The organism is Arcobacter sp. (assembly GCF_050300555.1).
In the GTDB taxonomy this organism is placed as follows: Bacteria; Campylobacterota; Campylobacteria; order Campylobacterales; family Arcobacteraceae; genus Arcobacter.
Window position 1 is genome coordinate 128490 of the sequence record NZ_JBNKXY010000005.1, and the last position, 44505, is coordinate 172994.

At 25.2% G+C, this 44505-nt stretch carries 45 protein-coding genes (1 of these 45 cut by a window edge); 24 read left to right on the top strand and 21 right to left on the bottom strand.

Annotation, left to right across the window (positions count from 1 at the left end; genetic code table 11):
• Both ACQY5W_RS05410 and ACQY5W_RS05415 read left to right on the top strand, forming a co-directional pair.
• Positions 1 to 253, top strand: partial view of a TIGR02757 family protein gene (locus tag ACQY5W_RS05410; RefSeq protein WP_428023931.1) — the 3' portion only. The gene continues 527 nt to the left of window position 1, outside the view; 253 of the gene's 780 nt are visible here — the last part of the coding sequence; the start codon falls outside the window, past its left edge; its stop codon occupies positions 251 to 253.
• 161 nt (positions 254 to 414) lie between these two features.
• Positions 415 to 1626: a tyrosine-type recombinase/integrase gene (locus ACQY5W_RS05415; RefSeq protein ID WP_428023932.1), complete on the top strand. Its 1212-nt coding sequence runs from the start codon at positions 415 to 417 to the stop codon at positions 1624 to 1626.
• Positions 1627 to 1889: 263 nt separating this feature from the next.
• Here the strand turns inward: ACQY5W_RS05415 and ACQY5W_RS05420 are convergent, their stop codons facing one another.
• Entirely contained in the window at positions 1890 to 2066 is a 177-nt protein-coding gene (locus ACQY5W_RS05420; protein WP_428023975.1) for a TetR/AcrR family transcriptional regulator C-terminal domain-containing protein, read from the bottom strand.
• A gap of 356 nt (positions 2067 to 2422) precedes the next feature.
• Here ACQY5W_RS05420 and ACQY5W_RS05425 point away from each other — a divergent pair, with 356 nt between their 5' ends.
• From ACQY5W_RS05425 to ACQY5W_RS05435, 3 genes are all read left to right on the top strand, one after another.
• On the top strand, positions 2423 to 3301 hold the full coding sequence (locus ACQY5W_RS05425) for a hypothetical protein (RefSeq protein ID WP_428023933.1): 879 nt from the start codon (positions 2423 to 2425) through the stop codon (positions 3299 to 3301).
• 252 nt (positions 3302 to 3553) lie between these two features.
• On the top strand, positions 3554 to 3997 hold the full coding sequence (locus ACQY5W_RS05430) for a YagK/YfjJ domain-containing protein (protein ID WP_428023934.1): 444 nt from the start codon (positions 3554 to 3556) through the stop codon (positions 3995 to 3997).
• A gap of 204 nt (positions 3998 to 4201) precedes the next feature.
• A complete protein-coding gene (locus ACQY5W_RS05435) occupies positions 4202 to 5413 on the top strand; it encodes a coiled-coil domain-containing protein (protein ID WP_428023935.1) in 1212 nt (403 codons plus the stop codon).
• A gap of 59 nt (positions 5414 to 5472) precedes the next feature.
• On the opposite strand, the gene ACQY5W_RS05440 is transcribed toward ACQY5W_RS05435, so the two are convergent.
• Positions 5473 to 5721, bottom strand: coding sequence for a helix-turn-helix domain-containing protein (locus tag ACQY5W_RS05440; RefSeq protein ID WP_428023936.1), 249 nt, complete (start codon positions 5719 to 5721; stop codon positions 5473 to 5475).
• Between the two features lie 102 nt (positions 5722 to 5823).
• On the opposite strand from ACQY5W_RS05440, the gene ACQY5W_RS05445 reads away from it, so the two are divergent.
• From ACQY5W_RS05445 to ACQY5W_RS05455, 3 genes are all read left to right on the top strand, one after another.
• The gene (locus ACQY5W_RS05445) at positions 5824 to 6177 is read left to right on the top strand and encodes a hypothetical protein (protein ID WP_428023937.1); all 354 of its coding nucleotides are present in this window, start codon (positions 5824 to 5826) and stop codon (positions 6175 to 6177) included.
• A 14-nt stretch (positions 6178 to 6191) separates the two neighbouring features.
• Positions 6192 to 6815 carry a type II toxin-antitoxin system VapC family toxin gene (locus tag ACQY5W_RS05450; RefSeq protein WP_428023938.1) on the top strand — a complete coding sequence of 208 codons (624 nt, stop codon included), beginning with the start codon at positions 6192 to 6194 and terminating at the stop codon, positions 6813 to 6815.
• 69 nt (positions 6816 to 6884) lie between these two features.
• A protein-coding gene (locus tag ACQY5W_RS05455; RefSeq protein ID WP_428023939.1) for an IS3 family transposase occupies positions 6885 to 8050 on the top strand; the annotation gives its coding sequence in 2 pieces (ribosomal slippage) (positions 6885 to 7125 and positions 7125 to 8050; 1167 coding nt in all).
• Positions 8051 to 8058: 8 nt separating this feature from the next.
• Here ACQY5W_RS05455 and ACQY5W_RS05460 read toward each other — a convergent pair.
• The 7 genes from ACQY5W_RS05460 to ACQY5W_RS05490 all read right to left on the bottom strand — a co-directional run bounded on the left by ACQY5W_RS05460 (position 8059) and on the right by ACQY5W_RS05490 (position 12818).
• Positions 8059 to 9036, bottom strand: a complete 978-nt coding sequence (locus ACQY5W_RS05460; RefSeq protein WP_428023940.1) for a hypothetical protein — start codon at positions 9034 to 9036, stop codon at positions 8059 to 8061.
• A 2-nt stretch (positions 9037 to 9038) separates the two neighbouring features.
• Positions 9039 to 9701: a hypothetical protein gene (locus ACQY5W_RS05465; protein WP_428023941.1), complete on the bottom strand. Its 663-nt coding sequence runs from the start codon at positions 9699 to 9701 to the stop codon at positions 9039 to 9041.
• Positions 9702 to 9880: 179 nt separating this feature from the next.
• On the bottom strand, positions 9881 to 10510 hold the full coding sequence (locus ACQY5W_RS05470; protein WP_428023942.1) for a hypothetical protein: 630 nt from the start codon (positions 10508 to 10510) through the stop codon (positions 9881 to 9883).
• Positions 10503 to 10937 carry a hypothetical protein gene (locus ACQY5W_RS05475; protein WP_428023943.1) on the bottom strand — a complete coding sequence of 145 codons (435 nt, stop codon included), beginning with the start codon at positions 10935 to 10937 and terminating at the stop codon, positions 10503 to 10505. Before ACQY5W_RS05475 ends, ACQY5W_RS05470 begins: the two co-directional genes overlap by 8 nt.
• 10 nt (positions 10938 to 10947) lie before the next feature.
• On the bottom strand, positions 10948 to 11331 hold the full coding sequence (locus tag ACQY5W_RS05480) for a hypothetical protein (RefSeq protein ID WP_428023944.1): 384 nt from the start codon (positions 11329 to 11331) through the stop codon (positions 10948 to 10950).
• Positions 11318 to 12085, bottom strand: a complete 768-nt coding sequence (locus tag ACQY5W_RS05485; RefSeq protein ID WP_428023945.1) for a division plane positioning ATPase MipZ — start codon at positions 12083 to 12085, stop codon at positions 11318 to 11320. Before ACQY5W_RS05485 ends, ACQY5W_RS05480 begins: the two co-directional genes overlap by 14 nt.
• Positions 12086 to 12251: 166 nt before the next feature.
• Positions 12252 to 12818 (bottom strand): phage replisome organizer N-terminal domain-containing protein, encoded by a 567-nt coding sequence (locus ACQY5W_RS05490; protein ID WP_428023946.1) that lies wholly within the window; start codon positions 12816 to 12818, stop codon positions 12252 to 12254.
• Between the two features lie 632 nt (positions 12819 to 13450).
• Between ACQY5W_RS05490 and ACQY5W_RS05495 the strand changes: the two genes are divergently transcribed.
• The 6 genes from ACQY5W_RS05495 to ACQY5W_RS05520 all read left to right on the top strand — a co-directional run bounded on the left by ACQY5W_RS05495 (position 13451) and on the right by ACQY5W_RS05520 (position 19908).
• Positions 13451 to 14407, top strand: a complete 957-nt coding sequence (locus ACQY5W_RS05495) for a hypothetical protein (protein ID WP_428023947.1) — start codon at positions 13451 to 13453, stop codon at positions 14405 to 14407.
• A gap of 884 nt (positions 14408 to 15291) precedes the next feature.
• Positions 15292 to 17151 (top strand): 7TM diverse intracellular signaling domain-containing protein, encoded by a 1860-nt coding sequence (locus ACQY5W_RS05500; protein ID WP_428023948.1) that lies wholly within the window; start codon positions 15292 to 15294, stop codon positions 17149 to 17151.
• Positions 17126 to 17815, top strand: coding sequence for a response regulator (locus tag ACQY5W_RS05505; RefSeq protein ID WP_428023949.1), 690 nt, complete (start codon positions 17126 to 17128; stop codon positions 17813 to 17815). Before ACQY5W_RS05500 ends, ACQY5W_RS05505 begins: the two co-directional genes overlap by 26 nt.
• Before the next feature lie 103 nt (positions 17816 to 17918).
• The gene (locus ACQY5W_RS05510; RefSeq protein ID WP_428023950.1) at positions 17919 to 18680 is read left to right on the top strand and encodes an N-acyl amino acid synthase FeeM domain-containing protein; all 762 of its coding nucleotides are present in this window, start codon (positions 17919 to 17921) and stop codon (positions 18678 to 18680) included.
• A 93-nt stretch (positions 18681 to 18773) separates the two neighbouring features.
• Positions 18774 to 19463, top strand: coding sequence for a response regulator (locus ACQY5W_RS05515; RefSeq protein WP_428023951.1), 690 nt, complete (start codon positions 18774 to 18776; stop codon positions 19461 to 19463).
• A 67-nt stretch (positions 19464 to 19530) separates the two neighbouring features.
• Positions 19531 to 19908 carry a DUF302 domain-containing protein gene (locus ACQY5W_RS05520; RefSeq protein WP_428023952.1) on the top strand — a complete coding sequence of 126 codons (378 nt, stop codon included), beginning with the start codon at positions 19531 to 19533 and terminating at the stop codon, positions 19906 to 19908.
• A 17-nt stretch (positions 19909 to 19925) separates the two neighbouring features.
• Here ACQY5W_RS05520 and ACQY5W_RS05525 read toward each other — a convergent pair whose 3' ends face one another.
• Positions 19926 to 21206 carry a M20/M25/M40 family metallo-hydrolase gene (locus tag ACQY5W_RS05525; protein WP_428023953.1) on the bottom strand — a complete coding sequence of 427 codons (1281 nt, stop codon included), beginning with the start codon at positions 21204 to 21206 and terminating at the stop codon, positions 19926 to 19928.
• A 136-nt stretch (positions 21207 to 21342) separates the two neighbouring features.
• Between ACQY5W_RS05525 and ACQY5W_RS05530 the strand changes: the two genes are divergently transcribed.
• Positions 21343 to 23127 (top strand): HD domain-containing phosphohydrolase, encoded by a 1785-nt coding sequence (locus ACQY5W_RS05530; RefSeq protein WP_428023954.1) that lies wholly within the window; start codon positions 21343 to 21345, stop codon positions 23125 to 23127.
• A 16-nt stretch (positions 23128 to 23143) separates the two neighbouring features.
• Here the strand turns inward: ACQY5W_RS05530 and ccsA are convergent, their stop codons facing one another.
• A complete protein-coding gene (gene ccsA / locus ACQY5W_RS05535) occupies positions 23144 to 25954 on the bottom strand; it encodes a cytochrome c biogenesis protein CcsA (RefSeq protein ID WP_428023955.1) in 2811 nt (936 codons plus the stop codon).
• Between the two features lie 97 nt (positions 25955 to 26051).
• Here ccsA and cmoB point away from each other — a divergent pair, with 97 nt between their 5' ends.
• Positions 26052 to 27011: a tRNA 5-methoxyuridine(34)/uridine 5-oxyacetic acid(34) synthase CmoB gene (gene cmoB, locus ACQY5W_RS05540; protein WP_428023976.1), complete on the top strand. Its 960-nt coding sequence runs from the start codon at positions 26052 to 26054 to the stop codon at positions 27009 to 27011.
• On the opposite strand, the gene ACQY5W_RS05545 is transcribed toward cmoB, so the two are convergent.
• Both ACQY5W_RS05545 and ACQY5W_RS05550 read right to left on the bottom strand, forming a co-directional pair.
• Complete coding sequence (locus ACQY5W_RS05545) at positions 27008 to 27976, bottom strand: GGDEF domain-containing protein (RefSeq protein ID WP_428023956.1); 969 nt, start codon at positions 27974 to 27976, stop codon at positions 27008 to 27010. The genes cmoB and ACQY5W_RS05545 overlap by 4 nt on opposite strands.
• An 83-nt stretch (positions 27977 to 28059) precedes the next feature.
• Entirely contained in the window at positions 28060 to 28653 is a 594-nt protein-coding gene (locus ACQY5W_RS05550; protein ID WP_428023957.1) for an MBL fold metallo-hydrolase, read from the bottom strand.
• A 59-nt stretch (positions 28654 to 28712) separates the two neighbouring features.
• Between ACQY5W_RS05550 and ACQY5W_RS05555 the strand changes: the two genes are divergently transcribed.
• The gene (locus ACQY5W_RS05555; RefSeq protein ID WP_428023958.1) at positions 28713 to 29534 is read left to right on the top strand and encodes a ferritin-like domain-containing protein; all 822 of its coding nucleotides are present in this window, start codon (positions 28713 to 28715) and stop codon (positions 29532 to 29534) included.
• A gap of 50 nt (positions 29535 to 29584) precedes the next feature.
• Positions 29585 to 30820, top strand: coding sequence for a response regulator (locus tag ACQY5W_RS05560; protein WP_428023959.1), 1236 nt, complete (start codon positions 29585 to 29587; stop codon positions 30818 to 30820).
• Positions 30821 to 30831: 11 nt separating this feature from the next.
• On the opposite strand, the gene pdxH is transcribed toward ACQY5W_RS05560, so the two are convergent.
• The 3 genes from pdxH to dnaJ are packed head-to-tail and all read right to left on the bottom strand — an operon-like array spanning position 30832 to position 34690.
• On the bottom strand, positions 30832 to 31473 hold the full coding sequence (gene pdxH / locus ACQY5W_RS05565) for a pyridoxamine 5'-phosphate oxidase (RefSeq protein WP_428023960.1): 642 nt from the start codon (positions 31471 to 31473) through the stop codon (positions 30832 to 30834).
• Positions 31474 to 31520: 47 nt separating this feature from the next.
• Positions 31521 to 33497 (bottom strand): ATP-binding protein, encoded by a 1977-nt coding sequence (locus ACQY5W_RS05570; RefSeq protein WP_428023961.1) that lies wholly within the window; start codon positions 33495 to 33497, stop codon positions 31521 to 31523.
• A 56-nt stretch (positions 33498 to 33553) separates the two neighbouring features.
• Complete coding sequence (gene dnaJ / locus ACQY5W_RS05575) at positions 33554 to 34690, bottom strand: molecular chaperone DnaJ (RefSeq protein WP_428023962.1); 1137 nt, start codon at positions 34688 to 34690, stop codon at positions 33554 to 33556.
• A gap of 77 nt (positions 34691 to 34767) precedes the next feature.
• On the opposite strand from dnaJ, the gene recR reads away from it, so the two are divergent.
• From recR to ACQY5W_RS05600, 5 genes are all read left to right on the top strand, one after another.
• Positions 34768 to 35340 (top strand): recombination mediator RecR, encoded by a 573-nt coding sequence (recR, locus tag ACQY5W_RS05580; RefSeq protein WP_428023963.1) that lies wholly within the window; start codon positions 34768 to 34770, stop codon positions 35338 to 35340.
• A gap of 189 nt (positions 35341 to 35529) precedes the next feature.
• A complete protein-coding gene (locus tag ACQY5W_RS05585) occupies positions 35530 to 36966 on the top strand; it encodes a sensor histidine kinase (RefSeq protein WP_428023964.1) in 1437 nt (478 codons plus the stop codon).
• Positions 36967 to 36975: 9 nt separating this feature from the next.
• Positions 36976 to 37896, top strand: coding sequence for a dUTP diphosphatase (locus tag ACQY5W_RS05590; RefSeq protein WP_428023965.1), 921 nt, complete (start codon positions 36976 to 36978; stop codon positions 37894 to 37896).
• Between the two features lie 30 nt (positions 37897 to 37926).
• A complete protein-coding gene (locus tag ACQY5W_RS05595; protein ID WP_428023966.1) occupies positions 37927 to 38616 on the top strand; it encodes an AzlC family ABC transporter permease in 690 nt (229 codons plus the stop codon).
• The gene (locus tag ACQY5W_RS05600) at positions 38606 to 38932 is read left to right on the top strand and encodes a branched-chain amino acid transporter permease (RefSeq protein ID WP_428023967.1); all 327 of its coding nucleotides are present in this window, start codon (positions 38606 to 38608) and stop codon (positions 38930 to 38932) included. The genes ACQY5W_RS05595 and ACQY5W_RS05600 overlap by 11 nt, the downstream gene beginning before the upstream one ends.
• On the opposite strand, the gene ACQY5W_RS05605 is transcribed toward ACQY5W_RS05600, so the two are convergent.
• From ACQY5W_RS05605 to ACQY5W_RS05625, 5 genes are all read right to left on the bottom strand, one after another.
• The gene (locus tag ACQY5W_RS05605) at positions 38929 to 40161 is read right to left on the bottom strand and encodes a DUF711 family protein (RefSeq protein ID WP_428023968.1); all 1233 of its coding nucleotides are present in this window, start codon (positions 40159 to 40161) and stop codon (positions 38929 to 38931) included. The two genes, ACQY5W_RS05600 and ACQY5W_RS05605, sit on opposite strands and share 4 nt — an antisense overlap.
• The gene (locus ACQY5W_RS05610) at positions 40161 to 40727 is read right to left on the bottom strand and encodes an N-acetyltransferase family protein (protein ID WP_428023969.1); all 567 of its coding nucleotides are present in this window, start codon (positions 40725 to 40727) and stop codon (positions 40161 to 40163) included. Before ACQY5W_RS05610 ends, ACQY5W_RS05605 begins: the two co-directional genes overlap by 1 nt.
• A gap of 64 nt (positions 40728 to 40791) precedes the next feature.
• Complete coding sequence (locus tag ACQY5W_RS05615) at positions 40792 to 41385, bottom strand: Crp/Fnr family transcriptional regulator (protein ID WP_428023970.1); 594 nt, start codon at positions 41383 to 41385, stop codon at positions 40792 to 40794.
• Between the two features lie 9 nt (positions 41386 to 41394).
• Positions 41395 to 42672, bottom strand: coding sequence for a response regulator (locus ACQY5W_RS05620; RefSeq protein ID WP_428023971.1), 1278 nt, complete (start codon positions 42670 to 42672; stop codon positions 41395 to 41397).
• Positions 42665 to 43402, bottom strand: coding sequence for a response regulator transcription factor (locus ACQY5W_RS05625; protein WP_428023977.1), 738 nt, complete (start codon positions 43400 to 43402; stop codon positions 42665 to 42667). Before ACQY5W_RS05625 ends, ACQY5W_RS05620 begins: the two co-directional genes overlap by 8 nt.
• A 202-nt stretch (positions 43403 to 43604) precedes the next feature.
• Between ACQY5W_RS05625 and ACQY5W_RS05630 the strand changes: the two genes are divergently transcribed.
• On the top strand, positions 43605 to 44505 hold a 901-nt coding region (locus tag ACQY5W_RS05630), incomplete at its 3' end, for a hypothetical protein (RefSeq protein ID WP_428023972.1).

Here is a 44505-nt window from a genome sequence, read left to right on the forward strand (position 1 = left end):
GTATCTTAGATGGATGGTGCGAAAAGATAACTTAGATATGGGATTGTGGAAAGGGGTACGAAGTGAAGACTTACTAATGCCACTTGATACTCACACTTTTAATGTGTCAAATAAACTAGGGCTAATACAAAGGAAAAATTGCGATTTATATGCTTCTTATTTGCTTACAACAAAGCTAAAAGAGTTTGATAAAAATGACCCTATAAAGTACGATTTCGCACTTTATAGAATTGGTCAAGAGAAAATATTATAAATTATTACATATCCTAAAAATAGACCTTTATATAGTATGTATAAGAAATAATAAAACTATAAATTGTTATACTAAATTATATTTTTCTATAAAAAAGTGCACTTTAAGGTGCACTAAAAAGTACACCTTATTTTTTAAAGGTACTTTTTAAAAGGCTTAAAATGATTAATTATATTGGTATAGAAATATCTAATAAAGATTGTAAGGGTATGTTTTTAGAATCTGAAGCTGATTTAAAAAAAATCACTTCAATTCAGGAAGCTAATAAAGTAATTGGTAAAAGATTTAAAATTCAATTAAGAACTAAAGTTGAAAATAAAAGAGGAAAAAAAACTTTTACTTTTGAAAGTAAAAAGATAACATTTTTAAAAGCTTTAGAATATGTTGCTAGTCAAAGAACAGAGATAAGAGAAATTTTAAAAAATCATGGAACTCTAAGAAAACAAAAAAAGGCTATTGAATCTCAAACAAAAATTGAAATAAGTGAAACTTTTTTAGATAAAGTTGAAACTTTTCTAGAAACTAAATCAATATCTGCAAGACCTTCAACGATTCAAAACTATATTACTGCATTAGAAACTCATTCTAAAACACTTCATGAAAAAGCGATTTCAGAAATTACAATTGATGATATTCAAAAAATTATAAATGATATGTTGTCTAATAATAGAGCACCAGCAACTGTAGTGTTATATGCTAGAACAATAAGAGCTTTTTTTGTAAAACATAAAGCACCTATTATTAGTGAATGGGATGAATTGTCTTTACCTCATGTTGATAATAAGGTAGATTATACTTTAAGTCTTGATGACACAAAAAGAATAATACATGCAATGAGAAACTATAGTGGTACAAACATAGGAGATAGTGTATTTTATTCATTTGAAGAAATTAAAAATATATTTACTTTTTTACTTTCTGGAAGAAGAATAAATGAGGTATTACAGTTAAAATACACTGACATCAATCTAGATACAAAAACTTTTAAAGTACCTTCTACGACTGCAAAAGGTAAAAAAGAGCTCATTTTTAATCTTGATGATTATTTATTAGATGCAATTAAAAGTCAAGCAAGATTGAATAATATTGATTTATCAAAGAGTTTAACAGATAAAAAGCTTTTTAAGTATACTAAAGAAACTCCACGAGTACATTTTCAGAATCTTCTTAAAGCTATGGGATTACCTAAATTACGGCTACATGATATAAGGCATATGTTAGCAACTACACTTGTTCAAAATAAAGTACCTATTGCTGATATTAGTGTACTTTTAGGGCATAGTAGTATTGCAATAACAGAAGCTAGATATGCAAATAAAAGTAAAGATCAAGCGAGTAGGGCACTTAGTATATTTAATGAGATTGTAAAATAGGTATTAATCTATGCAAAATATTAAGAAAATTTTTTTTTGGAAGTCTTAGAGGGAGAATCAAAATGAAATGATAATATCTTTTCATTTAGTATTTCCTTGTGTTTCATGATTATACTATATGAAGTATTAAGATTCTGAATTTTGATGTAGAAAATAAAATGATAATACAAAAAGATAATGCGATTATAGGATGTTGTTTAACTAAAGGTGCAACTGAATAATTTAGTGTCTTTAGTCTTGAGGACATTCCAAATAATAAATATTTAACTATATTGTTTTATTATCATCTGAACAGCTTTTTCTACAACGTTATTTTGTTCATCAGGTGTTAATTTAGATGCACCATACATTTGTGGATAAAAAGCAAATGATTTAATCATTCCTATAAACTGTTTAGATAAAGATACAATTCTTTCTTTAAAGGATAATGTAAAAATAATTTATGTTCCTTTAGATAATAAACAGATTTTAATTTAATGGGAAGTTGAAGAGACTAAAATTAGAAAGTTCGATTTAGATGAAAATAATTACATAGATATAGTTGAAAATAACAAATATATTGTAAATGAGTAGAATAATTATTATAGAAAATAAAATAATTATATTTAATTTAATTAATATATAACTAGTATAATTTATATTTAATATTGTAAAATTTATATATTTATTAAATAAATACTAGTAATAACTTGTATATAACATGTAATTTTATTGTATAATAGTAGTATGAAATTTTTAAATAATATCTTTAAATACCTATTTATGGTGTATTTGTCTATTGATGGAGAATTATAAAATGAAACCAATATATTTAATATATTTATCAAGTATAAGTGTTAACAGTATTGATAAGAATAAAATAGTTAGTCAAATAGATGATTTTGCTAAAAGAAATAAGTTTTTACTTTATAACTTATCTAGTAACCTAAATTATGAAAAAGAAGAAACAATTAAAAAGATAAAAAAAGATAAAAATAGTACAATTATATTGATAGTAAATAATAGGGATTTATTTACAAATTTTAATAGACCTACATATATTATTCAAAATTCTTTATCTAATTTTTTAGATTATGAAAAAGGAAAAGCTATTCAAATAAATATTGATTTATTTGAAATAATTGAATGTTTAAAGAAAAAAGAAATAATAAGAATTAAAAATTCTATAGAAAACGTACTATGTAAATATGGTAATGTTTTTAATATTAATATTAATTTATTAATAGAGGAAACTAGTTATATTGCTAAGAATAATATTGAATTATTAAATTTAATTGAAGAAGATCTTAATTTATTTGAATTTAAATATATATTTTCTTCTAGATTATCAATTATTTTATATAGACTTGCTTTTTTTGATTTAAATGCTAAAGCAACATCAATAGGAAATTTCTATAGAGAAGAATTAAAAATAAAGAGTCAACCGTATAGTTTTAAAGGCTTAAATAATAATCATTTAGGATTTTATTTTACTGATTTAATTAATAAAAAATCATTTAGAGGTTATAAATTAGTTCCCTATAAACAAGCAAGAGTTCAAACCATACCAAATCTTTTTTTAGAAAAAATTAGTATTGCTAAAAGGTTATTAAAATTAAAAGTTAAAATAAAAATAGTAGCAGAGGCTTTAGAAATTGATGAAGCTACTTTAAATACTTGGATTTACGGAAATTAAAACTAATTGTATTAGTTTTTAAGTATTCTATTTTTATTCCTAACTTTGTATATTATAAAAAATCAAAATTACCTTATATCCTTTATAGATTAAATTTTATGTGTATCTTTATCTTAGATAATGATTTTAGGTTATTAATATTATTAAATTAATCAATTAAATATAGTTAACTTTTTGTATTAGATTATAACTCTAGAGATAAAAAATATTTTATATATATCTTTTAATTGAGAAAAAATTAAAGGATAAAAAATGTTAAAAAATAAAATAGTTAAGAAGAGAATAAATAGTACAGTAAAGTATATAGATTCATTATATGAAAATTATTCAAAATTAAATTTTATAAGAGAAGATTTTGGATATATAAAACCACATAGTAATGAGAAATCTATTGAAGATTTAAATCAAGATTTGAATCACTTATTCAGAAATAGACGTACAAAGCCATTAATATTTAAAGATAATGTAGGATATATAATTAAACAAGAATATACAGAAGATAAAGGTTTTCATATTCATGCAATTTTTATTTATGATGGACAAAAAGTTCAAAAAGATGTTTATAAAGCAAATCAAATTGGAAAATATTGGGAGAATGAAATTACAAAAGGAAAGGGAAGTTATCATAATTGTAATCAAAATAAGTATAGAAATAATGGTATAGGATTAATTGATTATAAAGATAAAGTGGAATGACCCCGAAACAGTAAACACAAATTTATTTCGATACTTAGACAAAGTTCCAAAACATAGAGGTTGTTAAACTTTCGAATATTAGAGTATCATTTATTTAAAAATAATTTATGTGACTATTATGTATAATCTAGATATAAAGAATACATATAAAATAGGGAAAAGAATATTTCAATAGATAAATTTTATAATAAGGACTAAAACTTTATGAATTACAACCCTTATAGTAATGAATATGATAATTTAAAACAGTTACTTGAAGATAAAACCTTAGAAAACAAAAAACTTTTAGAACAACTACATTGGTTTGATACTACAGACATTAGCAATTTACATTTTGAATTAAAAAATAAAGAAGAAGATAAAAATAACCTTCAAAAAAAAATTGATACTATTAATAATAAGATAGATGATATTAAATCAACAATATACATCCATAGAAAATATAAAAAAACTCTCTTGAATCCACTTAATTGGTTTAATGAAGAACAGAGGATGAGAAGAAAAAGACTTAAAAAACTTGATAAAGAATGGAGTTCAGAAATAATAAGCAGAACTAAAATAGAAAGAGAAGTATCTAAAGTAGATGAATTAATAAAGCAATACAAAAGTGATATTCATACATACACTCATTTTAATAGAGAAAATATAAATGACAAATTAACTGAATCTAATAATAAAATAGTTTTCCTAGAAGAGGAAATTAAATCTATTTATGAATTAAAGATAAAAGTAGACAAGAAACTAGAGCCTATTCTTTCTCAAATAGAAGATCTGGAAAAAGACATATCAATAATTCAAAAAAGAGAAAGTAGTGCTCAATCTTTTGAAAATGCTTTAGATAATGCAAAAAACTCTTATGAAAAACGAAAAATACATGAAAATTGTGAAAATGATTTAGGAGATAGTAGTCCTAAAAAAATAATTAGAGAATCGGAAAATTTTTTAAAAAAACTACAAAGAGATTTAGACAAAGCAAAAACAAGAGCTTCTATTGTAAGTGAAAAAGCAATAAGAGAAATACATAAAATTATTATTGATGGTAATAACCTATGTTATGAAGGAAGTAAATTTGTAGGTTTGAAACCATTGATTACATTAACATTAGAACTTGAAAGAAATTATCAAATTATTGTTGTTTTTGATTCTGCCATTAGATCTATGCTAAATACAAATGATAAAAGTATTAACAAACAATTTAGTGAAAAAATTAAAACTCATATTGTTGCATCTAAACAGCTTGCAGATGAAACAATACTTGATATCGCTTCCAATGATACTTTCTGTTATATAATAAGCAATGACCGCTTTGGAGAATACAAAGATAAAGAAGTGGTAAAAAACGGTAGGATTATTAGGCATGAAATTATTGATGGTAATATGCTTGTACATGATTTAAGTATTAATGAAAAGTATTGATAATAATATATTTAAATATGTCAGAAGAAAATGATTAATTCTGAATGGTTTCAATTATATTACTCTTTTAAAAACTCATTTATATCAACTTCAAGTGCTTTTGAAATTTTGTACAAGTGTTCTAAATTAAAGTGTTTATTATCTGTATTGTTTTCTGCATAATTATAAAAAGCATTGCCTTTCTGTCCTATAGTTAAAGCTAATTCTAGTTGACTCATCTTCTTTTCAATTCTATACTTTTTTACATTTTTAGAAATAGTTTGATAAAAGTTTTTAATTTCTTCATCATCAACATTTGATGTAAACATGGTTAATTTCCTATTGGTTAACTTTACTATAATCTTAGTTTAAGTAGAATTTTCAATCAATTGTATATAGACGACTCGTCTATAGATTGTTCAAGGAGTAAAATGAGAAAAATAATTTTAAATTTATTTGTATTGATACTATTAGTTAATTTTATTGGATGTAGTAGTGAACCAGAAAAGCCACCTGTGAGAGTTGAAGTAAAAAAATTAACTGGCAACAGTTTTATTGGATATGTATCTGTACCAATAGTAGAAGTAACAGCTGTAGTTGATACCGTTACAATTAAAGATGTAATTGCCAATAATGGTAATTGTAGAATGTCAGCACATAGACAAAGAGAATTTCCAAAGAAATTAAATTATGGTCAAAAAGCAACTGCTGGGTATTCAGCAAGTTGTAATCTTATCAAAGTAGAAGTTGTTACAGATAAAGGTAATTGGACAGTAGAATATTAATAAAGGAATTTAAAATGGGTATATTTGATTTTGTACTTTCAACACTAGATATAACTAGTAGTAATGAAAAATTTGATGCTTTTTCAATGGGTAGTGAACAAATAACAGAAACAGTACTTGATTCAGAAAAGTTTATTAAAAGGTTTAAAAATGATATAGTTTATTTTGATTCTAATATTTATATGGAAAAAACATTTACTCCTTTGTTTGAATACATGATATCTAATCCTAAATCTATAAAACAATTAGAGTTTAAGCTTATAATGCCTGAAATTCAGTATCAAGAAATCTATAATTTAAAGAAGTCAGAAAATGATACTAAAGCATATGGTGCTAGAAGAGCATTTTATAATATTGAAAAACTTCAAGAGTTAGAACTTTTAGTTATCGAAGGATTAGAAGTAAGTTCAAATAAAAAAGCTTATGCAGACCCTGAATTTATAAAATGTATTTTAAATCATATTCAGAATCATGAAAATGTTATCTTCCTTACTGAAGATAGAGATCTTAAAATAAGACTAAGAAATATAATAAAAAAAGATGGTTTAGACCCTACCTATTTAAAAATATATAGTGAAGAAAATATTGATAAATATACTAGAAAAGTCACTTTATTTGGAATGACCCCAAAAATATAGACAAAAATTTATTCCGTTAATTTATGAATATAGATGATAAAATCATCTTGAAAATATAAAGGAATAGAAATGCCACCAAGATATACAGATGAATTTAGAATGGATGCAGTAAAACAAGTTGTAGAAAATGGATATGGAGTTATGGAAACAGCGGAACGACTTGGAGTTCATCATGATTCACTAAGAAATTGGATAAAAAAATATCAATCACCAGAAGCTTTAGCAGAAGCAAAAATATCAGAAAGTTCAAATGCAGAGATAAAAAGGCTACAAAAAGAACTAAAAAGAGTTACTGAAGAAAGAGATATATTAAAAAAGGCCGCAGCGTACTTTGCAAGCCAGCCAAATTAAAGTACGCATTTATTAAAGAGTACTCTTCTATATTTAGAGTTAGAAGAATGTGCACTGTGATGAGAGTTCATCACAGTGGATATTATAAATGGCTAGAACAACCTATATCAAACCTTGAAAAAGAAAATCAAAAGCTCTTAGAGCATATTAAAACTGCATATAAAGAAGCTAATGGGATTTATGGTTATAGAAATATTCATAAAGATTTAAAAGCTTCAAATATTCATGTAAATAAAAAAAGAGTAGCTAGACTTATGAAAGAAGCTAAACTATTTGGATTAGGTACATACAAAAGAAAACCTAAGTATAAAGCTGGCTCAATTCATAAAGCACATCCAAATCATTTAAAACAATGTTTTTTAACAAATAAACCTAATGAATCATGGGTTAGCGATATAACCTATATTAGAACTTATGAAGGATGGTTATATCTTGCAACTGTTATTGATTTATACTCAAGAAAAGTAATAGGATGGGCAACGGGACATAGACAATCAACTTCACTTATTATAGAAGCTTTGAGAAAAACAACTCATAGAATTAAAAACAATAAGATAATTCTTCACTCAGATCAAGGGAGTCAATATAGCTCTTATGAATATAGAACTTTTTTAAAATCTCATAATATTATTCCTAGTATGAGTAGAAGAGGAAATTGCTATGATAATGCAGTTGCAGAAAGTTTTTTTAAAACATTAAAAAGAGAATTAGTTAGGAAAAATATCTTTCACACAAGAGAGCAAGCAAGAGATAAAATATTTGAGTATATTGAGATGTTTTATAATTCAAAAAGAAGACATAGTTTTTTAGATTTTATAAGTCCAAATGAATTTGAGAAAAGATATAATGAATTTGTTACTCAACCTAAGGTGTTAACTGAATAAAAAAGTGTCTACAGCCTTGGGGTCATTCCAGATATTAGTTTTGAGAATCCAAAATAATCAAGCTTTTTTATGTTTCTTTTGTAGCACTCAAATTTATCATCTGAATTGTATATTTCATCAATTTTAAAGACATCAATAAAAAAATCTGCATCTCTCAATGTGAGAACAACTTTTAAGATTTGCGACAAATATGCTTTTGCATTTTTCCCCCAACTATCATTTTCAAAATCACCAATATTTGTGAGCATTGTGATTATATTTTTTGATTTTCCCAACTCAAAGATATTAAGTGAATTTGAATTAGTTTTTCCCTCTTTATTTTCGTTGAAGTCGTATATAATTACATCTGACAATCTATTATATTTAGTGGCGATAGATTGTACTCTCTGTAATACAACATTATCAGCTTTACCAAAAACTGCGAATATTCCTGCTCCTCGTTTAACACTGGAATCAATATATGCATTTAGCAAAAGTTCGGTTTTTCCACCACCACTAGTTGCGACTAAGGCACAATGTTCCCGTAACATAGTGTCATCAATTAAGACGGGAGTAATAGAATTAATTTTTGATGATGTTAATATTTGAGATTGTATTATTTTTTCAATTTCATAATTAAGACCGATAAATTTTTTAATTTTGTTTAATAAGCTTAATTTTTCTGCATCTTTACAATGCTTAGACACAAGTGTCCCAAGATGTACAGCGTATTTGTTTTTCAAATTATCATTTGAAATTAAATTTATATTTTTTACAATTTTTTCTTTGTTTTTATTTTTGTATAAATTTTTTTGAAATTTAAAACTTAAGAAATAAAGAAAATAAGCAAAAGAAATAAAATAAATTTTACTTAGAAATCCAAAGATAATTAAAACTAAACCGAACATAAAATAAGAAGAATATAAATCTTCAATAAGTAAATCTTCACTTCTATCTATTTTTGTAAAAGAATTAACTCTTATTTCTCCGTTATCTATATTTTGCATAATTATTTCTCCTTAACATAAAAAATAGCATGTCGCAAACTTAGGCTTGAATATTTACCATGTGGAAAATCATTAAGAAAACTTAAGAATTCCATTTCATCAATATTTGAAGCAACTTGATAAAGTTGAGAAATTGATGCAAAATAATGTTTCTGCTTCATAACCGTAAATTTATTTAAGATTAAATATTTCAATTCTTTTATTTTCTTTAAGTCATCTATTTGTATTTGCTCAATTTTTTTAAACCCAAAATTTTCTGATTTTGAGTTTAAGTAGCCAATCAAATTGACATAAAATGGGGTAACTTCAATTACACTATTTTGAATTTTTGTAAATTTAATCATCTCATCTTTATTTATTTTGATATTAACATTTAAGACAGAATAATCTTTTTGAGATTTTTCATACTCAATTCCATTAAAATAATGTGCGTAATTGATAATTTTTTTTACAATTTTTTCTTTTGCTTTTATATTATCAAATACTGATTCTTGCTTGATATTTACAACTCTTTCATCTTTTTCTGATAGTTTTTTATCATAAAAATAATTGACAATCAGAATTAAAAAAGTTAAAAAAACAAATATTCCCAAAATAAAATTTTCTTGTGTAAAAGTACCAATATTAAGAACTTCAAAGATAAAAATACCGAAAAAATCAAACATAAATGCAAACCCTATACAAATTGTGATTATAAATATTTGTTTGAAAATCAAATTAGTTCTGGAATTTCTTTGAAAACCTGTTAAAGATTTGCCCCGTAAAAGAGAGCCATGAAAAAAATAGATAATAATAGCGACAGAGCAGAAAAAAAAATAAATTTGTATATCATCATTATTCATTATTATTTTTCCTTTTCATTTATTTCATTTTTCTGAAAATATGTAATTTTATTTTCAGTTTTTTCAGTTTTTAAATTTTCAAACTCATTTTTTGAACTTAAAGTTTTATTTTTAATTTGCTCGATTTTTTCTTGAAGAGTTTTATTTTCTTTTTCATAGTTATTTTTTTCTATCCCTTTTTGTTCCTTCTCAATCAGCAATTCTAGTTCTTTTCTTAGTTGTTTATTTTCTTTTTTTAAATCTTCAACAAGTCTAGTGAGTTCGAATATATCCTGTTCAAGAGAATCAAATATTTTTTCTTTCTCTTTTTCATTTTTTGAATTCTTGAATTTTTCTATATTTTCATCAATTTTTTTCTTATTTTTTTCAATTTCTTTTTCAATTATTTCTGATTTTTCTTCATTTTTAAGTGTTTCTAAATTTTCAAAATCTTTCTTTAATTGATTTATGAAACTAGGTTTTATATTTTTTGATTTTAATGATTTTTGCAAAAGCAAGAAATCATTATAATTTTTGACTTGTTTTTTTTGATTATTGAACAAAAATTCTTTATATTTTTCGACTTGCTTTTCCGTTTCATTTAGTCTTAAATCTCTAAGCCTAAGCAATACAGCTATTCTTTTACTAGACATTTTTTTCTCCTTTTATTATTTTTTCGACTTGAATTTTTGAGAGTTTCATTATCCTATTGAAATCTATTCCACTAGGATTTAAATTTTTGAAACTTTTAAATTTAAATTCTCTTAAATTTAAATAATTGAGATTATCGACATAAGAACCTATGTATGCGATGTTAAGCATTTCTTCATGATTTAAGTTGAGTTTCTTATTTATTTTTTTTACTAAAGTTTCAGCATTTAGGATAGGATTTAAGCCGTCGTTAAAAACTCCATCAATTATAACTGTTTGATTTTCTGCAGAAAATAGAAAAACATATGTTATATTTTTACTTTTTATTTCATTTATTTGTAAATCATTAACATTTTTTCTTAGAAATTTTTTTAAAATTTTTAAGAAAAACTCTTCTCTATTTTCTATTTTTTCAATTAATTCTTTCATTTTAAAGACCTTATTTTAAAATTAAAATATTAATTCCAGTTGTGAGAACTGCGACAATTAAAGCTACTTTAACGACCGATAAATTAACAATATAATCAGCTTTAATAACTATTTTTTCAATATTTTTTAAGTTTGAATTTTTAATTAATTCATCAATTCTTTTGCCTAGAAATGCAAGATAAGCACCATAATTAGTAGTCATTTCATCTTCACTTTTATATTCGAATTTTTCAAGAACGGATGTATAATTTTTTAATTTTGAATCTAAGTCTTGCATTTGAGTTAAAGTTAGAACAACATTTTGATTTAAGGCATCTAGTTTTAAAATTGATGCCTTAAGTTCAGCTGTAACTCTTTTTGCTTCACTTAGAGTTATTTCATCATTGTTTCCCATTCAGCACCTCGTCAAGTACTTGGTGTGCAACATCGATATTTGTTTCTTTATATTTTTTTGAGTCTTCGAGAATTTCAAGAATTTGGGAGTAGGAATATATTGTATCATTATCCTTTTTTTCGAAAGCATTTAATAATTTCTGATTAATATTTTCAATCTCAATCTCATCATTTGCAAGTTCATAGACTGATTTTTTCAGATTTCGAGATAAATCTATGACATCGCTATCTTCAAGAACAAAGTATTTAGGTTTTATGAAAGTTTTGAAAAAGTTCTGAAATTGAAACTTAAGCCGTGGACTATTATGCGGATGTCTTGCACGACTGAGGCAGAAAACAATTTTTTTCCCAAATTCAAAAATCAAATCATTGGTTGCTTTTGCATTAATAACATCCTGATGTCCACCTGAAACAGGAATGATAAATAAATCAACCATATTAAACATATGAGTTGATTTCAAAGCCGATATAAATGCAGTTGTGGTTTGATTTCCACCTACATCAATTACTTTGTTTTGGGCGTTTTGTGAAAGAAACAAGTCTCTTACAGTATTATTTAATTCTTTATTAAAATCTACTTGTATTTGAGTCGATTTTATCGCAGATTTTGAAAAATTCGCACTATCTCTATTCTGATTATCGAGCTCATACAACTCTATCTCTTGAGCTTTTGTCAGAAAATAAGTACCTGCTACTTGAAAGGCAGTCGTACTCTTACTCGCTCCGCCTTTTGTATTACATATAATGATGTTCATGTTGTTTTCCTTGTTTTTTTACAGCTGGTCATCAGCTTAATTTGACGCGTACGCGTAATCATATACTAGGGGTTGCAAACTGTCGGGCATCTGACGCTCTCACTGCGTTCGCTTGTCTCCGTGGCTAGTATTCTTGGCTTTCACTTTTGAGATTCATTTTATTTTTTTAAATTTCAATCTCTTTTTTTTCTTTTGCTTGATTTTCAAGATTTTTCAATCTTGCTCTCTCATTTTCAAACCATATTGTTTTAGCGAGTAAGTTTTGATTTAGCTTTTCGTATTTTTCTTTTTCTTCTAACTCTTTCTCTTTCTCTTTCTCTGTGTTGCATTTTGTTGCATTGGTGTTGCATTGCAACGCTTTTGCTTTTAAAGCCCGTGATTTACGACTTCTTACAGTACTTGCAGTTTCACTTCCAGTCATATTTGCGACTTGTGCAAGGTATAATTCCTCACCCTCGCTTATCTCTAGCATTTGCATTTTTTCACAAAAAATTAGGGTAGCTTTTACATTTTCGATTTTTTCTTGAAGTTTCTCCGCAATTTCATCTTCGATAGTTTCATACACTCCCTCAAAGTCGATATAACCATCATTTTGCAAACTTAAGAGCATAAGCTTGAGGTATATGCATGTATAGGTATCGCCACCTGCGATATTACGGAGTTTTCTAATTTTCAAATCGTCGAAAAACTTCGCCTCTAGTTTAAGCCAGTAGTATTTTCTGTTGGCACTCATTTTTAACCTTTAATAATATTTATTATTATTTATATATTTAATCTTTCATCTTGCATAAATAAGATATAATCTTGCAAGTTTTCAAGAAAAACTATTATTTAACTCTCTCTTTATCGTTTATCAGGCTTAAAAGAGGGAGTTTATGCTGTTTTTGCATCAACTATATTTTTTGCGAGATATTCCTCTATCCATTCTCGCGTGTATAGGCAATTTCGTCCACATTTTGTATATTTCAATTTTCTATGTAATCGCAAATTTCTTTGTGTAGTTTTATTTATTTTAGGAAGCCCGTCAATTCCTCTTTCTAGCTCTTCGCTCGTGTAATATTTTTGCATCCGTTATCCTTTTTTAATAATTTTTTGAAAATCTCTTTTTTTTCTTATTTTTTTCGCTTTTCACACGACCCATACATGGCAGTTGACTATCACCCACGCTTTTGAGATTTTTATTTGGGATTTTGACATTTAATTTTAAAAGAACATATTAATATATTTAAGTTTTATGTATTAAATAGTAAAAAAAATATTATATATTAAGTTATAAGTAAAGTCAATAGTTTTTATTAATATTTCTAAGTTTTTTATTTATTTTATAGTATAATACTTAACTATATTTATTTTAAAGGTAAAATTATGACGAATGAACAAATAATGACTTCTTTATTTGGGTTTTCTGGCCCCACTTACTATAAATGGTCAAAAAAAGAAAGGAATGAGCGTCCAATATTTAATCTTTTAGGTAAATATTTTACAAAAGAAGAGCTTGAGGAGTTTTTGGAGACGGGAAAAATTGATAAACTAGAAAATATGAAATATATTAAAAATCAGTTTTTGCTAGTTAATATGGATAACTATATTCGAGATTTTAATGATAACTCATTAAAATCTTCTAATTTTTTAATACAAGATTTCTTTTTCTTTTTTTTAAAAAATAAAAATGAATTATTAAAAAATGGATTTCATAATGAATACACCTTCATTAAATCAATTACTCAATATGTATATAATGATTTTTGTGAAGAATTTGAAAATATTTATAAAGAAGAAATATTTTCATTTTCTGAATTGTTAGGAACAGATGAAACAGAAAATAATGATGAATTAACAAAATCAAGACTTGCAATAAGTGATACATTTGAAAAAAAAGATGAAAAATTTAATGATATTCTAAGATGTCTTTATTTTGCTCAATTTTGGAGTAAGGATATGGATACTTTTTTGAATATTGTGATAAAAGATGAGTTCGAATTTTTTATTAACTCTGGAAACGATGAACTTTTATATCATTCAATTGGTTTTTTAGTATATAGTAACGACAAAACAAGAAGCCTACCAATATCAATAAAAGATAAATTAGACATTGTTTCTAAAACATTTAAGTATTTTACATATAAAAATGAATTGATTAATTTAAATAATATAAAAAATCATATCTTGTTAAGAATTTCTAATCCTCTAGAATCAAAAAAATTTGATGATGAAATTGAAAAATATGAAGAAATTATTAAAGAGAAAGAGTTAGAAAAAATAAGAAAAAAATTGATGAAACCTATAAAACCAATTAAACTTGATATTCAAAAAAAGAAATAGATTAATAATTTATCTACCATATTATTAATTTTAATTACTAATACTTATTCACAAATGAATTGGTTAATTTTTATTGCTAGTGTAGTTTGGGATTTAATTAAGCATTTACTAGGCTTTTAGCCTAGTAACTTATTTTTAGTTTTGTTGCCTTTAATTGACTGTTAAAGGTTATTTTAGTGAGATAGAGTGGTAAAAACTATTTGTAGATAGTTTTTACAACTAGTAGGATAAAAAAGCTTTATCTCTTTTCTCTTCTTAATTCTATTATAATTAAATTAAATTAAACTAAAACATTTATCAGTATTAACGATACAGTATTTTATCATATGAATTGGTTAATTTTTATTGCTAGTATTGTTTGGGATTTAATTAAGCATTTACTAGGCTTTTAGCCTAGTAAACTAATTTTGGAATTGTTGCCTTTAATTAGCATTTAAAGGTTAATCTTAGTGAGATAGAGTGGTAAAAACTATTTGACGATAGTAATTACAACTAGTAGGATAAAAAAGCTTTATCTCTTTTCTCTTTTTAATTTTAGTAATAATTAAATTAAATTAAACTAAAACATTTATCAGTATTTTAAGATATTATCTTTTTCATCAAATAGTGTGGAAAAAAGTGTGGGAAATTTTAGATAAATATCATAAAATATATAAATAATGGTATAGTTTAGTACTAAAGTACTACGTTGACATCGTAGGGGTCACTGGTTCAAATCCAGTATCGAACACCATGTTTTTATGGTACTTATAGTAATTTTTTATTATCCTTTGAAAATTGTTCGGCTACCATTTCGCTACTAAAAAGATAAAATTAATAATTTATTTATATATTTGAATATTTATATAATGTATAATAATTTTATCAATTCTTAGGCATTATTTATGAAATATATACATATACTATTTTTTTTATTTTTTAATACTTTTATTTATGCTAATCCTTTAGTAATAAATGAAGATATTAAATCAATTGATTTATTATCTCATAGTGAAATTTATATAGATAAAAGTCGAAGTATTAGTTTTGAGGAGATTAAAAAATCTGAAAAACTATTTCAAAAAAATGATAAAAAGCTTTTAAGTTTTGGTTATTCTCCCAATTTTGATGTTTGGATAAAATTTACTTTAAAAAATAATTCAAATAAAGCAATAGAAAAAATTGTAGAGTATAATAATAGCTTAACAACTGAAATAATATTTTATGATGATTCTTCAAAAAAGATAGAAAAAGAGGGATTACTAAACATAAATAAAAATAGAAAATCTCTTACCCCAATATTTAAAATAAATATTCAAGCAAATGATACAAAAACATACTATATGAAAGTTTCTTCAATAGTAACAACACTTATTGTTAAACTTAAAATCTGGGATAGTTCAGCATTTTATGAAAAAGAGATAGTTCATCAATTCGTCTTAGCATTATTTTTTGGAGCAATGCTAATACTTACTATTTATAATCTTTTCATATACTTTTTTACAAAAGATATAAGTTATTTATATTATGTTTTATACATATTTGGAATTATTTTACACCATACTTTATATGTTGGTGTAGCATTTATTTATTTATTTAAACAAGAATGGATTATCTATATAGTTCACTCTGCATCACTTTTTGTATCTTTGCCAATTATCGCATTAAGTCTATTTACTAAATCCTTTTTGCAAATTAGTAAATATAAAATTCTAGATAAAATTCTTAGTGCATTTTTAATACTTTATTTTATATCAATACTCTTTTTTATTTTAACTGATGAATATAATAAATATAGAAGTATTATTCCTTTTATGTTGTTAAGTTACCTTATTGCTCTTAGTGTTTATAGTGCATTTAAGAAAAATCGCCAAGCATACTTTATATTAGTTGGTTGGTTTATGATATTTATAGCAATAACATTTATGTTTTTATCTAGTGGAGGTGTTTTTAATATTTATAAATATTTCCCTTATTTTGTTGAAACTTCGCTTATTTTGGAAGGTATTGTATTTTCTATAGCATTAGCTGATAGAATAAATAGCTTACAAAAAGAGAAACAAGAAGTAAATCAAAAACTTATAATTCAACAGGAAAATGAAAAACAAAAATTAGAATTACTTGTAAATGAAAAAACAAATAATTTAAAAGTTGCATTGGATGAAAAGGGTTTATTACTAAAAGAATTAAACCATAGAGTAAAAAATAATATGCAAACAATAGTATCTTTAATAAGGCTTCAAAGTGATGGTATAGAAGATGATAAATATAAAGATATACTAGAAACTATACAAAATAGAATTAATGCTATGGGACATCTACATGAGCTTTTATATAATCAAAATGATATTTCAGACATAAATGCCTATGAATATTTTGAAATGCTTATAGAAGAGATAAAAGATAGCTATGAAAGTGATATTGAAATAGTTTTTGATATTAAAACTAGACTTAAAGTTGAGCATGCAATATATTGTGGACTTATATTAAATGAACTTATGACAAACTCATTTAAATATGCCTTTCCAAATAAAAAAGGTCAAATAAATGTAAAACTTTATAAAGAGAATCATAAAATAAAATTGATTTTTAGTGATAATGGAGTAGGGTATATTCAGGAAAAAAACTCTAATTCCCTTGGGCTAATTTTAATTGATACTTTAACTCGAAAACAACTTAAAGGTGAAATAATTATTAAATCCGATAATGGAGTTATTGTAAATATTAATTGGAATGAAAATGAAACTCAAAGTTTTAATAGTTGAAGATGAGACAATTGTTGCCCTTGATATAAAAAATGTACTAATAAGCTTAGGTTTAATTGTAACTAATAGTGTTACAAACCATGATGACGCACTTATTTCTGTTAAAAATGATGAGCCAGATATTATATTGATGGATATAAATTTAGAAAATAGTAAAGATGGCATAGAAACAACACAAAGTATTCAAAAGTATAAAAATATTCCAATAATATATTTAACTGCATTTAGTGATGATTTAACTATAAATCGTGCAATAGAAACAAATCCTTTACACTATATGATCAAACCGTTTAGAAGAGATGAACTTAAATCAACTATACAACTAGCAATATATAAAATAAATCAAGAAAAAAACGAACAATATGAAAAAAATAATTTCTTTAAATTAGGGAATGGATACTATTATGATATTGAATATGAAGCATTATATTATAAAGATATGCCTATAAAATTAGGAGTAAAAGAGAGACAATTATTATCTTTGTTAATTGCTGCTAGGGGAAATATAATTCCTTTTGATAAACTTATTTATGAGATTTGGCCAAGTGAGTTTGTATCTGATAGCACATTAAGAACACTTATTTATAGATTAAGAACTAAACTGGAGTATAAACTAATAGAAACAATCCCTGCCTTTGGATGTAAACTTACTCCAAAATCATAACTTACACTCATTATAAAACAATTTACTATTAACAAAAAACTGTGACGCTATATGTGACGCTACAGTTATAAACTTTTTCTAATCTAAAACTTAGGATAGAAAAATGACAAACATAAACAAAAACATCACATTAAATCAGTTTCAAGAATTAATTGAGAAAAATCTAAATAAAAGTTTAGATTATATGTCAGATGATTTTAATTATCAACAAAAACAAGCCCTTGAATTATTTAGAAAAAGGATTTTTCTAGAAGAGATTATAGAGGAGACTATATCTTTTAACAAAAGTTTATCTTGGGATAATAAAAATGACAATTTAAAATTAACTAAAAGTGCCGAAGAGTTAATTGAAGTTTTTAAGCTAAGAAGTGAAGTTTATGCACAAATGGGATATCAAAATGATTTTCCAGATGTCCTTGAAGGATTAAATTTTGATTTATTTGATAAAAAATCTGCGATAATTTATTATAAAATTAATCAAGAATATACTGGTACTTGTAGGCTAATATTTGATTCAACAAATAAATTACCATCAGATAAAGAATACTCTTTTGATGAAATTAGAAAAAAGTATGGAATAATAGGTGAAATATCAAGAAATGCTGTAAAAAATAATCAATCAAAAGGTTTAGGCTTAGAGTTTAAATATCTTATGGCTGGAATACACAACGTATTTGTAAATAATAATATAGATATTACAGTTTCTGCAATGAGAAAAGAACACTATAAATTATTTTCAAAATTTGGTGGTATAGATATTATCGAAGAGATAAATGAGTATGGTAATCTAAAAACTCCTTGCGTAGTAATATATTGGAATCCTTCTGAAGCTTCTACCTTTTTTAAGAAAGCATTTTTAAAATAAATAATATTATAAATATATTTTATTGTCACAGCATATGTGACAATAAAATGTTATAATTTTAGAGTAATTAAAAACAACTAAAGAGAATAAAAAATGAATAAAACTAAAATATTGATTGTAGAAGATGAGAGCATAGTTGCTCTTGATATGAAAAATACTTTGACAAAATTTAATTATGAAGTTAGTAATTGTGTTACAAATTATAATGATGCAATTGTTAGTGTTAAAACAAATAGACCAGATATAATACTAATGGATATAAATTTAGGTGATAGTAAAGATGGTATCGAAGTGGTAGAAGAAATCCACTCTTTTGATAATATTCCAGTTATTTATGTAACTGCTTTTTCAGATGAAAATACTTTAAAAAGAGCAATTAAAACAAATCCAGTGAGTTATTTATTAAAACCTTTTAAAAGAGAAGAGTTAAATTCAAATATAATGTTAGGATTATATAAAAATAACAAAAACTTAAAAAGTACAATAAATGAGAAATATCATAATTTAGGAAATAATTACTATTTTGATAATAATCAAGAAAAATTGTATTATAAAGATTTACCAATAAAACTAGGTGCAAAAGAGATAACACTTTTAAAAATTCTTATTGAAGCAAAGGGAGAAATTGTACCTTTTAAAGAATTGGAAACACGTATTTGGGATAGTAACACTATTTCAGACAGTACTTTAAGAACATTGATATATAGATTAAGAGGAAAATTGGAGTATAAAATAATAGAGACAATTCCAAATGAAGGATGTAAGATTTTAGAAGTTAATTAAAAGTAGTTTTTAAAGCTTTTAGTTATACTTCCAGTCAAAATTAACATTATTTGAATTAGGATTTAAAATGGTATATATTGAAAAAAGTGAAAAAAGTGTACAAGAAGTTGTTGATAAAATACAAGAGATAATTTCAACTTATAAATTTGGTGTTCAACATATTCATAATATAAAACAAACGTTAAACTCAAAAGGAATTGATTTTAAAAATGAGTGCCAAGTATTAGATATTTGTAGCCCAAAAGTTGCAGAAAACTTTTTATCAAATGACATGAGTTTAAGTTCAATAATGCCATGTAAAATTTCTGTTTATGAAGAAGATGGAGAAACGACTGTTGCAATTAATTCATTAGTACAACTTGTAGATGATATAAATCCAGATATGACAGATATAGCACAAGAGGTTCAAAAAACTATACTTAAAATAATAGAAGAGGCTATATAGCCTCTTCTATTATTGTTTTATAAAACTATTTCATTTACAATTTTATATAAGTTTTCAATAGAATTAATACTTACTTTTTCATTGTAAGAGTGAGGATTATAGATATTTGGACCTATTGATGCAACTTTTAAATGAGGAAATTTTTCTTTAAAAATAGCACATTCCAATCCTGCATGTATAGCTCTAAATTCTGCTTTTGGATTATGTTTTTTATATATTTCATATACTGTTTGGGTAAACTCATTTTTATCTGGTTTCCAAGCAGGGTATTTACCTTTAGATTCAACCTCAAAATTATGTTTTTTTAAATCTTCACAAGTTTTAGTTTTTATTTCATTTAATTTATTATTATCCATTGATCTAGCACTTAATTTCAATACTATTTCATTTATTTGTGTTTTTACAATGGCTAAATTAATAGAAGTTTCTACAACACCTAACTCATCATTAAACTCTCTTACTCCATTTTCAAAATTATAAATAAAATCAATAATTTCATCACTATATAAATTAAAGTGTTGAGGGATTTCTTTAACTTCTTCAATAGTCATATTTTCGTGTGTAATTAAAGGAGGTGTTGATGTTGCAATTATTGCTTTGGCATTAGCAGGAATTGAATTAATTCTTTCTCCTCCATTAAAATCTAATAATTTACCATTATACTCTTTTATTGATTTTGCTATTAGTTTTAGGGCATTTGGTATGTTTTCATGGATATTTACTCCACTATGTCCACCCCTTAGTTTTGTAATTGATATTTCATACAGTTTTAGATTGTTTGTGTTTGGAACTAAGTTATGGCTTGAATGTTTTGCAATAATATCAACACCTCCTGCACATCCAATACAAATTTCTCCTTCTTCTTCTGAGTCAAGATTTAACATAAATTCAGATGTTATATCTAGTTTTATGTCATTTGCACCTATAAGTCCTATCTCTTCATCTGAAGTAAATAAATATTCTAAATCTTTATCTTGTGCCATTAAAGCTAACATATATGAACAACCAATTCCATTGTCAGCTCCAAGTGTTGAGTTTTTTGCCATATAATAGCCATCTTGTTCAATTATTTCAGGGATAGTATTATCAATTAAACAAACTATATCATAGTGTGATTGTAAACATATTTTTGATTTTGAATCTTTTTTTTTACATAATATATTATTTACGTTATCAACAAAATATTCGTAATTGTATTTTTTAGCATAATTTTTTACATAATCTATAAATTCATTGTGTGTTCCACTACATCTTGGTATGGCTGTTATTTCTTTAAATATTTCTTGAACTAAACTCAAAATTGACCTTTATATTTTTTGGTGATTATATCAAAAAGAGATTAGATTTAAAATAATTAATAAAAAAATTAAATTGTGACTTTTTTAAATTTTAAGATATAATAAATAAAGAAAAATGATTTTTTAGGTGGAAAATATGAAACTCTCACTAAAAAAGTTGCTTATCCTCTCTTTTTCTCTTGTTATTGTTATTTCTATGACTATAATATTATTAACAACATATTACACTACAAAAACAGCATTATCTCAACAATCATTTAAGATAATGGAAAATATATCTGAGTTTGCAATTGATAAATCAAAAACATATATGAATGTGGCCTCTGATGCTTCAAATCTAACAAAAAATTTAGAAAAAAAAGATGTAATTAGTATAAAAAATGAAAGTACGCTTATCAATTATTTTTATGAACAAATGAATATAAATCAATATTTCTCTGCAATTTATCATATATCTAGTGATGATACTTTTCTTATGCTACTTAAAAATGATAAGGGTTATTTAGAAAAAAGTATTAAATATATAGATAATAAAAAAATTGTAAAAATCTCTCAAAATGATAAATTCATGAATAAAATTAATGAAAAAATTTTAAGAAATGATATTTATAATCCAAAAAAAAGACCTTGGTATTTAAATGCCATTAAAAATAAAAAATCAACTTGGACTGAACCATATATCTTTTATACATCTAAAAAACCAGGTATTACAATATCAACTCCAATTTTTGATGAGAATAACAAATTAAGTGGCGTCATTGGAATTGATATTGAAATAGATAAACTAGCTACTTTTATTAATAATTTGAAATTAGGTGAGAATGGAAAGGTATTTTTAATCAATAAATCTTTAAAAATAATATCTTTACCAAGTGATAATAATACTTTAAAAAGTATTGATACCATTGATAGTAACAATTTAATTAAAAGTGCATATAATGAACTTACTAGAGTAAATAATAACAAAACTTTAGAAAAAGAGTTTTTTCTCTCTTTTACAAAAAATGAAGAAAATTATCAAGCTATGTTTTTACCTTTTAGAATAGGTGACTTGGAGTGGATTGTAGGTATGTATGTTTTAGAAGATGATTTTTTAGGTTTACTAAAAAAAAGTAATAATTTAAACATATTTTTTATTGTAATAATCACTTTTATTTCACTAATTATAAGTATTAAGATTTCAAAATATATTTCAAGTCCAATATCAAAACTAAGAGATATGACTGAAAAAATTGAGTTATTAAATTTAGACCATTCAAGTGTTAATCCAAACCCAATTAAAGAGATAAATGAACTTATTACATCTTTTAATAAAATGAAAGTTAATTTAAAAGAGTCTTATTTGGATACACTATTTAGATTAGCTGTTGCTGCTGAGTATAAAGACAATGATACAGCAGAGCATATTAATAGAATAGGTCTGTACTCGGAAGCTATTGCAAAAAAACTTGCTTTGTGTGAAGAAGATATTTATATATTAAAATATGCAAGTGCAATGCACGATATTGGAAAACTTGGTATTCCTGATAAAATATTATTAAAACCTGGAAAGCTAGATGCACAAGAGAGAATTATAATACAAACTCACCCAGAAATAGGTGCTGCCATTTTGGATAATCCCACTTCTGAAATTATGAAAGCAGGTAGAGATATATCATTGTATCACCATGAAAAATGGGATGGTACTGGATATCCAAAAGGTTTAAAAGGTGAAGAGATACCTATCTTTGCAAGAATAGTATCTATAGTTGATGTATTTGATGCTTTGATGTCAAAACGATGCTACAAGGAACCATTTGATGAAAATAAATCAAAAAATATTATTTTAGAAGGAAAGGGAACTTTTTTTGAACCAAAAATTGTAGATGCTTTTGAGGAGTGTTTTGATGAGTTGGTTAGTATTTCAAAATTAAATTCATAAAAACCTAAGTAAAAACTTAGGCTTTTAAATCTCTATTTTTATATGCTGCTACTATTGTTAGAAAAACAAGTGTAGTTGTAATATAAACCCACATAGGAATTGGTACAGGATCTCCAGTTGCATATGAGTGCATTCCAGATAAGTAAAAGTTTACTCCAAAGTAAGTCATTAAAATCGTACTAAATGCTAAAACAGAAGCAGTTGTTAATACAAATGGATTATTCAATGATTTAATAAATCTTAAGTGAACAACAATAGCATAAACAACAATTGATACATAAGCCCAAGTCTCTTTTGGATCCCATCCCCAATATCTACCCCAAGACTCATTTGCCCAAACTCCACCTAAAAAGTTCCCAACAGTAATCATACTTAAACCAATAATTAAAGACATTTCATTTATATAAGAAATATGTTTAATAGTTTCATCAAGATGTGGTTTATTTTTTCTAAAAATAAATAATATAAGGGTGATAAATCCAATAATTGCACTTAATCCAAAGAAACCATATGAAGCTGTTAAAACAGAAACATGGATAGTTAACCAATAAGATTTAAGTACAGGAACTAAGTTTGTAATTTGTGGATCAATACTTGTAAGATGTGCAGTAAACATAAAAATTGCTGCAACTATAACAGCAGCACTTAATGCAAGAAGTGATTTTCTAAAGAAAACAACACCTGCAAATACACCAGACCATGAAATATATAATAATGACTCATAAGTATTTGACCAAGGAGCATGTCCTGCTATTATCCATCTAAATCCCATTCCAAAGGTATGTATAGTAAATAGCAATGATAATACTAAAAATGCTACCAATGTAGTCTTTTTAGGTTGAATTTTAGGATTAAATACTACTACGAATGCAGTAACTAACATAATAAATCCAACAAATAAATAAGCTAAAGTAAGTTTTGGGAAAATATCTAGTTTATTAAATAAAATTTCATTTGATATCTCATTTTCAGTAGGTATTATTTTTTCACCAACTTTTCTTTGGTATGCGTAAATAAAATCTAGGTATTTACTTGCATTTTCCCAATCTTCCAAGATAATAGTATTTATAAATCCTCTAATCATAGTTTCTAAAGCTTTTTGTGCTTGACCTTGGAAATTTTGCATTGCATCTACTGGATTAAACCATTTTGTAGAACTTGGGTCATGGGGAGTAGGGAAGATATCAAATAAACTTCCATTAAATGTCATAAATGCAATATTTAATCTTTCATCAACTCTGATTACATCTTTTTCGTAAGTACCTCTTTGTGCAGGTTTTGTTGCAGCTGCTTTATTTATCTCATTTGCTAAGATATATTTTCCATCTTTAAAAACTTCAGCAAATGCAATATATTTTCTTGATTCATCTATTCCTAAATATTTTTTTAATCTTGGAGTAGTGATTTTAATCATTTTTACACTTCTCCAGATTTCTGGTCTAGAAATCATCCCTAATACGATTTGATCTGCAGTTAAACCAAACATACTCTTTTTACCAGATAATTTTAATAAAATTTCTTCATCTAAAGAACTAACAGGCTTCATTCTTCCACCTGAACTTTGCACAGTAAGGGTTCCAAACTTTGTTGCCAATTCTAAAGAGCTTTTTTTAAGCATATTTATATAATCTTCTGTATTTTTATACTCTTTAACAGTTGGTTGTTGTGGTTCTTGAGTTGTTGTTTGTTGTTGTTCTGCTGCATTTAGATTTGATACTGTAAATGTTAAACTTAATGCAACAAATAAAGTTGCTAAATTTTTATTTTTCATTTTATTTGCAAGTATCCAAAATCTTGATTGTTTACTAAATAAATTTAGTATAAGTCCCACAGTAAGTATAAAATATCCTAAATATGTAGGCCATTTACCTGGGTCATTATTTACTGATAGAACTGTACCTTTTTCATCTGGATCATATGAACTTTGAAAGAATAAAAAGTTTCCTTCGTGTAGTGTTCTATTCATAAAAATTCTATAATCATAAGATTTACCATTCTCTTCTAAAACAGTAACTTCTGAAGCATAAGATGATGGAGACATACTTCCTGGATATCTATCAAGTTGGAAATCATTTAATTTTATTGAAAAAGGTAATTTTAAAAGTTTTGAACCATACTCTAAAGATACAATTGTATTTCCAAAGTCTTCGATTCTTTCAACTCCTTTTTGTCCTCTTTTTCCTGGTAATTTAACTGTTTTTGTTACTCCATTTAGAGTTAATTCTACAGTTAAAATCCCCATCTCTGCCTTTCCTTTTTTGCTTACTGTATAATCAATATATTTTAAATCTAAATTATTATCTTTAAACTTTACATCATATTTAAAATCATTTAGTTTTTCTGCAAAAAGTTCTACAATCCCTGTTGTATTACTATCTTCCATTCCTTTTCTTAATGTAGAAGCAGCAAATTCTTTTTGAAATTCTTTATAAAAAGAGCTACCATCTTTTTGTTTTATATGAACTTGTAAAAAAGGTTCTAATGAGTACATCAAATTTTGTGTTTGACCTTCTCTTATTTGCATAATTCCTTCATAACCTGCATATCTTGTAACTGCTGCACCAATCAAAATTAAAACAAATGATGAATGAAATAGAAATTTTGCTTTTTGTTTCCACATTTTTCTTTTGTAAATTATTCCTATTAAATTTACAGTTGTAAGTAGTAAAAATGATTCATACCACCAATGGTTATATACAAGTACTCTTGCAGTTGAAGTTCCATAATCATTCTCAATAAAAGTTGCGATACCTGCTCCTAGTGCAAGTATTGCTAACAATATAATTGTAGTTTTAAATGAGAATAATATATCTAATATTTTAGTCAAAACATAAGTCCTTTTGTATTTTTTTTGTGTTTTATTATAATCAGGCTTTATTAATAAAATATTAACTATTTTAACTATAGTAAAATTTAGGAATTATATCAAAAGATATTTAAGAAATAATGATTATAATTCCATTATGAATGAACAATTAAAACAATTACAAAAAAAAAGAGTAGAGTGTCTTTCTTGGAAAAATATTAAGCCTTGGCATGAGCAACTTCTAAAGGCACAGAAAATTCAAAAAGACTCTTGTGAAGTTAAACTTGAAGATTGGCTTACTGTTGGTAAAGATGATGATTTAACAAATGATGAAAAAGAAGTTATTTTACAAACAGCAAAAACATTAATTCCATGGAGAAAAGGTCCTTTTAAACTATTTGGTTTGGAAATAGATAGTGAATGGCAAAGTAATATAAAATACAATCTTATAAGACCATATTTTAATCTAAAAGATAAAGTTGTAGCAGATATTGGCTGTAACAACGGTTATTATATGTTTAGGATGCTTGAAGATAAGCCTAAAAAACTTATAGGTTTTGATCCAAGTCCACTAACTATGCTTCAATTTGAATTTATAAATCATTTTGTAAAAAGTGATATTATATATGAAAAACTTGGAGTTGAGCATTTAGAAATTTACAATCATAGTTTTGATTTTATTTTTATGTTAGGTGTTTTATATCATAGACCAGATCCAGTTGGAACATTAAAACTTCTAAGAAATGCCTTAAATAAAGATGGAGAAGTTTTAATTGATACTTTTATGATAGATGGTGAAGAAGAAGTTGCCCTTACACCAAATGCTAGATATTCAAAAATACCAAATATCTATTTCGTTCCAACTATTCCTGCTCTTAAAAACTGGTTGAGTAGGGCAGGTTTTTGTGATATAGAAGTACTTGCTGTTACAGCTACATCTAGTGAAGAGCAAAGAAAGACAGAATGGTCTTTTGATCAAAGTTTGGAAGACTTTTTGGATCCAAATGATAAAACAAAAACAGTAGAGGGATATCCTGCACCAAAAAGAGTATATGTAAAAGCAAAAAAGAAGAATTAGAATAAATCTATATTATCTTCTTCTTTTATATCTTTAAAGGCTAGATAACTACTTCTACCTTTGTTTTTTGCTTCATAAAGTGCAGTATCAGAGTTTTTGATTACTTGATCAATCGTAGAAGTACTTGATTCAAATTTATCATAACCTATACAAATAGTTTTTTTAAGGGTTGCTTCTTCACTTATTTGTATTTCTATTTGTGCAAAATCTTCAATTAATTTTTCACAAATAGTTTTTATTTCAGACTCTATTGAAGTACTTAATATTGATACTAAAAATTCATCTCCTGAAAGTCTTGCAACTAAATCAAATTCTGAAATATTTGAGTGTATTACTTTAGCAAGTTCAATTAAAACTTTATCTCCTACATCATAATCAAATTCATCAATTACAGCTTTGAATCTATCTATTCCAATCATTAGGAAAAATACTTCATTTGTATCTTTATGTGATAAGTTTATTAGTTTATTAACATGTTCAGTTAGATATTGTCTATTATATACATTTGTTACAGAATCAATTGAATTCGCATGAATATAATTTTTCTTTAATATACCACTTTGAATAATCGGTGATATTTGAAAAAATGCTGATTCAATGGCACTATATTCAGCTTCTAAAACTGAATAATGAGTTTTTGATGTTGCAGAAAATGATACAATAGCATTTTGAGAAGTATGTGTATTTATGATGAAAAAGAAAGATTTTTCATCATCTAGATAAAATTCTTGTCCTTTTACATAGATATTTTCTTTCTTGTTGTTTTTCATATCAAATAAAGAAAAAGTAACATTGTCAATATTGTAATTTCTATTTAGCCATTCATAAATATCTTCAGCCATTTGTTTTATGTTCGAGGAATATTGAAGTTGTTCATATAGCTCATAAATTTTTTCTAAAGATTTAAAATCTTTTTCATTATTACAAGATGATTTAATTAAACTTAATATAGAGTTTTTTAACATACCTTCTTCTTTTTATGCAAGTTTCATTATATTATAATTGTTTTTATTTAAATTTAGGATTAAAATCTTATATTACCTAGTTTTTAGAGATAATTTAGCCAATTACTTAAAGAATCTTTTTCATTTTTTAATGTTGTTTTATCTCCATGACCTGGATAGATGTGAATGTCTTTTTCCCAAGATAAAACTTTTTTTATACTTTTTTTCATATTTTCTGGGCTTGAAAAAGGAAAATCAACCCTTCCTATTGTACCTTTAAATATAAAATCACCTGTAAAAAGGTTACCATTTATTTCTATAGCTGAACAACCTGGTGTGTGACCAGGAAAAAAGTGATATTTAACTTTTATACCCTCTATTTCAAACTCTTCATCACCATCTACTAAGACATCTGGATTACTTGGAGTCATCCCAAATCCATAAGGATCTTTTTGAAGCATAAAGGCATCATCTTTTGGACAATAAATTTTTAAACCAAACTCTTGACTAACTTCATGATTTGACCATACATGATCAAAATGTCCATGGGTATTTAAAATTACAATTGGATTTTTAACATTTGCTTTTATCCAAGGCATTGCTCCAACACCTGGATCTATTATAAAATCTTTGTCATCAACTGTAACTATGTAGCAATTTGTTTGATAATCACCCATAGGCTTTATTTTTATATCCATTTTAAACCTTATTAGATAGAATCTATTTTCGAATGATTATATCAATTTAGAGGTAATAAGTGAATTATTTTGAGAGTTTAGAAGAGATTTTATTAACAAGTAATCCAAAAGAAAAATTTAAAAAATTTGAATTTTTTTATGAAAAATTTTTAAATAAAAGTTTTAATTTTGATTTGGATTATGAACCAAAACCATTAGATGAACCATCTTATATAAATCTTATGAAAATAGTTCTTCCAAAAGAGGTACGTACAAGAAAATATTTTGATACAAATGAAGGGAAAGGTAGTTTGTTGCATACTATAGCACATATAGAATACAGTGCAATTGATTTGGCACTTGATGCCGCTTTTAGATTTAAAAACTTACCTGATGATTATTATAAAGATTGGCTAGAAGTTGCAAGTGATGAAATAAGACATTTTTTGATGATAGAAGAGATTATGAAAAAAGTAGGGTATAAGTATGGTGATTTTGAAGTACATACAAATCTTTTTGAAGCCATGAAAAAAACTAATACTTTAGTTGAAAGAATGGCAATAGTTCCAAGATATCTTGAAGCCAATGGACTTGACCAAAATCCAAAAATAATGAAAAAACTTGATTCAAATCCAGACGAAATAAACAAAGAAATTTTAAAAGTATTAAATATTATTTTAGAAGAAGAAATAGACCATGTTTTTAAAGGAGATAAGTGGTTTAAATTTGCTTGTGAAAAAGAGAACTTAGATGTGGAAAATACATATTTAGAACTTATAGAAAAATATTATCCAGGAAGTACAGAAGGTAAAAAGCCAGATATGAACTTTGAAGCAAGAAAAAAAGCTGGATTTTCTTGTAATGAATTAAAAAGATTAGCAAATAAAAAAAATTGTTTTTAAGTAATTTTCTTTTAATCTAGTATAAAGTAGAATCACAAGAAGGGGATATTATGAATAATAATTTTTTAAATGAAATAAAAATATTAGTTGTTGAAGATTCAGAAACTGATAGATTAACTTTAGTAAATATATTAAAGAAATATTTTTCAAATATTATTGAAGCTTCAGATGGAGAAGTTGCCTATGAATTATTTAAAAAAAATTTAGATATCGATATTATTATTTCTAATATAAATATGCCCAAAATTTCTGGGATAGATTTTTTAAAGCTTGTAAGAACATCTGATATGAATTTACCATTTATTTTTATTACGGGGAGACTTGAACCAGAAATCTTATTAAAAGCAATAGATTTAAATGTAAGCTCTTATATTTCAAAACCAATTAATGCTATATCATTATTAGAAAAAATAGATTTTCTTTGTGAAAAAAAATATTATGAAAAAAAATTAATTAAAAACCAGCAAGAAATTGAATTTTATCTTGAAGCAGTTGATAAAGTAGCATTAATTTTTAAAATGTATGGGGATGGTAAAATTTCATATATGAATAATGCTATGCTTGAAGTATTAGGTTATGAAGAAGAGAAAATCAAAAAATTATATTTTGATGAAATAATTCATCCTGATATACCACGGAAATATATTGATGATACTTGGGAACATGTTAAAAATGGGAAGTTATGGAAAGGAAATACTAAATTTATAACTAATAATAAAGAGATATTTTATTTAAATAATACAGTTTTTAGAATAAATAATGAGAAAGAAGAGTTTATTACAATTGGGTTTTTAACAACTAAAGAGAATTTGGAGAAGAGAGATTTTCATAAAAAAGTAATTTTGAAATTTCAAGAATCAAATAGAAGAGAATTTGAATTAAAATCTATGAATGCTGAACTTCAAGAAAAAATTGAAAAACTAAAAGCATTATGTAAAGAGTGCGAAGATAGTATAAAATCATTAAAAGAAAAAAATGCTTTAAATGTAAGGCAATTGAAACACTATGAACTTCAAGGGGATAATTTAACTCAAAAATATGAAAAGTTTATGAATTCTAAAAAAGATGAAATAGAAAATTATATTAAGAGTTTAAATATTGAGAAGAAAAAAAATGAAAAATTAACTTTTCAAAAAGAAGAACTTTTAGAATTATTAGGGCATTTAAAAGAAAAAAATAAAAATAATGAAGAGGAAATAAGGCTTAAAAATATTAAGATTAATAATTTAAATGAGTTGCTTCTAAAAAAAGAGGAAAGTAGTAAAAATAAAAAAAGTTTTTTTTGATTTAAATTAATTTATGGAGCTAAACGATTTATTTCCCAAGTAGTATCTTCTAGTAGTTTGTATTCAAATCTATCATGCAGTCTATCTTTCCCTCCCTGCCAAAATTCTATAACTTCTGGTTTTATAATATAACCACCCCAAAAAGAAGGGAAAGGAATTTCGCCTTTTATAAATTTGTTTTTTATCTCATCAAATTTTGCTTCAAGTAAACTTCTTGAACTAATAATCTCGCTTTGATGAGAAACCCAAGCTCCTATTTGGCTACCTTTTGGTCTTGATAAAAAGTATTTTAAAGAGTCTGTTTTGCTTATTTTTTCAATAGAGCCTTCAATTTTAACTTGTCTTTCTAATTCTAACCATGCAAAATGAATTGCAGCATGGGGATTTTCTTCTATTTGCCAAGCTTTTTTGCTTTTGTAATTTGAAAAAAATACAAAGCCATTTTCATCATATAGTTTTAAAAGTACCGTTCTAATAGATGGTTTCATATCCGTACCAACTGTTGCTAGACTCATGGCATTTGGTTCCAAAATATTTGCATCTAAGGCCTGCTTAAACCATAGTTCAAATTGTTTTATTGGTGAGTCTAACAAGTCATTTCTTCTTAGACCTTTTGTTGTGTATTCTTGTCTTAACTTAGATAGGTCTTTCATTTATTCTCCATTTGGAAAACGTGTAAAATAGTTTTATATTAAATGTATTATGAATTTTTAATTTTTATTGAAACTTTAGTACATTTATCAAACTTTTTATTTTCAAAGGTATATTCACAATTTTCAATGTAAATTTCACCACCTATACTTTGTGTGATAATTTTGTGTGTCATATAAAGCCCCAATCCCGTACCTTGTGTTTTATGTTTTGTTGTAAAATATGGTTCAAAAACTCTATTTAAAATATTTTTTGCTATTCCACCACCATTATCAATAACTTCTATATAGATTATATTATCACAATTTAGTGTGTTTATTTGTATATATCTTTTTGAGTTAGTGATATTTTTTAAAGCATCTTTTGAGTTATTTAAAATATTTAAAATAACTTGTTTTAATTCATTTTCATAAGTATTAATTGTATTATTTTTATCAACATTTTCGATTATTGTAATTTCATGTATTTTAAAACTACTTTCAAGAATATTTAATACCTTTTCAATATTTGAATATAACACAAACTCATTTTTCTTTTTGTCTTTTTTTAAAAAGTCTTGAAAATCATCAATTGTTTGTGAAAGGAACTGTGTAGTTTCATTTATGCTATCTAATGATTTTGTTAAGGTTATATCATCTAGTTGTCCAAACTCTTTTTGAAGTTTTAAACCAGAAGCAAATGTTGAAATAATACTAAGTGGCTGTCTCCATTGATGGGCAATATTTCCTATCATTTCTCCCATACTTGCAAGCTTAGATTGATTTATTAAAATTGATTCTTTTTCTTTTATTTCACTAATATCTACTATAGAAATAATATATGATTCTAAATTTTTAAAAGTGCTTTTTTTAGATTTTACTATACAAGGAAAAGTTTCTTTAGAACTTTTAACTCCAATTAGTTCATATGTTTTTGATTCGTTTCTATTTACAATTCTTTGAATTGTTTCTCGATTATAATTTAAGAAAAGATTATTTAATTTTAAACTCTCAATATCTTTTGGTTTTAAATTAAACATTTTAAGCATTTCATTATTTGTAAATACTATTTTAGAATTTTGAACTATTAATATTCCTTCAATAGTTAAATCAACTAAACTTATAAAATTATTCAAACTATTTTCTAATTCATTTTTTGTTTCATTTAATTTTTTTTGATATTTAAGTAATTGGCTATTTTTGTATAAAATAATTATTATAACAATAAATAAAGGAAGAAAAAATTTCCATAAAATTGAATAATCAAAGGGCTCAACATATTTTATATTTGCCCATTTTGTATATATTTTGTTTTTTTCTTCAAGTGAAATATTAGATAGAGTTTTATTTATAATTGATACTAGAGGTTTATAATCATCTCGTACCATCATTTGCAATGCAAAATTTACATTAGTACTTCCAGAAATTTTTAAATTTGTAAAACCAAATTTATTAATATTATGCGACAATACAGGCATTATTTCTGCTATTGCATATATTTCATTATTGGATAGTTTATTCAAACCATCAATCAAATTATCAATAAATACAAAAGTCAAATAAGGATACTTTTCTTTTAAAAGAGTATGTGCAGTATGATTTTTACCTACACCAATTTTTTTATTTTTAATCTCTATAATATCAGTAATAAAATTTACATTTTCTTTTGTTGCGATACCTATTGGTGCACTGTAATAAACATCAGAAAATATAGCGTATTTTTCTCTTTCTAAAGTTTTTGAAGTAGTGATGATAATATCATCTTTTTTATTTTTTATAGAATTTAAAGCATCATTAAAGTTCTTTTTTATTTCAGTTTTATATTTGATGCCATTTGCTTTTACAATGAATTCCCAAAAATCAAATCCTAAACCTTTTGCTTTGTTATTTTCTTTGAAGCTTAAAGGTGCCCAATTATCAGTGTAAGCAACATTGATTTTTTTAGTTTTAATAAAATTAATTTCTTCATCTGTAAGATTATTTGCAGTAATTGTTTGGGCATTTAAACTTATAATAAAAAGGGAAAAAAGAGTTAAAAATTTACTCATACACAAACCTTAACACGATAATATAAAATATTACCGTGTTTAACTTAATATATATATTATTTAAACCAACTTTTTACTTTATCAAACATATTTTCAAAGTTTCTTTCATGTGGTTTACTCTCTATTCCAAAACTCTCTTGTAGTTTCTCTAATAGCTCTTTTTGTTCTTCATTTATTTTTTTAGGATATTTAATTTTAATTTGAACAATTAAATCACCTTTTCCATGACCTTGAACAGATTTTACACCTTCATTTTTAAACTTAAACTGCTCTTTATCTTTTGTTCCCATTGGAATATCTAAAGATAATTCACCTCTAAGTCCTGGAATTGTTATAGTATCACCAAGTGCAACTTGGGTGAAAAATAGTGGAACTTCAATATAAATATCGTTGTCATGTCTAATATAATGAGGGTCTTCTTTTACATTGATTTGTAAATATAAATCACCTCTTATACCATCAGGAGCAATATTACCTTTGTTTGATACTCTGATTCTATTTCCATCATTTACACCTTCAGGAACATCAACATTAAATTTTTCTTCTTTTTCTTCATATCCTGTTCCAGAACATTTTTTACATCTATTAGCAACAGATTCACCACTACCATTACATGTTGGACATGTTTGAGCAAATGTCATAAAACCTTGTCTAGTGTGAACTTGTCCTTGACCAGCACAAGTTTTACAAGTAGATAATTTACCATCTTGTGCACCTGTTCCACTACAAGATTTACATGCTGTTTTATATTTATAAACAACTTCTTTTTTACATCCAAAAACTGCTTCGTTGAATTCAACTTTTAATTCAACTCCAATATCTAAATTATAACTATATGTTTTTTTCTGACTTCTTCTTTGTCCACCGCCAAAGCCACCAAAACCAGCTTGTCCAAACATCTCTTCAAAAATTGAACTTAAATCTTCAAATCCACCAGAACTAAAGCCACCTCTACCTTGACCATGTCCTTCTAGTCCTGCTTTTCCATATCTATCGTATAGTGCTCTTTTTTCTTCATCACTTAAGACTTGATATGCTTCATTAATTGCTTTAAATCTTTCTTCTGCTTCTTTATCATCCGGGTTTTTATCAGGATGGTACTTCATGGCCATTTGTCTATAAGCTTTTTTTATAGTACTTTTATCAGCGCTTTTTGTTACTTCTAATAATTCATAATAATCTATGTCTAACAAAGTATTTCTCCTTTTATTATTTTAAAAAACTTCGCGATTTTATCTAATAAATGATAAATTTTTGATATAATCGCCAAATGAAACTTGGATTAAATAAATTTTATGATTTGGTAGAAGCCTTTGAGTCTTTGCCAACCATTGGAAAAAAATCAGCACAAAGACTTGCTTATCATATTGTAATGAGTGATAATTATTGTGGTATTAAAATCGCACATAGTATAGAAAATGCACTAAAATCCATAAGAAAATGTTCCAATTGTGGTTGCATGAGTGAGCATGAGATTTGTGAAATTTGTCTAGATGAAGACAGAGAACCAACTTTTTTATGTATTGTTCAATCAGCTAAAGATATTTTTACAATAGAAGAGTCAAAACAGTTCAATGGTAAATATTTTGTAGTATCTCATTTGGACGAAGAAATTTTAGATAAGCTTATTTTATTTATTAAAAATAACCAAGTAAAAGAGATCCTTTTTGCTATCTCTCCTTCTTTATCAAATGATGCTTTTATTTTGTTTATTGAAGATAGGTTAAAAGGTTTTAATCTTAATTTTACAAAGATAGCTCAAGGTGTTCCTACTGGAGTAAGTTTAGAAAATGTTGATATTTTATCATTGGCAAAAGCAATAGAGAGCAAAGTGTTAATATAATATGGAAGAAAGAATTATATGTCAAAAGTGTATTTATTACTATGTTACTTGGCAAGGTGGTAGGGCTCATGGATGCAAGGCTTATGGTTTCAAATCGCAAACAATTCCAAGTATTGTTGTAAAAAATTCTAGTAGATTAGACTGTAAATTTTATCAAAAAAAACCAAATACTAAATAGGAAATACTTATTTGCAAGAGAATATATTAAAGATAAAAAAAGACCAAATTAAAATCTTTACATATATTATAAATAATGAACAAGTTAGCTCTTTAATAAAAGAAAAGAATATTGATTCAAAAAATTTTTTAGAAACAATATTGGTGCCTTTGTTTAATACTTTTATTAAATTTTTAGAAAATGGTAAAGATATTAAATTGAAGTTTTTATTAAACAATACTTTACAAAAAGATGAGCTCTTTTTACTTCTTAGAACCTTTAAAAATTCAATATTTTTAGATACTAAAAATAGAAAGATGACTGATTATTTATTTACAAGAAGAGTAGATGAAATCTTTGATATTTTTTATTTGTATCTATTTAAAAAAAGCCAGAAAATACAAATAGTTAAAGATGATGATGAAATAGGTTATTTACTTAATATTTTAGATCAAAATTTAGCAATATTATATTTAAGTAAAGATGGTAAAATAAATGATGCAACTATTTCATTTAGAGAAATGTTTTCTGCAAATAAAAAGAAAATTAAATTTAAAAAAATAGAAGAGTTAATTGTACATAAAAGTGAGAATGATAATTTTTTTGAAAGACTTGAAACGGAAAATAATTTTTATATTGATGAAATTGAAGTTTCAAAATGTGATAAGACAATTTTTTGGGCTAAAATTTATGTTGAAAAAAGAGAAAAAGATATAATCTTAATATTTAAAGATATTAGTTATAAAAAAAGTTTAGAAAATCAAAAAAAAGTTTTTTTAGAACAATCAAAAATGGCTGCAATGGGAGAGTTAATTTCTATGATTGCTCACCAATGGAGACAGCCTTTACAAACAGTTTCAATATTAGCACAGAAACTTATTTTGACAAAAGCAACCGATGGATATGTGGATAATAATTTTTTAGAAAAAACAGTTAATGATATAAATTTACAGTTAAATTATATGTCAGAAACGATTGATGATTTTAGGAACTTTTTTAAACCAGAAAGTAGAAAAATTATTTCAAAACCTAGTAAAATAATAAATAAAGCTATAACATTTTTACATTATGTTTTGACTATAAACAATATTGATTTTAAATTAGAAATCATAAAAGATTATGAAATTAATATTATTGAAAATAATCTTATTCAAGTTATTATTAACATAGTAAAAAATGCAATTGATATTCTTTTAGAAAGAAAAATAAAATCAAAACAGATAATTATTAGATGTGATTTTAACGAAAATTATGTAATAATAGAAATTGAAGATAATGCAGGTGGAATCGAAGAAAAAAGTTTAGATAAAGTTTTTGATTCATACTATACAACTAAAAACAATAGCAAGGGTACAGGACTTGGATTGTATATGAGTAAAATAATCATTGAAGAACATAGCTTGGGAAAATTAAGTGTAAAAAATAGTTCAAATGGTGCATTATTTAGAATAGAATTACCGGTAGAATAGGAGTTTAGATTGTTATATGAGGATTTAAAAATTGCTACGAAATCTTTAGGTTTTTTTGCCATAGAAGATTTTGCAAAATATATTGGTGTTACACCAGCAGAGATTTTGAAATGGGAAGAAAAAGATAACGTTCCTTATACGGTATCTTTAATTGTACATTTATTAAAAGGTGAAGAAAATTTACCTGAAAGCTCAACATTAGATAGTTTAGTTGAAGAGTGTTTACCACTAGCAACACTATTAGAAGAAGCTTCTAGCTTTCCTCATAAATTAGAAGAGATGTTTTTATTGCAAAAAGAGTTAAATGACTCAACAAATGGTAAAAACTGGGAATTAGGAACTAATAAATATGGAAAAGAGATTAATTGGTTAAGATGTATCCATATGGAAGTTTCTGAATTAATTGAATCAACACCATGGAAGCATTGGAAAAATATTAATGCAGCACCTGATATGAATAATATCCATGTTGAATTAGTTGATATATGGCACTTTTTGATGTCTTATATTTTACAAGAAACAAATATACCAAAAGCAGTATCTTTGGTAAATACACATTGCATTTATGAAGCGAATAGTGAAATAGATGTAAAACTTATGGTAAAAGAGTCAGAAAAACTCTCTTATATCTCTTTAGCAATACAAACAGGAAATATGCCATCTTTTTCAGGAATAGAAAGATTTATTGATCAATATTTTAGATGTTGTAAAATTTCTGGATTATCATTTACTTGGTTACAAAAACTTTATATTGGTAAAAATTGTTTAAATAAATTTAGACAAGATAATGGATATAAAGAGGGAACATACATAAAAGAGTGGAATGGTAAAGAAGATAACGTAGTTATGGTTTCAATATTAGAAGAGTATGAAAATATTGATTTTAACCTTTTATATACAAAACTTACTGAAGCTTATTCAAAACTGTAAAGAGAAATTTTCTCTTTACAAAAATAAAAAATGATAAAATCTCTTGAATTTAAAACTGCACTAAAGGTATCTATCCCAGTTATGATGGGATATTGTGTACTTGGTTTTGCTTTTGGTTTATTAATTACAAGTTTTAACTATCCTTGGTATTTAGCTTTTTTAATGTCAATATTTATTTATGCTGGAGCTTTACAGTTTTTAGCTATTGGATTTTTTAGTTCAAAACTTGGACTTATTGATATCTTTATTACTTCTATTTTTGTAAATATAAGACAATCTTTTTATGGCTTATCTATGTTAAAGAAGTTTAAAAAATCAGGAAAACTAAAACCCTATTTGATATTTGGACTAACTGATGAAACCTATGCTTTACTTACGAGTATAAAAGATGATGAACAACTAAACAAAAAGTATTATTATCTTTATTTAAGTGCTCTTAATCAATTTTATTGGGTATTTGGAACGTTAGTTGGTGCTATATTTGGCTCTAATATCTCTTTTGATACAAAAGGCTTAGATTTTTCTCTTACAGCTCTTTTTATTATTTTAGCAATTGAACAATATAAGGCAAATAGAAATTTTACACCATTTATAATTGGGGCTATTACTTCTATACTTGCAATTTTATTAGTTCCAATAGACAATATGCTTATTTTTGCTATTGTTTGCTCTTTATTGGGAATGTTTATATTAAAAAAGAGGCTAAATAATGACAAATAATGAAATATATTTAGCAATAGCCGTAATGGCAATAGCAAATTATATAACAAGGGTATTTCCCTTTTTATTTTTTGTAAAGCATGAACCACCAGCTTGGGTTGTATTTATTGAGAAAAATTTTCCACCAATTATTATGACCATATTGATATTTTATACATTGACAAGTGTAGATTTTAAATCTGCTCCTTATGGGCTAAAAGAGCTTTTAGCCATAGGATTTACAGTCTTTTTACACTTAAGATTTAATAATTATCTAGTTTCTATTATTTTAGGGACTCTTTTTTATATGGCCCTTGTGCAGTTTTTTACTTTTTAAGGTACTAATAAAACTGCACTATTACATAAATCATCACTTTCAAATTTTGTAATATCACCAGCTTTTAATCCAGGAACTGGAAATAATCTTACAGTTAATGGCTTATTTAATCTAAAAGCCATAGTTCCAGTATCTCTACAAATATCAGCAATCTTTTCAACACTTGTGTCTCCTTCAATTGGAACAGTATCAAGTCCTATTCCACAAACAGAAGAATATGTAAGAAGTGAACGTATCTCAAACTCATTATTTTTTGTAGCAAGTGCTAAGCCTTCATCTTCAACAACAGCTAGCATAAGTCCTGAAAATCCAATAAGTTCACAACCTTTTTGTGACTTAAATACTTTTGTTAAAAGTGCTGATGCCTCAATAGTTCCAGAAGCTCCAAAGTAGGGTACACCAAGAAGTTTATATACATCTACCATTGAACTACAATTTTTAGATGGAGCTGCTGAAGTGTCAATCCCTGCAAATTTTCTTTTAAATTTATGATTAAAACTATTTACTATCTTTAAAACATTGTTTATATGATATTGTAAAGAGTTACTCATAATCTCATATGAATTTTGCCATTTTTTATTATGATCTTTTTCTTCAGGCAAACTTTTTAATGCAACTACCAGTAAATCAGGAGTTTCAAGTCCTAACGCAAAACAATCTTTATCACTACTATTGTGATAAGATGCTGGAAAATATGGAATTAGTGGCTTACAGTTATAATTAATAGTAAAGTTAAAATTACCTTCACCATTTGGAGTTATTTGTGCTATTTGTTTTACTACTTTTGCGCACTCTAAAGTTTTAGCTGCATTTGGAACACCTAAATCATCAACTTCAACATTAACGCATACATTACACAAATCTCCAAATTTCTGTACGAGTGTTGGTAACATTTGTATCTCATTTGAACTCTTTGCTTCACCTATTGCAAATCTTATTCTAATATTTGGCATAGAGTCACTTTTTAATAAATCAGATAAAAATTGCATATCTTTTATAGCACTTTCTAAAGTTGATGTATCAAGATATTCTCCAAAAGCATTAGTAACTATTCTTATACTTTGAACTGTAAAACCTTGAAAAGTAAACTCTTTTGCTAAATCTCCACCAAATAGTGCAGCCTCTTTGATTTTATCTTCCCATATTGATTTATCTTTTGTAAGAGTTAAAAAAGAGGTTATTGTTCTTATTTTACATAAATCTTTGTTTTTTAAATTATCACTTATCATTATTTTCTTAAAACTCTTTTTGATGTATCAAAAACCATTTCATAGTATCTGTTATTATTAAATTCAAACTCTTGAATAACATCAAGCCCCAATTTTCTTTTATGTGCTGCAAAAGAGCGTTCATTTATTACATTTACAAAAGTTACTAAAATAGGGTATCTTTTAGACATAGACTCTAAAGCAAAATCAAAAAGTTTTTCAAGTAGTCCACTTCCTCTTACACTTTTATCAATACAAACAGGTCCATATTGGTAAGAGTTATCTACACTTAAAGTTTGCCCTAAATAGCTTAGTTTTGGTAGGTCTTTTATCATATGGGCAAACATTGGCCATTTTGACCAAAACTGCCAAGAAGCAGACATAACATAACCTAAAACTTTATCATCTTCAACAGCTATAAATATTCCTTTTTCTTTCTCAATAATTGCTGTAAGTTCTTCAGGTGTAAATCCAGTAGTTACAAATCCATCTTTTTTATCAACTTCTGCTATAGTTGCTAATTGGTATTTTGCATGTAGTTTTAAAATGTTATCTATATCTTTAATTTCTGCTATTTTTAATTGCATTTTTTTCTCCATAAATTAATAATGTAAGTATACAATCAAAAAAATATATTATCATTAACCTATGTTAATTTTTCATCTCTTTTCTAATTCTTGATAGTGCAACATCAGTAATACCTAAATATGAAGCAATGTGGTAGTTTGGTACAGCATTTTCTATCATGGAATAATCTTCTAAGAACTTTTCATAACGTTCCCTTGCACTTAAAAGTAAAAAATCAGCTTCTCTTTTTTCTTTTTTAACTACTAGATTTTCATATATCCTTAATAATAAATCATTCCATTGTTTATATTGCTCTCCTAGTTCTAAAAGCTTTTTATAGGAAATATAAAGTGTAGTAAAAGGGCTAAGTACTTCAACACTAAAAGGGGAACCTGTTCCATGTGATACAGAGGAAATGCTACTTAAAAGATGACCTTGTTTTTCTGCAAAAGATTTATTGAACTCTTTTCCATCATCTGTAAGGTAATAATATCTTGCTAATCCTTCAATTAAAAAATAAAAATCTTTTACATCATCTTCAATATAAAAAAGATGTTCTCCTTTACTTAAAGTTTTAGTCTTGAAATATTTTTTTGCTATTTCCCAATTTTCTTGAGAAATAGGGGAAATATTATTAAGTATTGGGTATAAAATATTAAATTGTTTTTCTATATTCATTTATTAATTCTATTCTCCTTCTTTTTCTTCACCTTTTAAAACTTTTAACTCTTTTTGAAGATTGGTAACTAAATCAACTAAATTACTAATTCTTTTTTCATGTTCTAATTTTTTATTTTCTAATAAATCTATTTGTTTATCTTTATGAATGGCAACAGTTCTTAAGTCTTCTGCTTCTTTTGCTAAAGCTTTATTTTGATTTTTTATTTGAAGTAATTGACGTGCCATCATATCAAATTGTTTTTTCTTGTCTTGTTTCATCATTAAATCCATTTTATTGTATTCAATGTTTTGCGTTTCATAAATTTCTAACTGTGATAATAAACTTTTTATTTTATTTTCATGTGTAATAATTTTATCTTTTAAAAATTGTGTATTGTCATTGGCTCCACTTGCTTTTGATAATAATTGCTCTTTTTCTTTTTTCAAAGTAGCAATCTCTTTTTTATATTGGGTTACTTGTTCAATAAATCTTTTATTTTGAGCTCTTCTTTGATTTTCTTCTTCGGTTACTAAAAATCTTATACTAATAAATTGAATAATATTTTTTCCAGAATCATCATAAATAGGTATTATTTTACTATTTACATAATATGTTTCATTGTTTTTAGAGAGATTTTTTAGTGTTCCTTCCCATATTTTACCACTTCTAGCTACTTCCCATATTTCATTGTATAAGCTTTGTGGGACATCAGGATGTTTTAATATACTGTGACTTTTTCCTAAAATTTCCTCTTCTAAATATCCCGAAACTTCAATAAAAGCATCATTTACAAAAGTAATATTTCCATCAAAATCAGTTTTAATTACTATTGCTTCTTTATTTAAAACTGATAAATATGCTTCAGTCTCTTTTTTTTGTAACTCATAATTCTTTTTATAATAGATATCTTTACATATTTTTTCAATAGTTATATCCATAAGAGAAAAATCTATAGGTTTTAGTAAATATGAATGAACATTTAAGTTTATGGCTTTTATCATTTGTTCAGATTCACTTCTTGCAGTTGTAAAAATAAATGGAATATCTTTATTTAGCTCTCTAATTTTTTCAAGAAGTTCAATTCCATCTATTTTAGGCATATTTATATCACTAATAATTAAATCAAAAGGTTCATTATCATTTACAGCTTTTATATATGTATCATAGGCTTCAAAACCATTATTGCATGAAATTGATATATCAAATTTTTTACTTAAAAACTTTCCAAATATTATTCTGGCTTGTTCTTCATCTTCTACATATAAAACTTTTAATTTTTTTATAAAATCTTTTATATTATCCATGGTGAATCCTTATTTTATAACCTAATCCATATATATTTTCTATGTTTAATTTAGGAACTTTTGTTTTTAATCTTGAGATTAGATTTTTCAAGTTTAAGTTATTTGAAGTACTTAAACTATCTTCCCATATCTCATCAACTAGATTTTCTGTTGTAACAACTTTATTATGGTTGTTAACCAAATAGTTAACTAAATTCAACTCATACTTTGTAAGCTTAATTATTTCATTATTTAAAGTTAGTGTTTTAGTATCATTATTCCAAAATAAATTTTCACCAATATTTAAAATATGCTCTGTATGATGTTCATTAAAAAAGAAAACTTTATATTTATTTAAAATTACTTTATTTATGGTTTTCAAAAGCTCATCTATATCCAAAGGTTTTTGAATATAATCAACAATATCTAACTTAATTAGCTTCAAAAGTATTTCAACATCCAATTTAGCTGTAACATAAATAAATGGTAATTTTTCATCAAACTTTCTAATACATTCTAAAAGTTCAATTCCATCTATTTTAGGCATATCAATATCGGTTATAACCAAATCAATTGGTTTAGAACTAACATAACTATCCCTATAGATTTCTAAAGCCTCTTCACCATTTTTAGCTAATATTATCTCGTTGTAGTATTTAGATAACATTTTTACAAGCTTTATTCCTGCAAGAGCTTCGTCTTCAATACATAAAATCTTTATATCTTTTTTATATTCATCATATTTTTGCATAATCAATTTTATTATTCATTAGCTAAATTTATGATAATTCTAAAATACTCCTTTAAATTAATATTAAAATTATAACATTATAAGGATATTTAAATAGTATTAATTATTTATATAAAATGATACTTTTGACGTGCTTTTATCTACTATAATTTAATCATAGGTTTAGATATAATAATTTATATCTTTATAAATAAGGGAATTTATGTACGATTTTATAAAAAATTACAAATTTAGTATTGGATATATTCTTTTTAAAAAAGTTTATCTTACTTATTTTATTATATTGATATTTTTTATGATTTATCAGATTTTTTCTCAATATGATAATATAAAAAATGAGACTTTTACACAATTTAAAAAAGTAGAAAGTGTTTATAAGGAATTACTTACTAAACATATAATTGAAAAAAATATTTTTGCATTAGATAATATTACAAAAACAATTTTTGCTACTACAAATATATCTGGAATTTCTGTAATTAGTGATTCAAATAATTTTGGATTTTTTAAAGGAACTATTTCTGATAAATTGAGCAAGTATGTTCAAAAGATACATAATGATGTAAATTTCTATGATGACATTGATTTAATTAATAATGTAAATTTCTATAATGAAAAAGAGTTAATGATTGATAAAATCCAAATTAAAAAATTTAATAAAACTGCTACGATTACTTTTTATATAAAAAATAGTGCTATTTATAATAAAGTTTGGAATTCTATTTTACTTATACTTATAAATATGGGTTTAAGCATGATTGTTCTTTGGGTACTATTTGTAATTTTTACTGGTAAATATCTAATTAAACCACTAAATACAATCATTGATGCAACTAATAGATTCGATATTGAAGAGCATGAAGTTGTGGAAATAGACTTAGATAGTTTACAAAAAAATGAACTTTATAAATTATCAAAAGTATTTAATACAATGTCAAAAAGAATAAATGAAGCTTATATTAATATGGAACAATTATCTATGATAAAAGAGATTCAAAAAAACAAACTTGAAGATCAAAAAGCAGAATTAATCCAAGCGAATAAATCTAAAGATGATTTTTTGGCAAATATGAGTCATGAATTAAAAACGCCATTGAACTCAA

Bases quoted from the DNA above. Each gene is read 5' to 3' on its own strand.
- ACQY5W_RS05510 (WP_428023950.1), top strand. From the start codon at position 17,919: ATGACAAACATAAACAAAAACATCACATTAAATCAGTTTCAAGAATTA.
- ACQY5W_RS05465 (WP_428023941.1), bottom strand. From the start codon at position 9,701: ATGTTTGATTTTTTCGGTATTTTTATCTTTGAAGTTCTTAATATTGGT.
- ACQY5W_RS05480 (WP_428023944.1), bottom strand. From the start codon at position 11,331: ATGGGAAACAATGATGAAATAACTCTAAGTGAAGCAAAAAGAGTTACA.
- ACQY5W_RS05435 (WP_428023935.1), top strand. From the start codon at position 4,202: ATGAATTACAACCCTTATAGTAATGAATATGATAATTTAAAACAGTTA.
- ACQY5W_RS05490 (WP_428023946.1), bottom strand. From the start codon at position 12,818: ATGAGTGCCAACAGAAAATACTACTGGCTTAAACTAGAGGCGAAGTTT.
- ACQY5W_RS05545 (WP_428023956.1), bottom strand. From the start codon at position 27,976: ATGTTAAAAAACTCTATATTAAGTTTAATTAAATCATCTTGTAATAAT.
- ACQY5W_RS05460 (WP_428023940.1), bottom strand. From the start codon at position 9,036: ATGCAAAATATAGATAACGGAGAAATAAGAGTTAATTCTTTTACAAAA.
- ACQY5W_RS05620 (WP_428023971.1), bottom strand. From the start codon at position 42,672: ATGGATAATATAAAAGATTTTATAAAAAAATTAAAAGTTTTATATGTA.
- ACQY5W_RS05505 (WP_428023949.1), top strand. From the start codon at position 17,126: ATGAAACTCAAAGTTTTAATAGTTGAAGATGAGACAATTGTTGCCCTT.
- pdxH (WP_428023960.1), bottom strand. From the start codon at position 31,473: ATGAAAGACCTATCTAAGTTAAGACAAGAATACACAACAAAAGGTCTA.
- ACQY5W_RS05515 (WP_428023951.1), top strand. From the start codon at position 18,774: ATGAATAAAACTAAAATATTGATTGTAGAAGATGAGAGCATAGTTGCT.
- ACQY5W_RS05425 (WP_428023933.1), top strand. From the start codon at position 2,423: ATGAAACCAATATATTTAATATATTTATCAAGTATAAGTGTTAACAGT.
- ACQY5W_RS05560 (WP_428023959.1), top strand. From the start codon at position 29,585: ATGAATAATAATTTTTTAAATGAAATAAAAATATTAGTTGTTGAAGAT.
- ACQY5W_RS05445 (WP_428023937.1), top strand. From the start codon at position 5,824: ATGAGAAAAATAATTTTAAATTTATTTGTATTGATACTATTAGTTAAT.
- ACQY5W_RS05500 (WP_428023948.1), top strand. From the start codon at position 15,292: ATGAAATATATACATATACTATTTTTTTTATTTTTTAATACTTTTATT.
- ACQY5W_RS05550 (WP_428023957.1), bottom strand. From the start codon at position 28,653: ATGGATATAAAAATAAAGCCTATGGGTGATTATCAAACAAATTGCTAC.
- ACQY5W_RS05495 (WP_428023947.1), top strand. From the start codon at position 13,451: ATGACGAATGAACAAATAATGACTTCTTTATTTGGGTTTTCTGGCCCC.
- ACQY5W_RS05610 (WP_428023969.1), bottom strand. From the start codon at position 40,727: ATGCAATTAAAAATAGCAGAAATTAAAGATATAGATAACATTTTAAAA.
- ACQY5W_RS05440 (WP_428023936.1), bottom strand. From the start codon at position 5,721: ATGTTTACATCAAATGTTGATGATGAAGAAATTAAAAACTTTTATCAA.
- ACQY5W_RS05570 (WP_428023961.1), bottom strand. From the start codon at position 33,497: ATGAGTAAATTTTTAACTCTTTTTTCCCTTTTTATTATAAGTTTAAAT.
- ACQY5W_RS05450 (WP_428023938.1), top strand. From the start codon at position 6,192: ATGGGTATATTTGATTTTGTACTTTCAACACTAGATATAACTAGTAGT.
- ACQY5W_RS05615 (WP_428023970.1), bottom strand. From the start codon at position 41,385: ATGAATATAGAAAAACAATTTAATATTTTATACCCAATACTTAATAAT.
- ACQY5W_RS05625 (WP_428023977.1), bottom strand. From the start codon at position 43,402: ATGCAAAAATATGATGAATATAAAAAAGATATAAAGATTTTATGTATT.
- recR (WP_428023963.1), top strand. From the start codon at position 34,768: ATGAAACTTGGATTAAATAAATTTTATGATTTGGTAGAAGCCTTTGAG.
- ACQY5W_RS05600 (WP_428023967.1), top strand. From the start codon at position 38,606: ATGACAAATAATGAAATATATTTAGCAATAGCCGTAATGGCAATAGCA.
- ACQY5W_RS05430 (WP_428023934.1), top strand. From the start codon at position 3,554: ATGTTAAAAAATAAAATAGTTAAGAAGAGAATAAATAGTACAGTAAAG.
- ACQY5W_RS05485 (WP_428023945.1), bottom strand. From the start codon at position 12,085: ATGAACATCATTATATGTAATACAAAAGGCGGAGCGAGTAAGAGTACG.
- ACQY5W_RS05415 (WP_428023932.1), top strand. From the start codon at position 415: ATGATTAATTATATTGGTATAGAAATATCTAATAAAGATTGTAAGGGT.
- ACQY5W_RS05475 (WP_428023943.1), bottom strand. From the start codon at position 10,937: ATGAAAGAATTAATTGAAAAAATAGAAAATAGAGAAGAGTTTTTCTTA.
- ACQY5W_RS05595 (WP_428023966.1), top strand. From the start codon at position 37,927: ATGATAAAATCTCTTGAATTTAAAACTGCACTAAAGGTATCTATCCCA.
- ACQY5W_RS05520 (WP_428023952.1), top strand. From the start codon at position 19,531: ATGGTATATATTGAAAAAAGTGAAAAAAGTGTACAAGAAGTTGTTGAT.
- ACQY5W_RS05605 (WP_428023968.1), bottom strand. From the start codon at position 40,161: ATGATAAGTGATAATTTAAAAAACAAAGATTTATGTAAAATAAGAACA.
- ACQY5W_RS05530 (WP_428023954.1), top strand. From the start codon at position 21,343: ATGAAACTCTCACTAAAAAAGTTGCTTATCCTCTCTTTTTCTCTTGTT.
- ACQY5W_RS05470 (WP_428023942.1), bottom strand. From the start codon at position 10,510: ATGTCTAGTAAAAGAATAGCTGTATTGCTTAGGCTTAGAGATTTAAGA.